This window comes from Alterinioella sp. B-7 (assembly GCF_056857775.1).
Genome location: NZ_JBSXNT010000026.1, coordinates 1 through 56,115, shown reverse-complemented (window position 1 = coordinate 56,115; position 56,115 = coordinate 1). Strand labels below are relative to the sequence as shown.

57 protein-coding genes (1 of these 57 only partly in view) are annotated in these 56,115 nt (G+C 65.3%); 40 read left to right on the top strand and 17 right to left on the bottom strand.

From position 1 onward, the window contains the following. A protein-coding gene (locus AC13C7_RS06895) for a Na(+)-translocating NADH-quinone reductase subunit A (RefSeq protein ID WP_482867016.1) crosses the window boundary here: on the bottom strand, positions 1-613 show its 5' portion. The gene continues 641 nt to the left of window position 1, outside the view; the window shows 613 of its 1,254 coding nt (coding positions 1-613); the start codon lies at positions 611-613; its stop codon lies off the left edge, out of view. A gap of 199 nt (positions 614-812) precedes the next feature. On the opposite strand from AC13C7_RS06895, the gene AC13C7_RS06890 reads away from it, so the two are divergent. The 4 genes from AC13C7_RS06890 to AC13C7_RS06875 all read left to right on the top strand — a co-directional run bounded on the left by AC13C7_RS06890 (position 813) and on the right by AC13C7_RS06875 (position 4,686). After that, positions 813-2,003, top strand: a complete 1,191-nt coding sequence (locus AC13C7_RS06890; RefSeq protein WP_482867015.1) for a cytochrome c3 family protein — start codon at positions 813-815, stop codon at positions 2,001-2,003. A gap of 23 nt (positions 2,004-2,026) precedes the next feature. Then, entirely contained in the window at positions 2,027-3,184 is a 1,158-nt protein-coding gene (locus AC13C7_RS06885) for a cation:proton antiporter (protein ID WP_482867014.1), read from the top strand. Between the two features lie 297 nt (positions 3,185-3,481). Then, a complete protein-coding gene (gene aroQ, locus AC13C7_RS06880) occupies positions 3,482-3,925 on the top strand; it encodes a type II 3-dehydroquinate dehydratase (protein ID WP_446117321.1) in 444 nt (147 codons plus the stop codon). Beyond that, entirely contained in the window at positions 3,922-4,686 is a 765-nt protein-coding gene (locus AC13C7_RS06875) for a LuxR family transcriptional regulator (RefSeq protein ID WP_482867013.1), read from the top strand. The genes aroQ and AC13C7_RS06875 overlap by 4 nt, the downstream gene beginning before the upstream one ends. Positions 4,687-5,155: 469 nt before the next feature. Here AC13C7_RS06875 and tsf read toward each other — a convergent pair whose 3' ends face one another. After that, positions 5,156-6,031 (bottom strand): translation elongation factor Ts, encoded by an 876-nt coding sequence (tsf, locus tag AC13C7_RS06870; protein WP_446117319.1) that lies wholly within the window; start codon positions 6,029-6,031, stop codon positions 5,156-5,158. A 77-nt stretch (positions 6,032-6,108) separates the two neighbouring features. Further along, complete coding sequence (gene rpsB, locus AC13C7_RS06865) at positions 6,109-6,909, bottom strand: 30S ribosomal protein S2 (protein WP_482867012.1); 801 nt, start codon at positions 6,907-6,909, stop codon at positions 6,109-6,111. Positions 6,910-7,209: 300 nt separating this feature from the next. On the opposite strand from rpsB, the gene AC13C7_RS06860 reads away from it, so the two are divergent. The 3 genes from AC13C7_RS06860 to AC13C7_RS06850 are packed head-to-tail and all read left to right on the top strand — an operon-like array spanning position 7,210 to position 9,872. Beyond that, complete coding sequence (locus AC13C7_RS06860; protein ID WP_172319133.1) at positions 7,210-8,100, top strand: PfkB family carbohydrate kinase; 891 nt, start codon at positions 7,210-7,212, stop codon at positions 8,098-8,100. Then, entirely contained in the window at positions 8,097-9,032 is a 936-nt protein-coding gene (locus AC13C7_RS06855) for a pseudouridine-5'-phosphate glycosidase (protein WP_482867011.1), read from the top strand. Before AC13C7_RS06860 ends, AC13C7_RS06855 begins: the two co-directional genes overlap by 4 nt. A gap of 60 nt (positions 9,033-9,092) precedes the next feature. Beyond that, entirely contained in the window at positions 9,093-9,872 is a 780-nt protein-coding gene (locus AC13C7_RS06850) for a DUF502 domain-containing protein (protein ID WP_172319129.1), read from the top strand. Positions 9,873-9,940: 68 nt separating this feature from the next. Here AC13C7_RS06850 and AC13C7_RS06845 read toward each other — a convergent pair whose 3' ends face one another. Continuing rightward, on the bottom strand, positions 9,941-11,749 hold the full coding sequence (locus AC13C7_RS06845) for an extracellular solute-binding protein (RefSeq protein WP_172319127.1): 1,809 nt from the start codon (positions 11,747-11,749) through the stop codon (positions 9,941-9,943). Positions 11,750-11,973: 224 nt separating this feature from the next. On the opposite strand from AC13C7_RS06845, the gene AC13C7_RS06840 reads away from it, so the two are divergent. The 7 genes from AC13C7_RS06840 to AC13C7_RS06810 all read left to right on the top strand — a co-directional run bounded on the left by AC13C7_RS06840 (position 11,974) and on the right by AC13C7_RS06810 (position 18,443). Further along, positions 11,974-12,342 carry a nuclear transport factor 2 family protein gene (locus AC13C7_RS06840; protein WP_482867010.1) on the top strand — a complete coding sequence of 123 codons (369 nt, stop codon included), beginning with the start codon at positions 11,974-11,976 and terminating at the stop codon, positions 12,340-12,342. 68 nt (positions 12,343-12,410) lie between these two features. Further along, positions 12,411-13,196, top strand: coding sequence for a 3-hydroxybutyrate dehydrogenase (locus AC13C7_RS06835; protein ID WP_482867009.1), 786 nt, complete (start codon positions 12,411-12,413; stop codon positions 13,194-13,196). Positions 13,197-13,372: 176 nt separating this feature from the next. After that, positions 13,373-14,404 (top strand): patatin-like phospholipase family protein, encoded by a 1,032-nt coding sequence (locus AC13C7_RS06830; protein WP_482867008.1) that lies wholly within the window; start codon positions 13,373-13,375, stop codon positions 14,402-14,404. A 132-nt stretch (positions 14,405-14,536) separates the two neighbouring features. Further along, on the top strand, positions 14,537-16,012 hold the full coding sequence (locus AC13C7_RS06825; protein WP_482867007.1) for a class I adenylate-forming enzyme family protein: 1,476 nt from the start codon (positions 14,537-14,539) through the stop codon (positions 16,010-16,012). Further along, on the top strand, positions 16,009-16,653 hold the full coding sequence (locus tag AC13C7_RS06820) for a DsbA family oxidoreductase (RefSeq protein ID WP_482867006.1): 645 nt from the start codon (positions 16,009-16,011) through the stop codon (positions 16,651-16,653). Before AC13C7_RS06825 ends, AC13C7_RS06820 begins: the two co-directional genes overlap by 4 nt. Before the next feature lie 6 nt (positions 16,654-16,659). Then, the gene (locus tag AC13C7_RS06815; RefSeq protein WP_482867005.1) at positions 16,660-17,208 is read left to right on the top strand and encodes a methyltransferase family protein; all 549 of its coding nucleotides are present in this window, start codon (positions 16,660-16,662) and stop codon (positions 17,206-17,208) included. Then, the gene (locus AC13C7_RS06810) at positions 17,205-18,443 is read left to right on the top strand and encodes a multidrug effflux MFS transporter (protein WP_482867004.1); all 1,239 of its coding nucleotides are present in this window, start codon (positions 17,205-17,207) and stop codon (positions 18,441-18,443) included. Before AC13C7_RS06815 ends, AC13C7_RS06810 begins: the two co-directional genes overlap by 4 nt. Here AC13C7_RS06810 and mfd read toward each other — a convergent pair. Beyond that, on the bottom strand, positions 18,440-21,883 hold the full coding sequence (gene mfd / locus AC13C7_RS06805) for a transcription-repair coupling factor (RefSeq protein WP_482867003.1): 3,444 nt from the start codon (positions 21,881-21,883) through the stop codon (positions 18,440-18,442). The genes AC13C7_RS06810 and mfd overlap by 4 nt on opposite strands. A 20-nt stretch (positions 21,884-21,903) precedes the next feature. Further along, positions 21,904-22,425 (bottom strand): component of SufBCD complex, encoded by a 522-nt coding sequence (locus AC13C7_RS06800; protein ID WP_172319109.1) that lies wholly within the window; start codon positions 22,423-22,425, stop codon positions 21,904-21,906. Between the two features lie 131 nt (positions 22,426-22,556). Here AC13C7_RS06800 and hemB point away from each other — a divergent pair, with 131 nt between their 5' ends. Then, positions 22,557-23,555 carry a porphobilinogen synthase gene (gene hemB / locus AC13C7_RS06795; protein ID WP_482867002.1) on the top strand — a complete coding sequence of 333 codons (999 nt, stop codon included), beginning with the start codon at positions 22,557-22,559 and terminating at the stop codon, positions 23,553-23,555. 3 nt (positions 23,556-23,558) lie between these two features. Here hemB and AC13C7_RS06790 read toward each other — a convergent pair whose 3' ends face one another. Further along, a complete protein-coding gene (locus tag AC13C7_RS06790) occupies positions 23,559-23,720 on the bottom strand; it encodes a hypothetical protein (RefSeq protein ID WP_172319105.1) in 162 nt (53 codons plus the stop codon). Positions 23,721-23,957: 237 nt separating this feature from the next. On the opposite strand from AC13C7_RS06790, the gene AC13C7_RS06785 reads away from it, so the two are divergent. From AC13C7_RS06785 to AC13C7_RS06755, 7 genes are all read left to right on the top strand, one after another. Next, positions 23,958-24,818: an MBL fold metallo-hydrolase gene (locus AC13C7_RS06785; RefSeq protein ID WP_482867001.1), complete on the top strand. Its 861-nt coding sequence runs from the start codon at positions 23,958-23,960 to the stop codon at positions 24,816-24,818. A gap of 72 nt (positions 24,819-24,890) precedes the next feature. Continuing rightward, positions 24,891-25,319, top strand: coding sequence for a protein tyrosine phosphatase family protein (locus AC13C7_RS06780; RefSeq protein WP_446121818.1), 429 nt, complete (start codon positions 24,891-24,893; stop codon positions 25,317-25,319). Positions 25,320-25,394: 75 nt separating this feature from the next. Beyond that, a complete protein-coding gene (locus AC13C7_RS06775; RefSeq protein ID WP_482867000.1) occupies positions 25,395-26,315 on the top strand; it encodes a lysophospholipid acyltransferase family protein in 921 nt (306 codons plus the stop codon). Between the two features lie 299 nt (positions 26,316-26,614). Beyond that, a complete protein-coding gene (locus AC13C7_RS06770) occupies positions 26,615-27,172 on the top strand; it encodes a lipid-binding SYLF domain-containing protein (protein ID WP_482866999.1) in 558 nt (185 codons plus the stop codon). Between the two features lie 132 nt (positions 27,173-27,304). After that, positions 27,305-29,770, top strand: a complete 2,466-nt coding sequence (locus AC13C7_RS06765; protein ID WP_482866998.1) for a penicillin acylase family protein — start codon at positions 27,305-27,307, stop codon at positions 29,768-29,770. Then, positions 29,767-30,201 carry a GNAT family N-acetyltransferase gene (locus AC13C7_RS06760; RefSeq protein ID WP_482866997.1) on the top strand — a complete coding sequence of 145 codons (435 nt, stop codon included), beginning with the start codon at positions 29,767-29,769 and terminating at the stop codon, positions 30,199-30,201. Before AC13C7_RS06765 ends, AC13C7_RS06760 begins: the two co-directional genes overlap by 4 nt. A 163-nt stretch (positions 30,202-30,364) precedes the next feature. Further along, entirely contained in the window at positions 30,365-31,291 is a 927-nt protein-coding gene (locus AC13C7_RS06755) for a hypothetical protein (protein ID WP_482866996.1), read from the top strand. Between the two features lie 66 nt (positions 31,292-31,357). On the opposite strand, the gene AC13C7_RS06750 is transcribed toward AC13C7_RS06755, so the two are convergent. Then, positions 31,358-32,560 (bottom strand): DVUA0089 family protein, encoded by a 1,203-nt coding sequence (locus AC13C7_RS06750; protein ID WP_482866995.1) that lies wholly within the window; start codon positions 32,558-32,560, stop codon positions 31,358-31,360. 132 nt (positions 32,561-32,692) lie between these two features. Here AC13C7_RS06750 and AC13C7_RS06745 point away from each other — a divergent pair, with 132 nt between their 5' ends. After that, the gene (locus AC13C7_RS06745) at positions 32,693-33,862 is read left to right on the top strand and encodes a cytochrome P450 (protein WP_482866994.1); all 1,170 of its coding nucleotides are present in this window, start codon (positions 32,693-32,695) and stop codon (positions 33,860-33,862) included. A 231-nt stretch (positions 33,863-34,093) separates the two neighbouring features. On the opposite strand, the gene AC13C7_RS06740 is transcribed toward AC13C7_RS06745, so the two are convergent. Then, positions 34,094-34,540, bottom strand: a complete 447-nt coding sequence (locus AC13C7_RS06740) for a YaiI/YqxD family protein (RefSeq protein WP_482866993.1) — start codon at positions 34,538-34,540, stop codon at positions 34,094-34,096. Then, a complete protein-coding gene (locus AC13C7_RS06735; protein ID WP_482866992.1) occupies positions 34,537-35,295 on the bottom strand; it encodes an HpcH/HpaI aldolase family protein in 759 nt (252 codons plus the stop codon). The genes AC13C7_RS06740 and AC13C7_RS06735 overlap by 4 nt, the downstream gene beginning before the upstream one ends. Before the next feature lie 163 nt (positions 35,296-35,458). Between AC13C7_RS06735 and AC13C7_RS06730 the strand changes: the two genes are divergently transcribed. The 9 genes from AC13C7_RS06730 (at position 35,459) to AC13C7_RS06690 (ending at position 42,394) form a co-directional block, all read left to right on the top strand. Next, on the top strand, positions 35,459-36,655 hold the full coding sequence (locus tag AC13C7_RS06730) for an ABC transporter substrate-binding protein (protein WP_474888224.1): 1,197 nt from the start codon (positions 35,459-35,461) through the stop codon (positions 36,653-36,655). A gap of 72 nt (positions 36,656-36,727) precedes the next feature. After that, positions 36,728-37,504, top strand: coding sequence for an ABC transporter ATP-binding protein (locus AC13C7_RS06725; protein ID WP_172319078.1), 777 nt, complete (start codon positions 36,728-36,730; stop codon positions 37,502-37,504). Between the two features lie 94 nt (positions 37,505-37,598). Then, positions 37,599-38,426 carry an ABC transporter ATP-binding protein gene (locus tag AC13C7_RS06720; protein ID WP_482866991.1) on the top strand — a complete coding sequence of 276 codons (828 nt, stop codon included), beginning with the start codon at positions 37,599-37,601 and terminating at the stop codon, positions 38,424-38,426. A 5-nt stretch (positions 38,427-38,431) separates the two neighbouring features. Then, positions 38,432-38,842: a hypothetical protein gene (locus tag AC13C7_RS06715; protein ID WP_482866990.1), complete on the top strand. Its 411-nt coding sequence runs from the start codon at positions 38,432-38,434 to the stop codon at positions 38,840-38,842. Between the two features lie 2 nt (positions 38,843-38,844). Further along, entirely contained in the window at positions 38,845-39,228 is a 384-nt protein-coding gene (locus AC13C7_RS06710; protein WP_482866989.1) for a hypothetical protein, read from the top strand. Next, on the top strand, positions 39,225-39,593 hold the full coding sequence (locus AC13C7_RS06705) for a hypothetical protein (RefSeq protein WP_482866988.1): 369 nt from the start codon (positions 39,225-39,227) through the stop codon (positions 39,591-39,593). Before AC13C7_RS06710 ends, AC13C7_RS06705 begins: the two co-directional genes overlap by 4 nt. Next, the gene (locus AC13C7_RS06700) at positions 39,593-39,994 is read left to right on the top strand and encodes a hypothetical protein (RefSeq protein WP_474888229.1); all 402 of its coding nucleotides are present in this window, start codon (positions 39,593-39,595) and stop codon (positions 39,992-39,994) included. The genes AC13C7_RS06705 and AC13C7_RS06700 overlap by 1 nt, the downstream gene beginning before the upstream one ends. An 85-nt stretch (positions 39,995-40,079) precedes the next feature. Next, entirely contained in the window at positions 40,080-41,090 is a 1,011-nt protein-coding gene (locus AC13C7_RS06695) for a branched-chain amino acid ABC transporter permease (RefSeq protein WP_446117561.1), read from the top strand. Continuing rightward, on the top strand, positions 41,087-42,394 hold the full coding sequence (locus AC13C7_RS06690) for a branched-chain amino acid ABC transporter permease (protein ID WP_482866987.1): 1,308 nt from the start codon (positions 41,087-41,089) through the stop codon (positions 42,392-42,394). The genes AC13C7_RS06695 and AC13C7_RS06690 overlap by 4 nt, the downstream gene beginning before the upstream one ends. 55 nt (positions 42,395-42,449) lie before the next feature. On the opposite strand, the gene AC13C7_RS06685 is transcribed toward AC13C7_RS06690, so the two are convergent. From AC13C7_RS06685 to dusA, 4 genes are all read right to left on the bottom strand, one after another. Next, on the bottom strand, positions 42,450-42,674 hold the full coding sequence (locus tag AC13C7_RS06685; RefSeq protein ID WP_172319062.1) for an SDR family oxidoreductase: 225 nt from the start codon (positions 42,672-42,674) through the stop codon (positions 42,450-42,452). Then, the gene (locus AC13C7_RS06680; RefSeq protein WP_172319060.1) at positions 42,671-42,787 is read right to left on the bottom strand and encodes an SDR family oxidoreductase; all 117 of its coding nucleotides are present in this window, start codon (positions 42,785-42,787) and stop codon (positions 42,671-42,673) included. The genes AC13C7_RS06685 and AC13C7_RS06680 overlap by 4 nt, the downstream gene beginning before the upstream one ends. 117 nt (positions 42,788-42,904) lie before the next feature. After that, positions 42,905-43,729, bottom strand: coding sequence for a sulfite exporter TauE/SafE family protein (locus tag AC13C7_RS06675; RefSeq protein WP_482866986.1), 825 nt, complete (start codon positions 43,727-43,729; stop codon positions 42,905-42,907). A gap of 72 nt (positions 43,730-43,801) precedes the next feature. Beyond that, positions 43,802-44,791, bottom strand: a complete 990-nt coding sequence (gene dusA, locus AC13C7_RS06670) for a tRNA dihydrouridine(20/20a) synthase DusA (RefSeq protein ID WP_482866985.1) — start codon at positions 44,789-44,791, stop codon at positions 43,802-43,804. 113 nt (positions 44,792-44,904) lie between these two features. Between dusA and AC13C7_RS06665 the strand changes: the two genes are divergently transcribed. Beyond that, positions 44,905-45,993: a site-specific integrase gene (locus AC13C7_RS06665; protein WP_482866984.1), complete on the top strand. Its 1,089-nt coding sequence runs from the start codon at positions 44,905-44,907 to the stop codon at positions 45,991-45,993. An 89-nt stretch (positions 45,994-46,082) separates the two neighbouring features. Next, complete coding sequence (locus AC13C7_RS06660; RefSeq protein WP_482866983.1) at positions 46,083-47,273, top strand: DUF932 domain-containing protein; 1,191 nt, start codon at positions 46,083-46,085, stop codon at positions 47,271-47,273. Between the two features lie 74 nt (positions 47,274-47,347). Here AC13C7_RS06660 and AC13C7_RS06655 read toward each other — a convergent pair whose 3' ends face one another. Continuing rightward, complete coding sequence (locus AC13C7_RS06655) at positions 47,348-48,049, bottom strand: RES family NAD+ phosphorylase (protein ID WP_482866982.1); 702 nt, start codon at positions 48,047-48,049, stop codon at positions 47,348-47,350. Then, complete coding sequence (locus tag AC13C7_RS06650) at positions 48,046-48,435, bottom strand: antitoxin Xre-like helix-turn-helix domain-containing protein (RefSeq protein WP_482866981.1); 390 nt, start codon at positions 48,433-48,435, stop codon at positions 48,046-48,048. The genes AC13C7_RS06655 and AC13C7_RS06650 overlap by 4 nt, the downstream gene beginning before the upstream one ends. Before the next feature lie 170 nt (positions 48,436-48,605). On the opposite strand from AC13C7_RS06650, the gene AC13C7_RS06645 reads away from it, so the two are divergent. From AC13C7_RS06645 to AC13C7_RS06625, 5 genes are all read left to right on the top strand, one after another. Beyond that, the gene (locus AC13C7_RS06645; RefSeq protein ID WP_482866980.1) at positions 48,606-50,738 is read left to right on the top strand and encodes a ParB/RepB/Spo0J family partition protein; all 2,133 of its coding nucleotides are present in this window, start codon (positions 48,606-48,608) and stop codon (positions 50,736-50,738) included. A 99-nt stretch (positions 50,739-50,837) separates the two neighbouring features. Continuing rightward, positions 50,838-51,881, top strand: coding sequence for a DUF7146 domain-containing protein (locus AC13C7_RS06640; protein WP_482866979.1), 1,044 nt, complete (start codon positions 50,838-50,840; stop codon positions 51,879-51,881). A gap of 251 nt (positions 51,882-52,132) precedes the next feature. Beyond that, positions 52,133-53,059 (top strand): DUF2493 domain-containing protein, encoded by a 927-nt coding sequence (locus AC13C7_RS06635; RefSeq protein ID WP_482866978.1) that lies wholly within the window; start codon positions 52,133-52,135, stop codon positions 53,057-53,059. 118 nt (positions 53,060-53,177) lie between these two features. After that, positions 53,178-53,630, top strand: a complete 453-nt coding sequence (locus AC13C7_RS06630; RefSeq protein WP_482866977.1) for a hypothetical protein — start codon at positions 53,178-53,180, stop codon at positions 53,628-53,630. Between the two features lie 658 nt (positions 53,631-54,288). Further along, positions 54,289-54,627, top strand: a complete 339-nt coding sequence (locus tag AC13C7_RS06625) for a DUF736 domain-containing protein (RefSeq protein ID WP_482866976.1) — start codon at positions 54,289-54,291, stop codon at positions 54,625-54,627. A gap of 257 nt (positions 54,628-54,884) precedes the next feature. Here AC13C7_RS06625 and AC13C7_RS06620 read toward each other — a convergent pair whose 3' ends face one another. Next, positions 54,885-55,328 (bottom strand): hypothetical protein, encoded by a 444-nt coding sequence (locus tag AC13C7_RS06620; protein WP_162631124.1) that lies wholly within the window; start codon positions 55,326-55,328, stop codon positions 54,885-54,887. Positions 55,329-55,521: 193 nt separating this feature from the next. On the opposite strand from AC13C7_RS06620, the gene AC13C7_RS06615 reads away from it, so the two are divergent. After that, positions 55,522-55,977, top strand: a complete 456-nt coding sequence (locus AC13C7_RS06615) for a Cap15 family cyclic dinucleotide receptor domain-containing protein (protein ID WP_482866975.1) — start codon at positions 55,522-55,524, stop codon at positions 55,975-55,977. Positions 55,978-56,115 lie beyond the last annotated feature (138 nt).

Here is a 56,115-nt window from a genome sequence, read left to right as displayed (position 1 = left end):
CGATGCGGATGCGGTCATGATCGAGGTCGGGCGCGACCGGCCCGCAGACGATCACCACCCCCTCGGTCAGCCGGGTCAGGGCGTGCAGGCCACGGGCGAAATCCTCGTCGCGCCCCTCAACCGCCGATTGCGGGGCAGGGGCGAGGGGCCGCGTGTCGCTGGCCATGACGACGATTGCGGCGGGCGTCTCATCTTGCGCGGGCATGCCCCCGAAGGGCCGCCGCCTGAGCCATGGCCAGACGCCCGCGCCCTGCAGCAGCGCGCGCAACCCGCCAGCCATGTCGGCCCGGTCGGTCGCGTGGCGCTCAACGCCGCCATTCGCCTCGCGGAAGATCACCACCTCGGACAGTTTCTTTCCCGGCAGGAGCGACATCCGCGCGATGCGTCCCGCGATGGGCGCCGTGAAACAGATATCGGGCGCATGGCGCAGGCAGGCCACCGCCGCGCCTTGCGCAACAAGATCGCCCTCGGACACCAGCGGCGTGACATGCAGGTTGGCCCCGACAGGCGGGCGCACTGCCGCCTCCTCGGTCTGGACCTCCGCGATGTCGGGGGAGGCGGGCGGCGAGGAGAAAACCGGGCTCAGCCCGGCACGGGATATTGCAACTGCCATCCTGTCCCCACTCGATTACCTGACCAGAGGCTACGCCCTCGCGGCACGTCCCGACACATCCTGCGCGCACGGTAGCAAAGACAGGATGCAAGGGAATTGATTCACGTCAAGGCGGGGCAGGGTGGATTGATTAGCATCGCCCATGCGGCTTAGGCTCTCAGGGCGCGTGAATGTTTTGTGAACAAATCGAGGATCTGTCATGTCGATTTCATCCCATCTCTTCCCGTCCGGTCTGCGCGCGCGCGGATTTGTCATCGCGGTCTGGCTTGCCGCCATGATCGCCGGCGGGGCGGTCTTCGGCCAGACAACCGATACGGAGACGGGCGAGGAGGCGGTCATCCCCTTCGCGCTGCCGCAATCAGGGCCCTTCACGCCTGCCGAGATCGAGATCGGCAATGACCAGGCGATTGCCGACTGGTTCCGTTCGGCCCACGCCAACGCGGCCTCGCAAGCCTTCAGCCATTGGGACGACGAGGGCGAGATCAACGCCTCCTGCGCCACCTGCCATTCGGGCGAGGGGTTCCGCGATTTCCACGGGTTGGATGGCACGCCCGCGGGCGTCGTCGACGGCCCCATCAATGTCGGCGGTGTCGTGGATTGCGGCACCTGCCACAATGCCGGACTGGCGCAGATCGAGGAGATCACCTTTCCAAGTGGCGTCGTGCATCCCGTCCAGGGCGTCGAGGCTTCGTGCCTGACCTGTCACCAGGGGCGCTCCGCCGGGATCGACGTGGTCGAGGCCATCGCGGGGCTTCCGGATGATGAGCCGAATGCCGAACTGCGCTTCATCAATCCGCATTACGCCACCGCAGCCGCCACCTGGCTCGGCGGGTATGGCGCAGCGGGCTACCAGTACGAAGGGCAGGAATATTCCGGCCGCTTCTTCCACGCGCGGCCCGTGGCAAGCTGCAATTCCTGCCATCAGCCGCACACACTGGAGGTTGAATTCGAGCCCTGCCTGACCTGCCACCTGGCCGACAGCCCCCAGGAGATCCGCATCGCGCGGCAAAGCTATGACGGCAGTGGCGACACCTCGGTCGGCATCCGCTCGGACATCATGGCCAATGCCGATACGCTTCTGGGCCTGATCGAGGCCTATACCGTCGAGATCGCCGAGGCCCCGGTCATCTATGACGGCAACCGCTACCCGTATTTCTTCTCGGACGCCAATAATGACGGCGAGATCGACATGTCCGAAGGCCGCCCCGTCGCTTATTCCGCCTGGACGCCGCGATCCTTGCGCGCCGCCTTCAACTGGAAGCTGGTGACAGCCGATCCCGGCAACTACGCCCATAACCCGCAATATTCGCTGGAACTGCTCTATGACGCGATCGCCGATCTGAGCGGGCCCCTGGGCATCGACATGGACGCGTTGAACCTGCTGCGCTGACCGGACCCGGGAGGCCCCGCGCCATGGACCAGCCAGTCCTGCTGATCACGCTCGGCGTGCTGTTCCTGGGCGGGCTGGCCGCCGATCACATCGGGCGGATGACCCGGCTGCCGCGCGTGACGCTCTTGCTGCTGATCGGGCTCATGGCGGGGCAATCCGGGTTCAACCTGTTGCCAGCGCAGGCGCATGACTGGTTCGAGCCGATCTCGGTCGTGGCGCTGACCATGGTGGCCTTCCTGCTTGGGGCGGACCTGACGCGCGAGAACCTGTCGCTGCATGGCCGCGCGATCTTTGCCATCTCAATCATGATCGTGATCGGGACGGCGCTGATCGTCTGGGGCGGGCTCAGCCTCCTGGGGCTCGATCCGGGCCTGGCGCTGCTTCTGGGCGCGATTGCCACCGCGACGGCGCCCGCCGCCATGGCCGATGTGATCCGCCAATCGGGCCTGCGCAACAGCTTTACCGAGACGCTTGGCGGCATCGTCGCAATCGACGACGTCTGGGGCCTGATCCTCTTTGGCATCAGCCTGGCGCTGGTGCATGGCTCGGGCGGCTGGTCCGGGCCATTGGTGACGGCAGGCTACGAGATCGGCGGCGCGATCCTTCTGGGCCTGATCGTCGGCGGGCCTGCCGCGGCCTTGACGGGGCGCCTGAAACCCGGTGAGCCGCTGAGGACCGAGGCTTACGGGATCGTCTTCCTGACCGCCGGACTGGCACTGTGGTTCGAGGTGTCCTTCCTGATCGCAGGCATGACGGCGGGGGCGATGATCGCCAATTTCGCGCGCCACCACGACTATGCCTTCAACGAAATCGAGCAGATCGAACTGCCCTTCATGCTGCTCTTCTTCCTGCTGGCGGGTGCCTCGCTGGAGCTTGACGCGCTCTGGGCGCTCGGCTGGATCACGGCGGCCTATGTGGGCCTGCGCATCGTCGCGCGGCTGATCAGCGCCGAGATCGGGGCGCGGGTAGGGCGGGTGCCGGCCTCCGAGGTCCATCTCTATGGGCCGGCCCTGATGCCCCAGGCGGGTGTCGCGGTCGGCATGGCGTTGGTGGCCGCGGAAACCATGCCGGATTGGGCGGTGACGATCATGTCGCTGACGATTGCCTCGACCGTGGTGTTTGAAGTGATCGGCCCGCCGGTGACGCTGGCCGCGCTGCGCCGTCAGGCGCGGACCGCGTGAGGGATGCCGGTTGCGGTGTCAGGGATCGACAGGCGTGGCGCAAATATCCGAAATCGCAATCTGATAATCATGATTATGTAAATAATATGCACCCATACGGACGGGACTCTAGATCAAATACATGACGTTATATCAGACTATTAAGAAGCGTTGTTAAAGCGCTTTTGCCCAACCGCACCCCGCTTCAGTCACCACAGCCCGCCCCAAGACGGCAGCCCCCAAAAGCGCCGCACCATATTCCTGTCTCGACAGCGGCTTTCGCCACCCGCTATACCTGTCACCAGTTGGGGAACTGAAATGCGAATACTTGTCCTGAACGGGCCGAACCTGAACCTTCTGGGTCAGCGAGAGCCCGCCATCTACGGCACCACGACATTGGCCGACCTCGAGGCGCTTTGCCGGTCCGAGGCCGAGCGTTCGGGCGTGACCCTGGGCTTTGCGCAATCGAACCAGGAAGGCGCGTTGGTCGATGCGCTGCACGGCGCGATGGAGGATCAGGACGGCGTGATCCTCAATGCCGGGGCCTATACGCACACATCGGTCGCGCTGCGCGATGCGATCAGCGCCATTTCGATCCCCGTGATCGAACTGCATCTCAGCAACACCCATGCGCGCGAGGCGTTCCGCCATGTCTCGATGATCGCGCCGGTCTGCCTGGGCGTCATCGCCGGGTTCGGCGCGCCGGGCTATCCGCTGGCGGTACGCGCCATGGCCGATCACCTCAAGGCCCCTGCCCCGTGAAGCAGCTGCGCGCATATCTCGATGCCCGCACGGTCGATGACCTGTGGGAATACCACACCGGCCTGATGGCCGATTACGGGTTCGACCGGCTGTTCTACGCCTATACCTGCTTTCAGACCGCCAACACGTTCAGCGATCCCGAGGATGCGCTGATCCTGACCAATCATCCCGCCGATTACGTCGATTCCTACGTCTCGCAAGGGCTGTTCCGGGATGCGCCGATGCTGAACTGGGCGACGCGCAATGTCGGCTCGACCAGTTGGCGGGTGATCCGCGAGTCCTTCATGGCGGGTGGCGACCTGTCGCCGGGACAGCGCAGCGTGATCGAGCTGAACCGCAAATACGGGCTGACCGCGGGCTATACGATCGCCTTTCCGATGGCCGTCAAACGCGCCGCCGCCGGGATCGGCCTGACTGCGAAGCGCGGCGTCACCCAGGATGAGGTCGACGCGCTGTGGCAGATCAAGGGCGAAGAGATCGAGATCATCAACCACGTCGCGCATCTGTGCATCACGCAATTGCCCGCGACAGGCCAGAGCCGCGTCTTGACCCCGCGCCAGAGCGAGGTTCTGGAACTGGTGGCAGATGGCAAATCGGTGCAGGACATCGCGCTGCTTCTGGGGCGCAAACCGGCCACGGTGGACAAGCACCTGCGCGGCGCGCGCGATACCCTGGGCGTCGAGACCACGGCGCAGGCGGTGCGCAAGGCCTCGATCCTGAACCAAATCTTCGTGCTTGAGGATCAGCCTGCGATTCGCTGACCGAGCGCGGAAAACCACCGCCCTCAAAGCGCTTTGGCCACCGATTGGCTGGCAGGTTTCCGCCCAAAGGTAGGGGAAACCTGACTTTTGCTTTGGCTTACTTTACGTCAATCTGACGGGGTTCCGTGAGTGATGACTGAAATTTTCTCGGTCAGGAGCATTGGGGCCATCGGGGGCATTTTTCACCCCGGTGGTCCGCAAACCGGGTTCGTCCCGGACCTGACCCAGTCCGCCGGTCGGATTTCAGATCGGCGGCGGGTCACCAAGACCCGACGAACGGCCATCCCCAACCGGCCACCACATCGGGATATCAGGTTAAGAAGCGGCGCTTTTCCGTCTCGTCCCTCAGGATTTGCGCCGCTTCTTATCCGTCCTTCCCCCGAAACATGAAAAGGCAGAGACCCCTCCCAAGATCTCTGCCCTTCTGGCGGTCGCCCGCGACGGGGCCCGCCGGGATAAGCGGTGCGGCTTACCCCTGAACGGCCTTCGCAACCTCGGCTGCGAAATCCTCTTCCTTCTTCTCGATGCCTTCGCCCACTTCCAGCCGGACAAAGCCGGTGACGGTGGCGCCAGCCTCTTTCGCGGCCTCGGCGACGGTGACATCGGGGTTGACCACGAATTGCTGGTTCAGAAGCGTGGATTCTGCAACGAATTTCTTCATCCGGCCCACGATCATCTTCTCGATCACCTGCTCCGGCTTGCCGGATTCGCGGGCAATATCCATCTGAACCTGCTTTTCCTTCTCGACCACGGCGGGGTCCAGGTCATCCTCGGACAGGGCTGCGGGGTTGGCGGCGGCGATATGCATCGCGATCTGTTTGCCAATGGCCTCGTCACCGCCCGAAAGCGCGACCAGGACGCCGATCTTGCCCATGTCGGGCGCGGCGGCGTTATGGACATAGGAGATGACGGTCTCGCCCTCGACGCGCGCCATGCGGCGCAGGGTCATGTTCTCGCCGATGGTGGCGATCTTGGCGGTCAGCGTGTCGGCGACGGATTTGCCGCCCATGTCGGCCGCGGCCAGCGCGTCCACATCCGAGACACTCAGCGCGACCTTGGCGATGCGCGACACCATGTCCTGGAACTCGGCGTTCTTGCCGACGAAATCGGTCTCGGAGTTCACCTCGACCGCGACGCCGACACCGCCTTCGACGGCGACGGCCACCAAACCTTCTGCGGCGACACGGCCCGATTTCTTGGCGGCCTTGGCCAGCCCCTTGGTGCGCAGCCAGTCAACCGCGGCGTCCATGTCGCCATCGGTTTCGGTCAGCGCTTTCTTCGCGTCCATCATGCCGGCACCGGTGGTGTCGCGCAGCTCCTTGACCATTGCAGCAGTGATTGCCATGGGTCATATCCTCTTGATATTCTTGCAGAACATTGCGGGACCAGCGGCAAAGCCGGTCCCGGGCTCAGGTGCGGTCTTCAGCTTTCGGCGGGCGTGTCCTCGGCGGGGGCAGCCTCTGCCGTCTCGCCGGTCAGCACTTCCTCGACGCTGCTTTCCTCCAGCGCGCCCAGGTCGACGCCTGCGCCTTCCATCTGCGCGGTCATGCCGTCCAGCGCAGCACGCGCCACGAGGTCGCAATAGAGCGAGATCGCGCGGGCCGCGTCGTCATTGCCGGGGATGATGTAATCGACGCCATCGGGCGAGCAGTTGGTATCGACCACGGCGACGACCGGAATACCGAGCTTCTTGGCTTCCGCGATGGCCAGGTCTTCCTTCTTGACGTCGATGACGAAAAGCAGGTCGGGAACGCCGCCCATTTCGCGGATCCCGCCGAGCGAGGCCTGCAGCTTGGCCTGGTCACGCTCCATGCCGAGACGCTCTTTCTTGGTCAGGCCCTCGGTGCCCGATTCCATCGCCTCGTCGATCGACTTGAGGCGGGAGATCGAGGCCGAGACGGTCTTCCAGTTGGTCAGCGTGCCGCCGAGCCAGCGGTGGTTCATGTAATATTGCGCGCAGCGTTCTGCGGCGTCGGCGACGGGCTTCTGCGCCTGCCGCTTGGTGCCGACGAAGAGGATGCGGCCGCCTTTGGCGGCGGTTTCGCGTACGACATTCAGCGCCGCGTCCAGCATCGGAACGGTCTGCGTCAGGTCGAGAATGTGGATGCCATTGCGCGCGCCATAGATGAACTCGCCCATGCGGGGGTTCCAACGCTGCGTCTGGTGGCCGAAGTGAACGCCAGCTTCGAGAAGCTGACGCATGGAGAATTCAGGAAGCGCCATGCTTGTTTTCCTTGTTTCCGGTTTATGCCTTGGTGAAGGATGAGGGCGGAAGCCCAACCGGTGGACCGCAAGGGATGTCTCCCCTCTTGGCCCGCCTTCACCTGTGAAGTGGGTGCGCTTTATGTCAGGCTGCGGGGAATGGCAAGCCCCCAGCCCTTTTTTCACGCGGTGTCGAATTGCTGCGCAATCCGACCGATGCGAGGGGGCCGGCTGCCCCCTCGCGCTCCCCCGCAGGTATTTTCGGCAAAATGAAAGCAAAAGGCGTGGACCTTGGTCACCGGGCTGGCTAGGGAAGGCCGCATGAGCACCACCCCCGATATCCTGTGCATCGGCTCGGTCCTGTGGGACATTATCGGGCGCTCGGATCACGCCATGCTGGCGGGCAATGACAAGCCGGGCCGCATCAGGCGCATTCCGGGGGGCGTGGCGCTGAATATCGCCATGCAGCTGCGTCATGAGGCGATGCACCCTGAGCTGTTGAGCGTGGTGGGCGACGATGCCGAGGGGCGCGCGCTGCTGGCGGCCTGTGTGGGCATGGGCCTTGGGGTGCGTCATATGCTGATTGACCGAGACCTGCCGACCGATCATTACATGGCGGTCGAGGCGCAGGGGCAGCTGATCGCCGCAATCGCCGATGCCCATTCGCTTGAGACGGCGGGCGCGCGCATCCTGGAACCGCTGGAAGATGGCAGGCTGGCCAGCCCTGGCGCCCCCTGGACCGGCCTCATCGCGCTGGATGGCAACCTGACCACCGCGCTGTTGGGTGAGATCGCGGAAAACCCCGTCTTCGCGCAGGCCGATCTGCGCATCGCCCCCGCCTCGCCCGGCAAGGCGGAACGGCTTTGCGTGTTCCTGGGCCACTCCCGTGCCACGCTCTATGTCAATTGCGAGGAGGCGGGGCTGATCTCGGGCCGGACCGTAACCAGCGCCGAGGCTGGGGCGGCGGCGATGCTGGAGGCGGGCGCCATGCGGGTTCTGGTCACCGACGGGGCGCGCGCGGCGGTCGATGCCAGCCCCGATCGCATCATCGGCAAGGCCCCGCCGCTGATCCAGCCCCGCCGCGTCACCGGCGCGGGCGATACCTTCATGGCGGCGCATATCGCGGCGGAAGCGCGCGGGCAGACGCCCGAGGCCGCGCTGGAGACCGCCTTGCAGACCGCCGCGACTTACGTTGCAGGAGACACAGAATGACGCCCGATTTCATCACGCTCTCGCCCGAGGTGGCGCAGGCGCAGTCCGAAAACGCCCCCGTGGTGGCGCTGGAAAGCACCATCATCACGCATGGCATGCCCTATCCGCAGAACCTGGAAACCGCGCAGACGGTGGAACGCGTGGTGCGGGACGCGGGCGCGGTCCCTGCCACGATTGCCGTGCTCAAGGGGCAGATCCATATCGGCCTGACCGCCTCGGAGCTTGAGGCGCTGGCGCAGGCCGGGGATGTCATGAAGCTCAGCCGCGCCGATTTCGCGGTCGCCATGGCGGCGGGCAAGACCGGGGCCACGACCGTCGCGGCGACCATGATCGCGGCGCATCTGGCGGGCATCCGGGTCTTTGCCACCGGCGGCATCGGCGGCGTCCACAAGGGGGCCGAGGACAGTTTCGACATCTCCGCCGACCTGATGGAACTGGCGCAAACCCCGGTGACGGTGGTCGCCGCCGGGGCCAAGGCGATCCTCGACATCCCCAAGACGCTGGAAGTGCTGGAAACCCAGGGCGTGCCCGTCATCGCCTACCGCCAGGACGGGTTTCCGGCCTTCTGGTCACGCGAAAGCGGGATCACCGCGCCCCTGCGCATGGACAGCGCCGAGGCCATTGCGCGGGCCCACCTTATGCGCGAGCGTATCGGCCTGCCCGGTGGCCAGCTTGTCGCCAACCCGATCCCAGTCGCCGCCGAGATCCCGGCCCGAGACCTCGCCCCGCTGATTGCCGATGCGCAGAACGAGGCGACAGCGCGCGGCATCGCCGGCAAGGCGGTCACGCCCTTCCTGCTGCAACGCCTTTTCGAGTTGACCGAAGGCCGCAGCCTCAGCGCCAATATCGCCCTTGTTCTGAACAATGCCCGGCTGGCCGCGGAGATCGCCCGCGCGATTTTGAACAGCCGGGGTGACGCTGCGTCCTTGTAAGGCGGGGGCCGCGCCCTTACTAAGTATAACGGACCTCCCCCTTGGACGCTTGAGCCCCGCATGGAACTGCCCAAACCCCCAGAGCCGCCCCGGCGCGGCTGGATCTCGTCTCTGCAGGCGAGTTTCCTGACCGGCCTCGTCGTGATCGTGCCGATTGCGCTGACCGCCTGGCTGATCTGGTCGCTCATCGGCTGGATCGATTCCTGGGTGCTGCCCTTCCTGCCCGAGGCCTATAACCCCGCGACCCTGATCAACCGCTATCTCGGCACCAATATCGACATCCGCGGTATCGGCCTGGTGATGATCCTGCTCTTCACCATCCTGGTGGGCTGGATCGCCAAGGGGCTGATCGGCCGGTCGCTCATTCGCACCTCCGAGTCGGTCGTCCTCTCGATCCCCGGTGTGCGCTCGCTCTATTCAGGGCTCAAGCAGATCACCGAAACGGTGCTGGCCCAAGGCAAGGGCTCGTTCGAGAAGGCCTGCCTGGTGGAATATCCGCGCAAGGGGATCTGGGCCATCGCCTTCATCTCGACCGACGCCAAGGGCGAGATCGCATCAAGCCATGACAAGGCGATGATCTCGGTCTTCCTGCCGACGACGCCGAACCCGACCTCGGGCTTTCTGCTGTTCCTGCCGCGCGAGGATGTACAGGTGCTGGAGATGAGCGTCGAGGATGCCGCCAAGCTGGTGATCTCGGCGGGGCTGGTCTATCCCAGCACCAAGCCGCCCAAGGAGGTGTCCGAGGAGGCGGTGCTGCTGGAGATCGACCCGCAATACCAGCCTGACCCGGATGAAGACATCGACGACAGGGCCGAGCGCCGCACGCGCGAAGATGCCTGACATCTGACAAGAAAACGCGCCGAAGGCCCCTTGCCCCGGCGCGCTTGATGGATCGACGTCAGATCGCCTTATTCCTCATACCACCAGACATCGGGCTGGAACCCCAGGAAATCGCCATAGATCGGCAAGGTCTCGGGGTAGCGCAGGGCCCGGTCATGCGCGATACGGCTGATCGGCGAATACCAGATCGGGATCACGTAGCGCCCCGAGGTCAGCACCCGGTCCAGCGCCCGCACGGCGGCGCGGTAATCCTCCTGGTCGGCCGAGGTCAGCATCTCGCCGATCATCGCGTCAATGGCCGGGTTGCAGGCCCGCATCAGGTTGCGGCTGCCTTCCGTATCGGCCATGTCACAGCCCCAGTAGAGGTATTGCTCATTACCGGGCGACAGCGATACGCCACGCTCGAAATAGGTCATGTCATAGTCGAACCGGTCGGTGCGTTCGCGGTATTGCGCGCTGTCCACGGTGGTGACATTGGGCGATATGCCAAGCCGGTCCAGCGCCTCAAGGTAGATGTTGATGATGGCCTGGATCTCGGCGCTGCCCTGTTGCAGCACGATATCGAAGCTGAAGGGCTGCCCGTCGCCATCGACCATGACGCCATCCTCGACGCTGTAGCCCGCCGCCTCCATCAGGCGCAGCGCCTCGCGGATGCCCGCCCGGTTTGCGGGGCGACCATCGGTGACCGGAAATGTATAGCCTTCCAGCGCGCCGGGCAGAAGATCGTCGGCGAAGGGCTCCAGCAATTCCGCCACACGGCCCTCGGCCGCGCCCTCATTCATCCCCAGGATGGAGTTGGAGAAATAGGAGGTGATGCGCGGCTCGGTTCCGCCGTTCTGGGTCTGGTTGATATATTCGAAATTGAAGGCCTGGATCATCGCCTCGCGCACGCGCCAGTCCTGAAACTGGGGGCTGCGCGTGTTCATGGCAAAGCCGAACATGCCGGTGGGGCGTTCATGGGGGATCTCCGAGAACACGACCTCGCCCGATTGGGCGCGGGGGAAATCATAGTTGTTTTCCCAATTCGCGGCATTGGTCTCGCGGATGGTGTTGATCTCGCCCGCGATGAAGGCCTCGAACATGGCGGTGCCGTCGCCGAAGAACTCCAGCCGGACCTCGTCGATCACGTTGGTGCCGCGCCGGAACCCCAGATCGGCGCCCCAGTAATCGGGGTTGCGCGTCAGCGAGACATAGCGCCCCGCTTCGAAATCGGTCACGACATACGGGGCCGAGCCGATCGGCACCACGTCCAGCCCGCTTTCGGTGAACGCGTTCTCCTCCCATTGGGCACGTTGCAGGATCGGGCGCATGCCCATGATCAGCGCCAATTCGCGGTCGGGTTCGTTGAAGGTCAGGCGGATACCGCGTTCGCCCACCGGCTCGATGCTGGCCACCTTGGACCAGGCATTGAGGTAGCGCGGGTGGCCAACGGTCCCAAGCGTCTCGTAGCTCCAGATCACATCCTCGACCGTGACCGGGCTGCCATCGGAAAACCGCGCCTCGGGGCGCAGGTGAAACTCGACCCAGAGGCCATCGGGATCGGCCTCGACCGATTCGGCGAGCAGCCCATAAAGCGTGAACGGTTCGTCATAGGACCGGCCCATGAGCGATTCGTAGGCAAGGAATCGCAGCTGCCACGGCACCCGGCCCTGCCGGATATGCGGGTTCAGACTGTCGAAACTGCCGACCTCGCCGGTGACGATCCGCCCGCCCGTGGGGGCGTCGGGATTGGCATAGGGCAGATGCGTGAAACCCGGCGGCAGCGCAGGCTCGCCATACATCGCGATCCCGTGCATGGGCTCGCTCTGCGCGGCCCCGGCCAGGCACACCCAGACCCCCAGAATCTTCGCTGCCCGCGTGAAACAATCTTTCAGCATTTGTGGACAATCTCCCCTGCCCTTTGTTTGATTACCCCCGACGCTACCCGCCCCCGTCCCGGCTTTCAAACTTTTCGGTTGGACTCTGGGCAAGCTATTGCTTATAAAGGGATCACTGCTCGATAGGTTTCTTGCCTGTATGAAACCTGCCTCAATAACTTAACGCCAGCCTTGTGCTGGCGTTTTTTTTGGCAAGTGGTCCCGAGCATGGAGGGAGAGCGGCCATGACCCCCGACGCGCTGATCGCAACATATGGGGCCGCGTGGCTGGAAGAGGACGAGCAGGCGCGCCTTGGCCTTCTGGAACGCTGTTGGGCCAAGGATGGGGTCTATGAGGATCCCTCGGTCCGCGCCAAGGGGCGCGCGGCGCTCAGCCGCCATATCGCGTCTGTCCACGCCACCTATCCGGGCGCGCGAATCGAGGTGACCAGCGGCGTGCAGGGCTACGGCCAGAACCTGCGATTCGATTGGCACATGCGCGCCGCCGACGGATCGGTCGCAATCCACGGTGTCGATTTCGGCCAGATCGGCCCGGATGGCCGCCTGACACGGATCACCGGCTTTTTCGGGGACGTGCCCAAGCCCACCGGTTAGAACCGCCTCTCGCATCTCGCAAACTCCGCAGATAGGATGCGCCAAAATCAGCATTTCGGAGCAGCCCCATGGCCATCACCACCTCGCTTTCCGGCAAGACCGCCGTCATTACCGGCTCCAACTCAGGCATCGGCCTCGGCATCGCGCGCGAACTGGCGCGGGCGGGCGCGGATGTGGTCCTGAACTCCTTCACCGACCGCGAGGAGGATCACGCTCTGGCCCGCGACGTCGCCAAGGAATTCGACGTTACCGCGCGCTATATCAAGGCCGACATGTCGAACGCAGACGAGTGCCGCGACCTGATCGCGCAAGCCGGAGCCTGCGATATCCTGATCAACAACGCGGGCATCCAGCATGTCGCCGCGATCCCCGAATTTCCGACCGAGAAATGGGACGCGATCATCGCCATCAATCTCAGCTCGGCCTTCCATACCACTGCCGCAGCACTGCCACTGATGCGCAAGGCCGGTTGGGGCCGGGTGATCAACATCGCCTCAGCCCATGGCCTGACCGCCAGCCCCTACAAATCCGCCTATATCGCTGCCAAGCACGGCATCGTGGGCCTTTCCAAGACCACCGCGCTGGAAACCGCGGAGGAGCCCATCACCTGCAACGCAATCTGCCCCGGCTATGTGCTGACGCCGCTGGTCGAGGCGCAGATCCCCGACACGATGAAGGAATACGACATGGGCAGGGATGAAGTGATCAGAAACGTGATGCTGAAACGCCAACCTTCAAAGGAGTTCGCGACGGTCGAGCAGATGGGCGGCACCGCCGTCTTCCTGTGCTCGGACGCGGCCGCCCAGATCACCGGCACGACGATCAGCGTCGATGGCGGCTGGACCGCGCTCTGACCCGCTTGCGTTAACCTTACCCCATCCCGGTTAAGGTTAACGCGCGCGCCCTTCACCTTGACGACCCCCGCCCCCTTCTTTGTTCCGCAAATATCCCCGCCCATTGCCCGACAGGCGGCGTCATGCCGCTGAAAGGGGAGGCATCCCGCCCTCACCCCCCTCACACAAGGCCCGCCATGACCCGCAAACAGATCAACCTGGCCCTGCAAGGCGGCGGCGCGCATGGCGCCTTCACCTGGGGCGTGCTGGACCGGCTGCTGCGCGAGCCCTCGATCGAGATCGCGGGTATTTCCGGCACCTCCGCGGGCGCGCTCAACGGGGCCGCGCTCAAGGCGGGCCTTGCCGAGGGCAGCCGAGACCTCGCGCGCGAGAACCTGGAATGGCTCTGGCAACAGATGGGCGCGATCACCGACCTGCGCTTCGCGGGCTGGCTCGATGCCGCCTCGCCCTCGGCGATCAGCCAGATCATCGAGGCCTCGCTCCCCTTCGCGATGTCGGACGCGCTCAGCCGCGTGGTCAGCCCCTACGCCTACGGGCCCTTCTACCAGAACCCGCTGGAACCCGTCGTGCGCCGGTTTCACTATGACGAGGTCTGCGGTGAGGCCGGCCCCGTCTTCCACATCTGCGCCACCAATGTGCGCACCGGCAAGATCCGGGTCTTTTCGGGCCACGAGATCACCAGCGACGCGATCCTGGCCTCGGCCTGCCTGCCGACGCTCTTCCAGGCGGTCGAGATCACCGATCCGGTGACGGGGATGGAGGAGGCCTATTGGGATGGCGGCTATACCGGCAACCCGGCGCTCTTCCCGCTTTTCGCCCCCGACCTGCCCGCCGATATCGTGATCGTCAATATCAACCCGCTCTACCGCGAGGATGTGCCGAAGACCGCCCGCGCGATCCAGAACCGGATCAACGAGATCGGCTTCAACACCTCGCTCCTGCGGGAATTGCGCGCGATCTCCTTCGTCCAGCGCCTGCTGGCCGATGGCGCGCTTTCGCCCGGCACGATGAAGAATATCCATGTCCACATGATCGCCGATGACGACCTGATGGCGCAGCTCTCCGTTGCCACCAAGACCGTGCCGGTGCCCCAGGTTCTCTACAAGCTGCGCGATGCGGGCGAACGCGCCTGCGACCGGTTTCTTGAGCGCCACGGCGAGAATATCGGGACGCGAGGCAGCGCCGATCTGGCGGCGATGTTCGGTTAGGGTCCTGCCCGTCAGGTGCCGGTTTTCGCGGTCTGGGCCGAAAGGGACGAGCCAGGGAAAACCGACCCCACGCTACCCGGAAACGATCCCGCACCCTTGCCATGGGTCAGCGTCTTGCTTACGCCCGCTGCCATGACCTGCCCCGCCCCCTTCAACCTTGCCGCCCATGTGCTGGCGTCGGCGGCGACCCATCCCGACAAGGTGGCGCTGGCGGTACTGTCGCCTGCCCGCGCCGACCGTTGGAGCTATGCGCGGCTCGAAGACACCGTGCGCCGGATGGCGGCGGGGCTGCTGGCCGAGGGGCTTGTCCCCGGTGACCGCGTGCTTCTGCGCCTCGGCAACCGGCCTGCTTTTCCCGTCGCCTACCTTGCCTGCATCGCCGTGGGTCTGGTCCCCGTCCCGACCTCCGCCGCGCTGACCGTGCCCGAGATCACGGCGCTGGCACGCCTCGCCCCTCCGCGCCTGATCCTGGCCGAGGACGGCATCGCCCTGCCGGGTCCCCTGCCCTGCCCGGTCGTGACCGATCTGGACCGCCTCACCGCGCATGAGCCCGCCGATTATGCCTTGGGCGATCCCGACCGGCTGGCCTATATCCTCTTCACCTCCGGCACCTCCGGCGGGCAGCGGGCCGTCGCCCATGCCCATCGCGCGATCTGGGCGCGGCGGGCGATGTATGACGGCTGGTATGGCTTGCGTGAGAGCGACCGCGTGCTGCATGCGGGCGCCTTCAACTGGTCCTTCACGCTCGGCACAGGCTTGCTCGACCCCTGGTCCGTGGGCGCGACCGCGCTGATCCCCGCGCCCGATACCGCGCCCGAGGCGCTGCCGCTTCTCCTCAAACGCCATGACGCGACGATCTTTGCCGCCGTACCCGGCATCTACCGCAAGCTGTTGCGCACCCCCCTGCCCGCCATGCCGAAACTCCGCCACGGCCTTTCGGCGGGCGAGAAACTGCCCGAACCCATCCGTGCGCAGTGGCACAAGGCCACAGGAACCGAGATTCACGAGGCGCTTGGCATGACCGAATGTTCCACCTTCATCTCGGGCAGCCCCGACCGGCCCGCGCCGCCCGACACGCTCGGCTTTGCGCAGCCGGGGCGCAGGATTGCCATTCTGGACGAGGCGAACACCCCGGTCGAGGACGGCAGCATCGGCACGCTGGCCATCCACCGCGATGAACCCGGCCTGATGCTCGGCTACCTCGACGGCGACACGGTCGACCTGCCCCTGTCTGGCGCGCATTTCCTCACCGGGGACCGGGTCGCGCGCGTGGGTGACGGTGCCATCGCCTATCATGGCCGCATCGACGACGTGATCACCGCGGGCGGCTACCGCATCGCACCGCAGGAGATCGAGGTCGCCTTCCAGGACGCGCGCGGCGTCACAGAGGTCGCGGCGCTGTCCTATCCGCTTGGCGACACGCAGGTCATCGCGCTGGCCTATACCGGGGAGCCGCAGCCCGACCGCGCGTTGGCCGACCTCGCGGCGCGCGCCCTGGCTGGCTACAAGCGCCCGCGCCTCTATATCTATCTCGACGCCATGCCGCGCGGCGCCAATGGCAAGCTGGACCGACGGGCATTGGCCCGCAAACTGAAAGACCGCTCATGATCAAGCTCGACATCATCTCGGATCCGATCTGCCCCTGGTGCTTCATCGGCAAGGCCAATCTCGACCGGGCGCTGGAGGCGGCGGGCGATCACCCCTTCACCGTCGAATGGCATCCGTTCCAGCTCAACCCCGACATGCCGCGCGAGGGGATGGACCGGCGCGCCTATCTGGAGGCGAAGTTCGGCGGCAAGGAGGGCGCGGTCAGGGCCTATGCACCGGTGGTCGAAGCGGCAGAGAAAGCGGGGCTCAAGATCAATTTCGAGAGCATCGCGCGCACGCCCAACACGCTGGACGCGCATCGCCTGATCCATTGGGCGGGACTGGAAGGGCGGCAGACGCCGATGGTGGCCGCCCTCTTCAAGGCATATTTTCAGGAGGGGCGCGATATCGGTGACGCCACCGTGCTGGCCGACATCGCCGAAGCGCTGGAGATGGACCGCGCCATGACCCTGCGCCTGCTGGCGGGCGATGCTGATACCGACGACATCCGCGCCCGCGACGCCCATGCCCGCGACCGCGGCGTCACCGGCGTGCCCTGTTTCATCGTGGCGGGTCAGCACGCCCTGCCCGGCGCGCAACCGCCCGAGCTTTGGGCGCAGGTGATCCGTGAGATCCGCGAGCAGCTTGCGGACAAGGGATAGGGCGCGGTGGCGCTCCTCCTGGGGCTCGGCGCAAGCGCGCTCTGGCTGGTGATCCTCCGGCTGTCGGACCGTGCGCCGGGACGGGGGCCGTGGCCGCCGCGACGGGGCAACCTCTTCACCGCGATATGGGCCTGGACGCTCACGACCTGCCTCTACCTGGGGCTGGTGCAGACCTGGGGGCAACCCTCTGTCCTGCCGGGGCTTTTGCGCAACGGCATCGGCCTGCCGCTGGCCATCGCGGGCTCTGTGCTGCACACATGGGCCACGGCCACCCTCGGGCTGAAAGGCACCAGCGGGTGGGATGTGGGGGTGACGACAGGCGGCCCCTACGCGCTCTGTCGGCATCCGCAATACCTTGGCCAGATCGCCTCGCTGGCCGGGATCGCGCTCTGGATCGGATCGACCCAGTCGCTGGTCCTCGGCCTTGCCGCTTCGGGCGTGCTGCTATACGGCTCGGCCGTGGAGGATCGCGCCCTTGCGGACCGACATCGCGCGGCCTTCGCCGCCTACCGCGCCAGAACCCCGTTCCTAGTGCCCGCCGTGAGCCGCCCATGACCGACACCGCCCTGCCCCTGCCGCCGCGCCGTCTGCACCGGGTGGAGTTCGTGGCGCTGATGGCCATGCTCATCGCCTCCATCGCGTTCTCCATCGACGCGATGCTGCCCGCCCTGCCCGAGATCGCCGAGGAGCTCAGCCCCGACGACATCAACCGCGCGCAGCTGATCCTGACGATCTTCGTGCTCGGCATGGGCGTCGGCACCTTCGTCACCGGGCCCATTTCGGACGCGATCGGGCGCAAGCCGGTGATCGTGATCGGGGCCGCGCTCTATTGCACCGCCTCGGTCGCGGCATGGTTGGCGGGGTCGCTGGAATTGCTGCTGCTCGCGCGCTTCGTGCAAGGTCTGGGGGCCGCAGGGCCGCGCATCGTCGCCCTGGCGATCATCCGCGACCTCTATGCGGGGCGCGACATGGCGCGGCTGATGTCCTTCATCATGCTGGTCTTCACCATCGTGCCGGCCATCGCCCCCACGATCGGCGCGGGCATCATCGCGCTTGTGGGCTGGCGCGGCATGTTCGGGGCCTTCATCGCCTTTTCGCTGGTCTCGACCGCGTGGCTGACGATCCGCCAGCCCGAAACCCTGCCCCCCCAGGCGCGCAAGCCGATGCGCGCGGGCGTGCTGTGGCGCGCGGTGAAGGAGGTGCTGTCCCTGCCCATGGTGCGCCTGTCGATCCTGGTGCAGACGCTGGCGCAGGGGATGCTCTTTGCCGTGCTCAGTTCGACCCAACAGGTCTATGACCTGACCTATGACCAGGGCGCGCAGTTCCATTTCTGGTTCATGGGCACGGCCTTCTTGGCGGCGACCGCCAGCATCCTGAACGCGGTGCTGGTGATGCGGTTGGGGATGCGCCTTTTGATCACCTTCGCGCTTGGCGGGCAGATCGTGCTCAGCAGCCTCATGATCCTCTTCGAGATCACCGGCCCCTGGGGCTATGGCGCGGGGCTGACGGCGTGGTTCCTGTGGTCCACATCCGTGTTCTTCATGGTCGGGCTGACGCTTGGCAACCTCAACGCGCTGGCGATGGAGCCGCTTGGCCATATCGCGGGGCTTGCCGCCTCCATCGTCGCGTCGCTGGCCACCGTGGGGGCGGTGATCATCGCCATTCCCATCGGGCTGGCCTTTGACGGCACGCCCTTGCCGCTCTCGCTCGGGGTGCTGGCCTGCTCGGTTATGGGCTTTGCCCTGACCCGGTCGATGGCCCGGCTCGAGCGTGTCAGGGCTACCCCCTAGCCCTTCTTGCCCACCACCTTCTCGGCGAGGTCACGGGCGATGGCGAAGGCGCCCTTGATCTTGTCGGCCTCGTTCTTCCAGTCGCGCCGCACCACGATCTTGTTGTCGCGCACCTTGGCCAGGCCCTTCTGATCCTGGACGAATTCCACCAGACCGGCGGGGTTGGCGAATTTATCGTTGTGAAACTGGATCGTCGCGCCCCGCGGGCCACCGTCGAGCTTGGCAATCCCCGCCCGCTTGCACATCGCCTTGATGCGCACGACCAGAAGCAGCGTGTTGACCTCGCGCGGCAGCTTGCCGAAACGGTCGATCAGTTCGGCGGCAAAGCCCTCAAGCTCCACCTTGGTGGTCAACTGGCTGAGGCGGCGGTAGAGGCCGAGGCGCACGTCCAGATCGGGCACGTAATCCTCGGGGATCAGCACCGGCACGCCCAGGTTGATCTGCGGCGCCCAGGTGCCGTCATCATCCGTGAGCCCCTCCATATCGCCCGAGCGGATCTTGGCAATCGCCTCCTCCAGCATTGACTGGTAGAGCTCGAAGCCGACCTCGCGGACATGGCCCGATTGTTCCTCGCCCACGATATTGCCCGCGCCGCGAATATCGAGATCCTGGGACGCGATGGTAAAGCCCGCGCCAAGGCTGTCGAGGCTGCCCAACACGCGCAGGCGCTTCTCGGCCGCAGGGGTCAGCTTGCGGCGCGGCTTCGTGGTCAGATAGGCATAAGCCCTTGTTTTGGAACGCCCAACCCGGCCCCTGATCTGGTAGAGCTGCGCCAGCCCATACATGTCGGCGCGGTGGATCACCATCGTGTTGGCGGTCGGAATGTCGATGCCGCTCTCGATGATCGTGGTGGCCAGCAGCACGTCATACTTGCCGTCATAAAAGGCGTTCATGCGGTCATCCAGCTCGCCCGCGGCCATTTGCCCATGCGCCACGACAAAGGTGACTTCCGGCACCTGGTCGCGCAGGAAGGCTTCGATTTCGGGCAGATCCTCGATCCGGGGGACGACATAGAACGACTGCCCGCCGCGATAATGCTCGCGCAGCAGCGCCTCGCGGATGGTGACAGCGTCGAATTCGCTGACATAGGAGCGGATGGCGAGGCGGTCGACCGGCGGCGTGCCAATGAGGCTCAGGTCGCGCACACCCGACAGCGACATCTGCAACGTGCGCGGAATGGGCGTGGCGGAGAGAGTCAGCACATGCACATCGCTGCGCATCTCCTTCAGGCGTTCCTTATGCGTGACGCCAAAGCGCTGTTCCTCGTCGATGATCAGCAGCCCGAGATTGGCAAAGCGGATGTTCTTGGCCAGAAGCGCATGGGTGCCGATGCAGATATCGACGCTGCCGTCAGTCAGCCCCTTGCGCGTGTCGCTGGCCTGTTTTGCCGGAACAAAGCGCGACAACTGCCTGACATTGATCGGAAATCCCCGGAACCGTTCGCGGAATGTCTGCGCGTGCTGGCGTGCCAGAAGCGTCGTCGGCGCGATGATCGCGACCTGCTGACCGGCGGCGGCGGCGACAAATGCCGCGCGCATCGCGACCTCGGTTTTTCCAAAGCCCACATCGCCCACGATCAGCCGGTCCATGGGGCGGCCGCGCGCGAGATCGTCCATCACATCGGCGATGGCGGTAAGCTGATCCTCGGTCTCCTCATAGGGAAAACGCGCGGCGAAGGCGTCCCACATGTCGCCGGGCGGCTCGATCACCGGCGCGTGGCGCAATTCGCGTTCGGCGGCGATGCGGATGAGCTTGTCGGCGATCTGGCGGATACGTTCCTTGAGCTTCGCCTTCTTGGCCTGCCAGGCACCGCCGCCGAGCCGGTCCAGCAGTGCCTCCTCATGGCCATAGCGGCTGAGAAGTTCAATGTTTTCAACAGGAAGGAACAGGCGGTCGCCACCGGCATATTCCAGCGCGATACATTCATGCGGCGCGCCCATGGCGGTCACGGTTTCCAGCCCCCTATAGCGCCCGACACCGTGATCGACATGCACGATGAGGTCGCCGGGGCTGAGGCTCTGCGCCTCCGTCAGGTAATTCTCGGCCCGCTTGGTGCGGCGTTTCGGGCGGATCAGGCGGTCGCCCAACACGTCCTGTTCCGAGATCACGCAAAGGCCCCCACCGGTGAAGCCCTGCTCCAGCGGCCAGACCACCAGATGCACGCCACCGGGGGCAAAAGTGACAGAGATGTCAGGAATTTTTGACAGGCTTGTCAGGTTCTGGTCTTCCAGCAGCCCCTCAAGCCGCTCCCGCGCGCCTTCGGACCAGGACGCGATGATCACGGCCCGCGATTGCGCCTGATCACGGATGTGATATGCCAATGCGTCAAAGAGGCTGACGTTCTCCTGCTGCCGCTCGGGCGCGAAGCTGCGCCCGATGCGCCCGCCCGCATCGACCACGCCGGGGCCGCTGGCCTGCGGCAGGGGCGAGAACTGCACCACGCGGTGGCCCGCCACGGCCCCCTCCCACGCGGCATCGTCAAGGTAAAGCAGGCCCGGCGGGCACGGCTTGTAGACGCTGTCGAGCCGCCCCTTTTGCGTGAGCGCGGTCTTGCGCGTGTCGTATTGATCCTCGATCGCCTCCCACCGCGCCAGCCGCTGCGGCGTGGTCTGGTCGTCCTGCGTGATGGTAGCGTCGGGCAGGTAGTCGAAGAGTGTTTCCAGCCGCGCGTGAAAGAAGGGCAGCCAGTGTTCAATCCCGGCATGTTTGCGGCCCGCGCTGACCGCCTCGTAAAGCGGATCGTCGGTGCCGCCCGCGCCGAACTCCACCCGGTAATTCTGCCGGAAGCGGGCGATGGCGGCGTCATCGAGGATGACCTCGGAGACCGGGGCAAGCTCGATCCGGGTCAGCTTTTCGGTGGTGCGCTGCGTGGCGGGATCGAAGCGGCGCGCGCCGTCCAGCAGGTCGCCGAAGAGGTCGAGGCGCACCGGGCTCTCCTCGCCCGGCGGCCAGACGTCGATGATGCCGCCGCGAATGGCGTAATCACCGGGCTCCATCACCGTGGGCGACTGGCTGTAGCCCATGCGCACGAGAAATCCGCGCAGGGCGTCCTCGTCGATGCGTTTCCCGACCTCGGCCAGGAAGGACGAGCCGCGCAGCAGGTCCTGGGGCGGGATATATTGCGTCGCGGCGTTGAGCGTGGTCAGCAGGATGAAGGGGCCGGAGAGACCGGCGACCAGTGCGGCCAGCGTCGCCATCCGGGCGGCGGAAATATCGGCATTGGGCGAAACCCGGTCATAGGGCAGGCAATCCCATCCGGGGAATTGCAGCACCGGCACGGACGGATCGAACAGGCGCAGGGCGGTCGCCATCGCGGCCAGCCGCTTGTCATCGCGCGCGATGTGGATGACGGGGGTGCCGCGCGCCAGTTCCGCCAGCACGCGGGTGGCGTCAAAGCCTTCGGGCACGCCGCCCATCAGGATATGAGTATCCTTTTCCATCAATACCCTATCGCGCGACGTTAAAGTCCCAACGCCCCATAATTCAGGTTCGTCCACATGCCCCAGAAGGCGGTGATGAAGATCGACACGACACCGATTCCCTGCACCATCATGCGGTGATTGCGCAGGCGGCGGGGCAGATCCTCGAACCCTGTGTCCCGCAAGGAGCGCGCGGTGTGGATGGTCAGGATCGCCACCAGCGTCATCGGCAGCGCCAGCAGGAAGACGGCCTGCGCGAACTCCACCCGGTAGCCCCATCCAAGCACACCAAGCGCGGTCAGCACGAAGGCGGCGAAGCCCGCGACCCAAGGGCCGGAAACCTCGATGATGGTCAGGATGCGGGCCACGTTGACCTCGGCCAGCACCCGCATGTCATGCAACGAGCGTTCATGCCCGCGCCGCGCGCGTGTCACCATGTCGAAGGGCACGCCGACGACCCAATGGCTGGCGGTGGACCAGAGTGCGGCCAGCGCGATCCAGTACCACAGGTTGGAAAACGACCTGAGGTCGATCACTTCGGTTGCGAGTTCGAGAAAGTCCAAGGCGGCGGTGCCCCTGATGCCTGCAAATTCCGGCGCACATTAGTCGCGCCTTTCAGGGGTTTCCAGCCCTTGAGAAAGTGGGCGCGGTATGCAACCAGAATTGCAACAGTTTGCCCCGCGAAAGGCTGCCCATGCCCGTCAATCAGGCCCCCTTCCCCGCCACGCGTCTCCGGCGCCTGCGCAAATCCCCCGCGATGCGCGACCTGGTGCGGGAAACCCACCTGTCGGTGTCGGACCTGATCTGGCCGGTCTTCGTGCGGCAGGGCAAGGGCGAGGTGGAGCCCGTCGCCTCGATGCCCGGCGTCAACCGCTACTCGGTCGACAAGCTGGTCGAGGCGGCCCGCGAGGCGCAATCGCTCGGTATTCCCGCGATCTGCATCTTTCCCTACACGGGCGCGGAGGACCGGACCGAGAGCTGCGAGCTGGCCTGGGATCCGGGCAATATCGCCAACCGCGCGATTGCCGCAGTCAAGGAGGCGGTGCCCGAGCTTGCGGTGATGACGGATATCGCGCTCGACCCCTATAACGCCAACGGCCATGACGGGATCGTGCGCGACGGGATCATCGTCAATGACGAAACGGTCGAGGCGCTGGTCAGGATGGCGCTGGCGCAGGCGGCGGCGGGGGCGGATATTCTGGGACCATCGGACATGATGGACGGGCGGATCGGGGCGATGCGGGCCGCGCTGGAGGCGGAAGGGCATCACGATGTCGCGATCCTGAGCTATGCCGCGAAATTCGCCAGCGCCTTTTACGGGCCGTTCCGCGATGCGGTCGGGGCCTCGGCGGCGCTGAAGGGCGACAAGAAGACCTACCAGATCGACCCCGGCAACCGAAACGAGGCGCTACGCTGTGTCGAGCGTGACCTGTCGGAAGGCGCGGATATGGTCATGGTCAAGCCCGGGCTGCCCTACCTGGACATTGCCCGCGCCGTGAAGGACCGCTTCGGCGCGCCGACTTTTGCCTACCAGGTCTCGGGCGAATACGCGATGATCGAGGCCGCCGCCCAGAACGGCTGGATCGACGGCGACCAGGCGATGCTGGAAAGCCTGACGGCGTTCCGCCGGGCGGGCTGCGACGGGGTGCTGACCTATTTCGCCCCCCGCGTGGCGCAGCTCCTGAACGGGTGAGGATCAGACGGGCACGTCGTTGAACAGCTCCTCCTCGGCATCCTCCTCGGGCGCGGTGTAGCGCGGGCGGTGGCGGTGCGGCCCTTGCTGCTTGCTGTCCGGCCTGACCTTGTTGTCTCTCATCTTCTCGTCCGGGGTCTTGGTCTCGTCGCGTTTCTCGGCCATCTCGGGGTCTCCCTTTTTCTTCGGACCGCATCGGGTGTCTGACGCAGGCTCCAGTCTGGCGGAGAACACATGGCCGCGCCAAGTGTTCCGCGCCCCGCATCGACGCGGCAGGCGTGTTCCCGCCGCATGTTCGAGCATAACGCCCCGGCCCTGCCCGTTCCTTGACCAAAATCAAACCGCTTCCCATCTGTTTCATGCTAAGGGTCTTTCACCAGAACCTGCCGGAGGACTTTTGCCATGCACCCTGATGTCACCGCCTTCTTCGACGATGCGACCAACACCGTCTCCTACGTCGTGCGCGAGCCAGAGGGCAGCGCCTGCGCGGTGATCGATTCGGTGCTGGATTTCGACCATGCCTCGGGGCGCACCGACACGGGATCAGCCGACCGGATCATCGCCCATGTCAGGGATCAGGGGCTGGACTGCCAATGGGTGCTGGAAACCCATGTCCATGCCGATCACCTGTCCGCCGCGCCTTACGTCCAGACCCAACTGGGCGGCAAGATCGGCATCGGGGCGAATATCACCGTGGTGCAGGATGTGTTCGGAAAGGTCTTCAACGAAGGCACCGAGTTCCAGCGCGATGGCAGCCAGTTCGACCAGCTCTTCCGCGAGGGCGACAGTTTTCATATCGGCCAGCTGCGCGGCGACGTGCTGCACACGCCCGGCCACACGCCCGCCTGCATGACCTATGTGATCGGCGATGCGGCCTTCGTGGGCGACACCGTCTTCATGCCCGATTTCGGCACCGCGCGCTGCGATTTTCCCGGCGGCTCGGCCGAGGAGCTCTACGGTTCCATCCAGAAGATCCTGGCCCTGCCGGACGAGACCCGGATTTTCGTGGGGCATGATTACAAGGCGCCGGGGCGCGATGTCTATGCCTGGGAATCCACCGTCGCCGAACACAAGGCGCGCAATGTGCATATCGCCGAGCGCTCGCGCGAGGAATTTGTGAAGATGCGCGAGGAACGCGACGCGACGCTCGGCATGCCCAAGCTGATCGTGCCGTCGATCCAGATCAACATGCGCGCAGGCAAAATGCCCCCCGCCGAGGATAACGGCACCACCTATCTCAAACTGCCCGTCAACACGCTTTGACGCTACGGAAGCGGTTTTCATCGCGCGGCGCACGCGGCAAAGATCATCCTCTGACTTTCGATGAGGACCGCCATGGATCTGCGCCCGCTTTCCGAAGATCACTCCGTCGCTCCCCAGCTTGAGCCGGGCGACATGGCACGGCTGGCCCGCGCGGGCGTGCGCCTTGTGATCTGCAACCGCCCCGACGCCGAGGTTCCGCCCGCCCTGCAAGCCGCGAGGATCGAGGAGGCCGCGACCGCCGCCGGGCTCGATTTCGTCTACAACCCCGTCAATGGCGCCGCGATGACGCTGGACAATGTCGAGGAGCAGGCCGAGGCGATGGCGGCCGCCGAAGGCAAGACGGTGGCCTATTGCGCCAGCGGCATGCGCTCGGCCGTCATCTGGGCCTTTGCGCAGGCGGGTCGGCAGGAGACAGACGCGATCATCGCGGCGGGCAACGCGGCGGGCTATCCGATGGACGGGCTGCGCGCCCAGATCGAGGCGCTGGCGGCGCGCGGCTGAGGCCGGGTTGTGCCGGTCCCCGGCGCGCAGTAATCTGGCCGCCGATGTAAACCCGCAAGATGGGGCCTCGCCGCAATGGCTGACAACGGGAGAGAGGGCCGCGGCCTTGGCAACTGGCTGGTGGACCGGCTGCTGCGCGCTGTGATCTGGCTGCTGCTGGCGCTGCCGCACCGGGTGCGCGTGCCCCTGATGGGATGGCTGGCGCGCCATGTCATCGGGCCGCTGACGGGATACGGGCGGCGTGCGCGCGCCAACCTGGCCTATATCTGGCCCGAGATGCCCGAGGCCGAGCGCCGCCGCATCGCGGGCGAGGTGCTGGACAATGCGGGCCGCACCCTGATCGAGAACTACGCCACGGCGGACCAACAGGCCCGCGCCCGCGACTGGAAGGTTCACGGGGCGGGCCTGGCCGAGGCCGAGGCGGCGCTGGCCGAAACCCGCCCGATCCTCTTCGTCTCCGGCCATTTCGGCAATTACCAGGCCGCGCGGGTGGCGATGAATCTGCGCGGCTTCTCGCTCGGCGGGCTCTACCGTCCGATGAACAACGCCTGGTTCAACGATCATTACGTGCGCACCATCGAGGAGGCAGGCGGGCCCGCCTTCTCGCGCGGGCGGCGGGGGCTTGCGGGCTTCATGCGCCATGTGCGCGAGGGCGGCCATGGCGCGCTGTTGATCGACCAGTATTACGGCGATGGCGCGATCGTCGATTTCCTCGGAAAACCCGCCCCCACGGCGCTTTCGGTCGGCGAGATCGCCCTGAAATTCAACGCGCTGGTGATCCCGATCTACGCGCGGCGGCTGGAAAACGGCCTCGATTTCGACGTCGTGCTGGAGGCGCCAATCCCCCACAGCACCCCGCGCGGGATGACGCAGGCGCTGATGGATTCCCTGTCCGACGAGGTCCGCGCCCGCCCCGGCCAGTGGTTCTGGGTGCATCGCCGCTGGAAGCCCGACCGCCAGCAGGACCGCCGACGCCACGGCCTGACCAACCCCTAACCCTCTCTTACTTTCATTTTGCTGAAATCACCTCGGAGGTCGCTATTGTCGCGCCATTGGTCCGAGAGACAATGGCGACGGCTGGCCTCAAGCGGCGCATCAACCCCGTCCCCTCTTCGGGGCGGGCGAGATGCGCCGCCCCCCACCTCTCCAACCCAAAATACAGAGGAAATCGGCGAAAACCCGCAACATTCAGTGGTTGGCGGATGACAGCGCCGCAAAACCTGCGTATCATCCCGCGCAAGGGCGAAAACGTCCAACCTTCGAGCAACCAAGAACCTACAGGCGGTCCCCAACTCATGAGCATCCTGACCCGGCGCAATTTCATCCTTTCCACGGCAGCGACCCTTCCGCTTGCGGCCTGCGGCAACGGGATCGGCAGCGATGCCGGTCAGCGCATCGACAGCCGTGTCGACAGCGCCATCAACTTCATGCACACCAACATCCCCTATACCCGCGAGCTGAGCGAGAACGCCCAGGGCGTGCTGGTCATGCCGCTGATCACCGAGGCGGGTTTCGGCTTTGGCGGCGGCTACGGGCGCGGCGCGCTGCGCATCAATGGCGCGACGGTGGATTACTATTCCTCGGCGCAGGCCACGGTCGGCTTCCAGATCGGGGCGCAGCAATATGCCCATGCGCTGTTCTTCATGACCGAGGACGCGCTGCGCGATTTCCGCTATTCCTCGGGATGGGCGGCAGGGGCCGATATCCAATATGCGGTGAACCGCGAAGGCGGCAATCTGGGCACATCGACCACCAACCTGCTCAGCCCGGTGATCGGGGTCGTGTTCGGCCAGGCCGGCCTGATCGCGGGCGCCACGGTGGAGGGGCAGCGCTACACGCGCATCCTGCCCTGAGACGCAAGACAGCTCTCTTGACGGATGGGGGCGGTCCCCGGCGGGCCGCCACTTCCCTTTGCAAGCTCCGCTGGCCCGCGTTAGGCTGACCTTTGCTCGACCCCGACCCCCGTTTCCTTTCCCAGGCGGCACATGGCCTTTTTCCTGCGCTGGATGATCCGATTAGTCTCTGTCGCCCTGGCGCTGTCCGTGGCCGCAGCACTGCTGGCCTATTGGGTGTTTTCGCGCTCGATCCCGGATTACGATGCCGAATGGGAGGTGCCGGGGCTGGAGGCACGGCTGGACATCGTGCGCTCCAACGACAATGTCCCGCATATCTACGGCGAAAGCGATCAGGACGTGTTTTTCGGGCTCGGCTTTGCCCATGCGCAGGACCGGCTATGGCAGATGCTGATGACGCGGCGCACGGCGCAGGGCCGCCTGTCCGAGCTCTTCGGCACCCGCACACTTCAGATCGACGAATTGATGCGGCGGCTGGATCTCTACGGCTATGCCCGCCGCTCGGTGGCGGCGCAGGACGATGAGACGCTGGCCATGCTGGAGTCCTATTCGGCGGGCGTGAACGCCTGGCTGGGACTTGTCGCCGACGAGGCGCTTGGCCGGGGTGCGCCCGAGCTTTTGCTCTTCACGCCCGAGATCGCGCCCTGGCGGCCCGCGGATTCGCTGGCCGTCCTCAACATGATGGCGATGCAACTGGCCAGCCAACAGGAAACCGAGGTGCTGCGCGCGCGCACCGATCTGATGCTGAACGACCCCGCGCGGCTGGCCGATATCCTGCCCGACCCGCTGGATGGGGCGGTCGCGGAATTGCCCGAATTCTCGGCCCTCTTCCCCGACCTGCCGCGCTATGCCGCCGATACCGAACCGCCCCGCGACCCGCTGCACCCGTCACCGGGGCGCATGCTGGCGGGCGCGTCGAACGCCTGGGCCGCCGCCGGCAGCCGCTCGGCCACCGGGCGCAGCTTGCTGGCCAACGACCCGCATCTGAACCTGACCGCGCCGACGATCTGGTATCTGGCGCGGCTGGAGCTGTCGACCGGCGGGGTCATCGGCGGCACCATTCCCGGCATGCCCATCGTGCTGGTCGGGCGCTCGGACGCGCTTGGCTGGGGGCTGACCTCCTCCTACATGGACGATATCGACCTCTATATCGAACGGCTGAACCCGGAAAACCGCGAGGAATACCAGACCCCGGACGGGTGGGCCCGGTTCGAGACCCGCCGCTCGATCATCGAAGTGGCCGACGCCCCACCCGTCACCGTCACCCTGCGCTGGACCGAGAACGGCCCCGTCATTCCCGGCAGCCACTGGAACATCGGCACCGTCACGCCGCCCGGCCATGTCATGTCGATGGCCTGGACCGCGCTGACCGATGAAAACACGTCGATGCGCACCGGGCTGGAACTGATGCGCGCCACTACGATCGAGGAGGCGCAGGCGGCCGGTCAGTATTTCGTGGCGCCGTCACAGGTTCTGACGCTGGCCACGATGGACCGGGTGGCGATGCAGGTGATCGGGCATATGCCCTGGCGCCTCCTGGAGCATGAAAGCCAGGGCCGCATCCCCTCACGCGGGTGGATTGCCGGCAACCGCTGGCAGGGTGTCACGCAATATTTCGCCAACCCGCATTTCGAGGATCCCGAGGGCGGCATCCTCGGCAACACCAACAACCGCATCGTGGAGCGGGATTTTCCGCTGCATATGAGCTTTTCCTGGGGTGACACGCAGCGCATCGAGCGGTGGGAAAACCTGATGCAATCGCGCCAGGTCCATACCCGCGACAGTTTCATCGAGGCGCAGTTGGACACCGTTTCGCCCACGGCGCGCACATTGCTGCCGCTGGTGGGGCGCGAATTGTGGTTCACGTCAGAGGCCGCCGAGCCCGGCAGCGTCGAGGCGCGGCGCGAGGAGGCGCTTGGGCTGCTGGCGGCGTGGAATGGCGAGATGAACGAGCATCTGCCCGAACCCCTGATCTACGCCGCCTGGATGCGGGCGCTGCAACAGCGGCTCATCCAGGACGATCTCGGTCCGCTAGCCAGTGAATACCAGGCGCTGGAACCGATCTTTGTCGAACGGGTCTACCGCGATGTCGACGGCGCCTCGGCCTGGTGCGATATCAGGCCGTCCTCCATCGAGGAAAGCTGTACCGATATTGCCCGTCTCGCGCTGGACGATGCGCTGCAAATGCTGGTGGATCGCTATGGCTCCAACATCTCGTCCTGGCGGTGGGGCGACGCACATGAGGCGGTGCATGAACACCAGGTGCTTGGCGATTCACGGCTGTTCGGATGGGCCGTCAATATCGTGCAATCGACCTCGGGCGGCGACAACACGCTGAACCGGGGCCGCACGGCGGCCACCGGCCCCGACCCGTTCCGCAACGTCCACGCGGCGGGCTATCGCGGGGTTTACGATTTCGCCGACCCCGACAGTTCCGTCTTCATCACCGCGACCGGGCAATCGGGCCATCCGCTGAGCCGCTATTACGACAACCTGGGCGAGCTGTGGCGGCGCGGCGAATACATCCCGATGTCGCTGGACGATGAACTGGCGGCGGCCGGCAATATCGGGGTGACGATCCTGAGGCCACGGGAGTGACGGATGCGCCCACCTGCCATGTCCTGACGCCCGAGACGGCGCATCTGCTGGCGGGGGCGCAGGTCTTCGACCATCCCCTCCGGCCCGCGCAGCTTGCGGCGTTCATCGCCGATCCCGGTCACGACCTGGTCTTTGCCACGCAGGGCGCCCGGGTTGTCGGCTTCGCGTCGGGCACCGTCTTGCTGCATCCCGACAAGCCGCCCGCCTTCTTCATCAACGAGGTCGGCACGGCCGAGGATCTCCGCCGCCAGGGCATCGCGCTGCATCTTTGCCGGTTGCTGATGCAGAGGGCGCGGGCGCGCGGCTGCAAGGGGATCTGGCTGGCGACCGAGACCGACAACATCGCGGCCCGCGCGCTCTATCGCCGCCTGGATGCGGATGAGACGACGGGCATTGTCGTCTATGACTGGGACGGCGCGATGCAGGGGTGAGAACCGTGACCGGGCGGTATCCATCACGAGTGAACAGTCTGTTTCAAGCAAACCGAAAGCTTACAGGGCATTTTTGAGGCATACTTCCGCCGGAACCAAGGAAATACCGGGGCGGCCCCATGGCGCGCCGAGATCATAGCTCAGCAAATGAAAGGTTGTGAGAATGCCCGATTACACGAAGATCTTTACATATGAGGTTGAGGGGCTGTCCTATACGGTCGGCCTCTATCAAGATCCCGACACCGGCGATTTCCTGGCCGATATCTCGGTGCTGGAGGGCGGCATGGATGTGAATGCCATCTATTTCGGGGATGATGATTTCTCGGGCAGCAGCGAATCCCTGGGCGGGCCGCTGAACATGAACGGCGCGCGGTTGGACGGCGACCAAGTCCAGTGGGACGGGGCGACAGCCCTCAGCCGTCCTGGCCTCGGGCGCGACGGGACCGACAAGGAGACCTATGTTGCCGAAGGTGATACGCTGACCGTTGAACTGGATATCGACAGTCTGGACGAGGTCGATGTGTTCGGCATCCGCGCCACGTCGACGACAACGCCCGAGGGTTCGATCAAGGCCGTCTCGGATGACCCCGAAGAACCAGAAGAGCCTGAAGAACCGGAGGATCCGACATTCGACAAGATCGGATTCGGGGTCGAGATCGGCGATAATGGCGGGATCGAGAACGGCATCTTCCTTATGGCGGATGACTTGCCGGACGGCGAGGAGGCGAGTTTCGAGAGCTATGTCGATTTCTACGACAGCACCTTCGGCGACGATCCGGATTACAACGTGACGCAAGTGGAATCGGTGATCTTCTACGAGCTTCTACCGGGAACCGACGAGAACGGAGACCCGATCGAGATTCCGCAGGAACTGTTTCGCATCGACGCCCCCGAAGGTGGGTTTCAGGATGCAGACGCGATGCTGGCCGCCTATGACGATGCAATCGCCGACGGAGCGCTGGACGGCGCGCAGTCAGGGGCCGAGGCTGGCCTGGAATTGATGGCGGCGCTCAGCCTCGATGACGATTTTGCCCCAGACATCTCCGCCCAGGACGACAGCATGGTCGAGGACGATATGGAAATAGCCTGATCCGCAGGCGAGGCCAACCGGAGAAGAAACCTGCATCCGCAGAGGGGTGCCTGCCGGTCGGACCGCTCACCTCTCGCGCCTGATCTCCAGCCGGATGGTGCCGGGTTGGCCGTGATACTGCATCAGCGCCACCGTGTAGCTGCCCGCCCCGATCCAGGCCGAGACCTGTGAATCGAGCGTGCCGTTCGCGTCGTCATTCTGTGCGATCAAGGTGCCGCCACCGAAGAGATACACGATCGGGTCGGAGGATCCGAAGCCGGTCGCGTCGATGGTCACGCGGCCCGCCGCATCCATGGTGAAGGCATGCCAGATCGCATCGCCCGCAACGGACGCATCGCGGCTGAGCCTTGTCTCGAGGGGCCCGAGCTGCGTCACCGGATAGGCGGAGCCATCGGCGGGCGGGCTGGCCTCGGCCGTGGAAAAGAGCGTCTGCTGCGCGACCTGCGAGGACATTGCCGCAACCGAGACCTGCACCGGCTGGCTCGCATCGCTGAGCGCGCGCATCCCGATGCAATAGCTGCCCGCGGGCAGGCCCTCGGGGAAATCGAGCCGGGAGTTCAGGCTGTTATGGTCGTCATTCTCGTCGATCAACTGCCCCTGCGCATCGTAGAGATAGATGTAGGGGTCGGCGCGCGGATTGGTGGCGCGGATCACCAGCGGCGTGCGCGATTGCAGGGTGAAGCGGTAATAGGGCACCTGCGCCACGCTGTGAAAAGCCACGGCGGAGCCATCGGGAAGCTGGTCGATGGCGGCGGCCCCCAGGGCGGTCGCGGCGGTCTCGGATGTGCAGGCCAGGATATTCGAGCCGCCCGAGCCGGGGGTCAGCGCGGGATGGGCGGCCAGGCCGATACGCAGATCGGCCTGGCCCGCCCTATCGTCATAGCTGCGGGTGGCAAGGCAGTATCGGCCGGTCTCCAGCGCGATCTCGCCGCGCGCATCGAAGCGCCCGCCGCTGTCATCGTCGAACAGGACCAGCGCGCCGGTGGCGTCGTAAAGCTCGATCAGCGGATCGGTCCCGTCCCGGCCCGCCGCCTCCAGCCGGACATCCGCCGGGGCAGAGAGGGTGAAGAGCGTCACGTCATAGCCATTCGCGGGGATGCTTGCGGGGCGGTCCGTGGGCGCGGGCGCGGTGGCGAGGTCCGAGGCGGCCTCGGACCCGCCGATCCAGGTGCCGCGCGGCAGCTCCGCGCCACAGGGTTGGCTTTGCGCGAAGGCCGGAACGGGCGAGAGCAGGACCAGCGCGAGGGCGGCGAGACGGCGAATGGGCATGGGCGATCCTTATCCTTGACAGGGTGAGGATAGCCTTGGCGCGGGCGATCCCGCCAGCCCCGATTTCGGGCCATTGCTGGCGCCGCGCGCGCGGGTCAGGATAGGGGCAGACCAGGAACGGAAAAGACCGCCATGCAGCATCTCAGCCAATCGCCCACGGACCCCGGTTTCGTGCAGGATCCCTACCCGTTCTACGCCCGTGCCCGCGCCGCCGGACCGCTTGTCCACTGGGACGATTACAATATGGTCTGCGCCACCACGCATGAGGCGGTGAACACGATCCTGCGCGACCGGCGCTTTGGCCGCGAGGCGCCCGAGGAGATGCGCCCCGAGATCCCCGCGCATCTGGCCCCCTTCTACGCGGTCGAGGCGCATTCCATGCTGGAGCTGGAGCCGCCGCGCCACACGCGCCTGCGCGGCCTCGTCATGCGTGCCTTCACCTCGCGCCGGATCGCCGGTTTGAAGGACGGCATCGGGGAGCTGTGCCACGAGCTGATCGACGCCTTCCCCGACAGCCCGTTCGACCTGCTGGACGCCTATGCCCGCCCCCTGCCCGTGCGCGTGATCGCGCGGCTGTTGGGCGTGCCCGAGGAGATGGGGCCGCAGCTGTTGCAATGGTCCAACGCCATGGTGGGAATGTATATGGCGGGCCGGACGGCAGAGGATGAGGCGGCGGCGGTGGCGGCGACGGAAGATTTCGTGGCGTTCATGCGCGGCTATGTCGAGGCGCGGCGCAGCGACCCGCATGACGACCTGATCACCAGCCTCATTGCGGCGGAGGAGGATGGCGAAAGGCTCAGCACCGATGAGTTGATCACCACCTCAATCCTGCTTCTGAACGCGGGCCACGAGGCGACGGTGCATTCGCTCGGCAACGCGGTGAAGAGCATCCTCGAACATGGGATGGCCCCCGCGGGGGAGGCGGGCGCATTGGTCGAGGAATGCCTGCGCTATGACGCGCCGCTGCATCTGTTCACGCGCCATGTCTATGAAACGGTGGAGCTGTTCGGGCATGAGTTCCGGCGCGGCGACGAGGTCGGGCTGATGTTGGGCTCGGTCGGGCGCGACGCAGGCGTGACTGCCGACCCCGACCGGTTCGATGCCACGCGGCAGGCCCCGGTGCATCTGGCCTTCGGTGCGGGGCTGCATTTCTGCGTCGGTGCGCCGCTGGCGCGGATGGAGATGGCGATTGCGCTGGAGACCCTCTTTGCGCGCTGTCCCGGTCTGGCGCTGGAAGAGGTGCCGCGCTACGCGGATATCTATCATTTTCACGGGCTGGAGCGGTTGAGGCTGCGGCGCTGATCCCGATGGTCTGTCGAATTGCTGCGCAATCCGACCGATGCGAGGGGGCTGTCTGCCCCCTCGCGCTCCCCCGAAGGTATTTTCGGCAAAATGAAAGAGGGGGGGAGGCGCGGAACGGCATTTTGCGTTTCATCTGATCCAGACAGTATCGAAAGGCGCGTTCGACCGCGGGGCGAGGCAGCGTCTTTCGATTCGGATCAAACGCAAACTGCCTGTGACCTCGATGCGGGATTAACGGGGCAGCTTGCGCAGGGCGTTTTCCAGCGCGTTCAGGAACTGGCTGCGGTCCTTTTGCGAAAACGGTCGCTGCCCGCCGATCCCCTGGCCGTCCAGACCGGCGCGGAGATCGGCCATGATCGCGCGGGTGGCGATCTGCGCCCCGATGGAGGCGGCGGAGAAGCTCTGGCCCTTGGGGTCCATCACCGCGGCCCCCGCTTTCAGGCAGCGATCGGCCAGCAGGATGTCGGAGGTGATGACCAGCGTGTCGGGACCGGCGGCCTCGGCGATGGCATCGTCGGCGGCGTCGAAGCCCGCATCGACCACCTGCATCGAGATCAGCGGATGATCGGGCAAGCGCAGCCCCTCGTTGGCGATGAACCGCACCGGGCATTTGTGGCGCAGGGCAACGCGGGTGACCTCCTCCTTCACCGGGCAGGCATCGGCATCGACGAGGATCATGGGATCTCCGTTCCGGCAAGGCGGGCCAGCGCCGCTTGCAGCAGCATCGCGTCCGATCCCATCCCCAGGAAGGTGACGCCAAGCCCGGTGTAATGGGCGAAATCGGCATCAGGGCAGATGATCCCGGCGGCTTTTCCGGCGGCGCGGATGCGGGGGATGGCCCCGGCGATGGCGCGGCGCAGGTCCGGCGCGTCGATGGAGAGCCCCATATCGGCGGCGAGGTCGGCGGGACCGATGAAAACCGCATCGACACCTTCGACGGCCGCAATCGCGTCGAGGTCGTCCAGCGCGGCGCGGCTTTCGGCCTGCACCAGGCAGCAGATCTGATCATTTGCCGTCTCGGCATAATCCGCAATGGCGCCGAACCCGGAGGCGCGGGCCACCATCGCGCCCTGCCCCCGTACGCCATCGGGCGGGTAGCGCAGGCCGCGCACCACCGTGCGGGCCTGGTCGGCTGAATGTACCATCGGCACCAGCACCGATTGCACACCCAGATCCAGCACCTGTTTCAGGATCCAGTCGGCATCCGTCGGCACCCGCACCACCGGCGCGGTCCCCGTCCCCTCCAGCGCGATCAGTTGCGCGCGGATCGCAGACGGATCCCAGGGCCCGTGTTCGCCGTCAATCAGGCACCAGTCGAACCCGGCCTGTCCGGCCATCTCGGCCACCAGGCCCGAGGACAGGTTGAGCCAGAGGCCGCGTTGCAGCCGCCCCTGTGATAGGGCCGATTTCAGGGGGTTTCGCGGCGCGGGCATGGGGCAGTCCTTTCCGGGGTCGGTTGCGCGGACTGTGCCAAGTTGCAGGCCCGGGCGAAAGCCCCCTCGTTGTCCGGCATGAAAGGACCAAATCGGCCCTTTTCAATCGCCCCGCCGCGGCCTAACTTGGCCCCAGACAACACTGTCCAACTGGGAGAGAGACATGAAAAAGATCCTGCTGGCCACCGCGGCCACCGCAGCCCTTTCGGGTGCGGCCTTTGCCGATGCGCATGGCAATGAAGTGCGCCTCGGCGTCCTGCTCAGCTTCACCGGGCCGATTGAATCGCTGGTGCCCGCCATCGCGGGCGGCGCCGAACTGGCCATGGCGGAAGCCACCGCAAGCGGCAACTTCATGGACGGCATGACCGTGACGCCGGTGCGCGCCGATGCAACCTGTGTCGATGCCTCAGCCGCCACCGCCGCCGCCGAACGCCTGGTGACCTCGGACGAGGTGGCGGGCATCGTCGGCGCCGATTGTTCGGGCGTGACCACCGCCGCCGTGTCCAACGTGGGCGTGCCGAACGGGATCGTGATGATCTCGCCCGCCGCGACCTCGCCCGCGCTGTCGGAGATCGAGGATAACGGCCTCTTCTTCCGCACCGCACCGTCGGATGCGCGCCAGGGCGAAGTGCTGGCCAACGTGATCATGGATCGCGGCTTCGAGAGCATCGCGATCACCTATACCAACAACGACTATGGCCTCGGGTTCGCCGATGCGCTCTCCGCCGCCTACGAGGAGCTTGGCGGCACCGTAACGCTGGTCGCGGCCCATGAAGACGGGCGCGCGGATTATTCGGCCGAGGTCGGCGCGCTGGCGGCTGCGGGCGGTGATGTCCTGGTCGTGCTCGGCTATGTCGACCAGGGCGGTGCGGGCGTGGTTCAGGCAGCCCTTGATACCGGCGCATTCGACACCTTTGCCTTCGGTGACGGCATGATCGGTGACGCGCTTGGCGACACGTTCGGCAGCGATATCGACGGCAGCTTCGGCACCAACCCCGGCAGCCAGGGCGATGGAATCGAGGCTTATCAATCCCTTGCAAGCGAAGCCGGGATTGACGGCTCGGGCGTCTATTCGGCGGAAGGCTATGACGCGGCGGCGCTGATCATCCTGGCGATGCAGGCGGCGGGATCGACGGATGCGGGCGAGTATGCCGGCATGATCGAGGCCGTGGCCAACGCACCGGGTGAGGAAATCATGCCCGGCGAATTGGGCCGCGCGCTGGAGATCCTGGCCGAGGGTGGCGAGATCGACTATGTCGGCGCAAGCTCGGTCGAGCTGGTCGGCCCCGGCGAGGCCGCGGGCACCTATCGCGAGACCGAGATGCAGGGCGGCGAGCTGACCACGATCCAGTTCCATTGAGCCGCGCAAGCACTTGAAAACATTGACAGCCCGGCTCCAGGCCGGGCTGTTTTTCTTGGGAATGACCGCCGCATGATCACCGTTCACGACCTGCACAAACATTTCGGCGGCTTTCACGCCGTGGATGGCGCGAGCCTCAGCATCCAGCCCGGATCAATCACCGGGCTGATCGGACCCAACGGGGCCGGAAAAACCACTCTTTTCAATGTGATCGCGGGCGTTCTTGAACCGACCTCGGGCCGCGTCGAGATGGATGGCGAGGATATTACCGGGCTGCCGCCGCATGTCCTCTTTGGCAAGGGGCTGCTGCGCACGTTCCAGATCGCGCATGAATTCTCGTCGATGACGGTGCGCGAGAACCTGATGATGGTGCCCGGCGATCAGTTGGGCGAGACGCTGTGGAACACCTGGATGCACCGCAAACGCATCGCCGAGGAGGAACGCGCGCTGGCGAAGAAGGCCGATGAAGTGCTTGATTTCCTGACGATTTCCCACCTTGCAGACGAACGCGCGGGGAACCTTTCGGGGGGCCAGAAGAAGCTGCTGGAACTGGGCCGCACGATGATGGTGGATGCCAAGATCGTGTTCCTGGACGAGGTCGGCGCGGGCGTGAACCGGACGCTGCTCAACACCATTGGCGACGCCATCCTGCGCCTCAACAAGGAGCGCAACTATACCTTTGTCGTCATCGAGCATGATATGGATTTCATTGGAAAAATCTGCGATCCGGTTATCTGCATGGCGGAAGGGAAAGTGCTGGCCGAGGGCAGCCTGGAGGAGATCAAGGCCAATGAGCATGTGATCGAAGCCTATCTTGGCACCGGGCTGAAGAACAAGGAAACCGCGTGATGGAAAAATCCGCGAAAATGGGGGGGTGCCCCCCGTACACCCCCCGATGCACCCCCTGTACACCCCCCGGCGCGGATGCGAGGGGAATTGCCCGATGAGCGACAAACCCTATTCCGGACGCGGCAACAAGGATCTCTCGATCGGCAACCCCGACGGGATCGGCACGCTGACGCCCGCCAGGGGCCAGCATGACCGCGCCACACCCGCCCCCGGCGGGCCGTTCCTGATCGGCGAGGCCATGACCGGCGGCTATGGTAAGGGGGCGGACATCCTGCATGACTGCACCATCGCCGTGGAGAAGGGCGAGATCGCGGTTATCGTCGGGCCGAACGGCGCGGGCAAATCCACCGCGATGAAGGCCGTCTTCGGGATGCTGGACCTGCGCGAAGGCGCCGTCCGGCTGGATGGCGAGGATATTACCCACCTGACGCCACAGGCCCGCGTGGCGCATGGCATGGGCTTCGTGCCGCAGACCTCGAACATCTTCACCTCGATGACAGTTGAGGAAAACCTGGAGATGGGCGCCTTCATCCGCACCGACGATTTCTCGGGCACCCTGTCGCAGGTCTATGACCTCTTCCCGATCCTCAAGGACAAGCGGCGCCAGCCCGCGGGCGAGCTGTCGGGCGGTCAGCGCCAGCAGGTGGCCGTCGGTCGGGCCTTGATGACTCGGCCAAAACTGCTCATGCTGGATGAACCCACGGCAGGCGTCAGCCCGATCGTGATGGACGAATTGTTCGACCGCATCATCGAGGTCGCCCGCACCGGCATCTCGATCCTGATGGTCGAGCAGAACGCCCGTCAGGCGCTTGATATTGCCGACAAGGGCTATGTTCTGGTGCAGGGGAGGAATGCCTACACCGATACCGGCAAGGCATTGCTGAACGACCCCGAGGTGCGCCGCAGTTTTCTTGGAGGATAAGACTTATGAAATATGTGATTGCAGCGGGCCTTGTGGCCCTGGCCAGCCCCGCGATGGCCGAGATACGCAGCTATTCTTGCCAGATGTACGAGGCGTGCCGAACCTCCTCGGGCGGCTGTTCGCCGATTGACCGGGTGCATGAATACTACCTGGATGCCGAGACCGGCGAGGGCCGCATGGTGCAGGAGGGCTCGCCCTTCGAGGGTGACGTTTCGACCAGCGGCGAGGCGACGCATTTCGTCTTTGTCAACAGCACGGGCATCGAAATGGCCACCGTCGCCTCGGGCCAGGTCGTGTTCCTGGGCAACATGCTGATCGGCGACACCATCGCGCATTACCGGCTGATGGGAAATTGCACCGAGATCGGCGCCAGCGATACTGCAGGCGGTGGCACCCCCGGCGGCGGCAGCAAGTGATCTTGCGCGCGGTCCTTGGTCTGGCCCTGGCTCTGGGCCTGCCCGCGCAGGCGCTGGCCGAGGGCGCGCGCATTTCCGTGACCTGCCAGGTCACTTCCTCTTGCGATGCGGGCGGGCAATGCACGGCGACGCGCCAGCCATTCGATTTCACACTTGACCCCGTCGATGTCGGCCCGGATGGCGCGGGAGATTTCCGCATCACCATCGCCGGGGCCGGGTTCGACGCAGAGGTTACGGCGGATCGCACCGTGACATGGGCCGGCGCGGCGGAGACCTGGAACCAGCTTGTCTTTGCCGCCGAGCCGCATGTGATCTGGACCGCGCGCGGGGCCGGCCCCGCGCCCGAGGCGCAGATCCGGTTCCTGAGTTGCGAGACGCAATTGTGATTGCCCGCCTGCTGCCCCTGCTCTTGATCGCCCTGCCCGTCCCCGCCCACGCGGTGACGCCGCTGGTCTGCCTGTTCCGGCCGGTCTGCGCCGGTGACGCCTGCGACCGCGCCAGTTTCACCGTCGAGATCGCACTCATCGACCATGAGCCGGGGCTATGGGTGGTTTCGGACGCGGAACAGGTGCCGGTGGCCGATGTGACGCCCGAAGGCTCCGACACGCTGAGTTTCGTCAGCCGCGATCCGGCCAGCCGCATCCTGATCACGGTTTTCCCCTCCGGCGAGGCCATCCATTCCCGGCATATCCTGCGATCGGGCCAAGGCCCCGTCGCCCTGACCGCCATCGGCCAATGCGAGGTTCTTTGATGCTGACACGCGCCGCTATCGCCGCCCTTTGCCTGTCGCCCCTGCCCGGCTACGCCCAGGAGGTCAGCCTGACCTGCACCCTTTCGATCATCTGCATCGAGATCTCGGCCTGTTCCGACCTCGACCAGGAGATCGCGATTGCGCAGGAGGGCGGTGTCTGGTCGGTGGACTGGAACGCCGAACTGCCCTCGGATTACGAGGAGATCGCCAATATCCCCGCGCCGGAGGGGGCGCTGGAGCCCACCGGCCTGCGCACGCTGATGCACACCAACGAGGAGACGCAGGCGGTGCAGATCATCAGTTTCGCCGACAATGGCAACCTGGTGCTAACCCTGCATCAACCCCATATCCGGCCGCAGGCGGTGACGGGGTTCGGCACCTGCGAGGCCGCGGCGCAATGAGGGCCGTGCCGGTGTCGAAAGCCTTGCCCTTATGGCGAAAACCCGCCATTCAGCGCGGGGACGAAACCAGGGGGAGAGGCCCGTCATGGACCTGCTGAACGCCATCGTTGTCTTGGCGAATTTCGTGATCGTGCCGGCCACCGCCTATGGCGCGCAACTGGCGCTTGGCGCGCTTGGCGTGACGCTGATCTACGGTATCTTGCGGTTTTCGAACTTCGCGCATGGCGACACCATGGCCTTCGGGGCGATGGTGACGATCCTGGTGACCTGGGGCTTGCAGGGCGCGGGCGTGTCGCTGGGGCCGCTGCCGACCGCTTTGCTGGCGCTGCCGGTGGGGATCGCGGTGACGGCGCTGTTGCTCATCGGGACCGACCGGGTGGTCTATCGTTTCTACCGGGCGCAGAAGGCGAAACCGGTGATCTACGTGATCGCCTCGCTCGGCGTCATGTTCATCATGAACGGGCTGGTGCGCTTCATCATCGGCGTGGGGGATCAGCGGTTCGCGGATGGCGAGCGCTTCATCGTCTCGGCGCGCAATTTTCAAAGCCTCACCGGTCTTGACGAGGGGCTGGCGATCCGCACCAGCCAGGGGATCACGCTGGTCACGGCGATCCTTGTGGTCATTGCCCTCTTCTGGTTCCTCAACCGCACCCGCACCGGCAAGTCGATGCGCGCCTTTTCCGACAATGAGGATCTGGCGCTGCTGTCGGGCATCAACCCGGAACGCGTCGTGCTGATCACCTGGATCATCGTGGCGGCGCTGGCGACCACGGCGGGCGTGCTTTACGGGCTCGACAAGAGCTTCAAGCCCTTCACCTATTTCCAGCTTCTGCTGCCGATCTTCGCCTCGGCCATTGTCGGCGGGCTCGGCAACCCGGTGGGGGCCATCGCGGGCGGTTTCGTGATCGCGTTCTCCGAGATCTCGGTGACCTATGCGTTCCGCCGCGTGGCGGGCCATGTGCTGCCCGAGGACTGGATGCCCGAGGGGCTGATGCAGCTTCTGTCGACCGATTACAAATTCGCGGTGAGCTTTGCGATCCTGTTGATCGTGCTGCTGTTCCGGCCCACCGGATTGTTCAGGGGGAAAGCGGTATGACACGGGTGGAACCACGCAATATCCTGCTTTTCGGACTGGTCGCCATCCTCTTCATCGGGACCGGCATGATGCAGTCCTGGAACTCGGCGCTTGGCATTTTCAACATGGGGCTGGTCTCGGCGATCATGGCCCTGGGCGTGAACATGCAATGGGGCTATGCGGGGCTGTTCAATGTCGGGATCGTGGGATTCACGGCGCTTGGCGGGCTGGCCGCGGTGCTGGTCTCGATGCCGCCGGTGCCGGAGGCCTGGGCCGCGGGCGGTCCGCGCATCCTGCTGGCGTTGCTGGCGGGGGCCGCGACCATCGCGGGCGCGGTTGTGGTCTGGACGCGGCTGCCGAGGGGCTGGGTCCGGGTTGCGGCGATGCTGGCGGTCCTGATCGCGGGCTATGTCATCTACCGCGCGATCTTCGACCCCGCGCGCGACGCGATCGAGAGCGTCGATCCCGCGCTCACCGGCTATCTGGGCGGGCTTGGCCTGCCGGTGGTGCTGGCCTGGCCGGTGGGCGGGTTATTCGCGGCGGGCGCGGCCTGGATCGTGGGCAAGGTGGCGCTTGGGCTGCGCTCGGACTACCTGGCGATTGCGACGCTCGGGATTGCCGAGATCATCATCGCGGTGCTGAAGAACGAGGATTGGTTGGGCCGGGGCGTCAAGAACGTGACCGGCCTGCCCCGCCCCGTGCCTTACGAGATCGACCTGCAACGGGCCGAGTGGTTCATCGCGCTGTCGGACCGGATCGGGGCCAATGTGGTCAGCTTCTCGTCGATCTTCGTCAAGCTCAGCTATGCAGGTCTGTTCATCGTCGTGATCCTGGCGCTGATCTGGCTGAGCCAGATGGCCCTGAACAGCCCCTGGGGCCGGATGATGCGGGCGATCCGCGACAACGAGGTCTCGGCCTCGGCGATGGGCAAGAACGTCACGCGCCGGCATTTGCAGATCTTCATCCTGGGCTCGGCGGTTTGCGGGCTGGCCGGTGCGATGATGACGACGCTGGACGGCCAGCTTGTGCCCAGTAGCTATAACCCGCTGCGCTTCACCTTCCTGGTCTGGGTGATGGTGATCGTCGGCGGATCGGGCAACAACTGGGGCGCGGTCCTGGGCGGGTTCCTGATCTGGTGGCTGTGGATCATGGTCGAGCCGATGGGCCTGGCATTGCTGGAGTTCGTCACCAGCGGCATGGCCGCCGACAACCCGCTGCGCGAGCACCTGATCGACTCGGCGGCGCATATGCGATTGCTGACGATGGGGATATTCCTGCTGGTGATGCTGCGCTTTGCCCCGCGCGGGTTGATCCCCGAGAAATAAGCGGGGCCGAAATTTCGGATGAGGGCTTTCGAAAGCCCTCGCGCCCCGCCCCGGGTCAGTCGTCGGGGAAATCCACCACCTGCCCCGCCGTGGTGCCGCCGTCGATGACGAACTCCGACCCGGTCGAGAATGTCGCCTCGGTCAGCAGGAACCGGACCAGGCGCGCGACCTCCTCGGGTTGGCCGAGGCGCGCGATGGGTTGCTGCGTGATCGAATCCTCGTCGATGCTCTTTGTCTTGGGCGCCCCCTGCGCGCGAGACGGCGGCGGACCAATCATCATGGCAGGACTCGTCGAGCGCCGCCTTGCGCCAGAAGTCTGGACGTCGCCTTGCCGATGCCGCTGGCTCCGCCGGTCACGATGATCTTGAGGTCGGAAAGCGGGTCGATGGGCATGGGGTGGGCTCCTCTTTACTGGGTGACGAGGATCAACGCCGGGGGGGGGATGGCCGGGTTCCGGGCGACCGAAATTTCGAAATTTCGGATCAGGGCTTTCGAAAGCCCTTGGCCCCGTCAGCCCCAGAACGCCTTGCGCAGCATGTTGAGCGCCATGATCATGATGAAGACCGCGAAGACGCGTTTCAGCGGCTTGGGGTCCATCGCATGGGCCAGCCGCACGCCCCAGGGCGTCGTGATCAGCGTCATCGCCACGACAACGGCGAAGGCCACCAGGTTGACCTGGCCCACCATGAAGGGGGGCCGGTCGGGGTGGTCGCCGCTGACCATCAGGAACCCCAGGACCGAGGGCACCGCGATGATCACGCCGAAGCCCGCCGCCGTCGCCACCGCGTTGTGGATCGGACGGCCATAGAGCGTCATCAGCGGCACCCCGAAACTGCCGCCGCCGATCCCCATCAGCACCGACAGGAAGCCCACCAGCGGCGACAGGATCGCCCGTGCCCATCCGCCCGGCATCTCATCCCCGAGCCGCCAATGCGCGCGCCCGAAGGCGAGGTAAAGCCCGACCGCCAGCGCCAGCACCCCGAAGAGGACCATCAGCGCCTCGTTGCGCAAGCCGCTGGCCGCCACCACGCCAAGCACCGCCCCGATGGCGATCCCCGGCCCCCATGCGCGCAATATCCCCCAATCGACCGCGCCCTTCCTGTGATGCGCCATGACCGAGCGCAGCGACGTCACGATGATTGTGGCCAGCGAGGTGGCAAGGCAGATCTGCATCAGCTCCGGCGTCTCGTAGCCAAGGGCTGCGAAGGCGAAGAAGAAGGCCGGGACCAGGATGATGCCGCCGCCCACCCCAAGAAGGCCCGCGACCACACCGGCAAAGGCGCCGATCGCCATGATCAGGGCCAGGAGCGGCAGGACCTGGGACAACTCGGGCATGGGCGGGGGCCTTTCGGGGGGTAACGGCTGCGTCAGGTATTGCAGGCGCGGACGGGAAAGGAAAGCGGGCGGTCAGGCGGCGAATTGGCGGATGGCGGAGAGGCCGGCCTCGATCACCTCCGTCCCCGCGCCGGGCAGATGCGCGCGTTCCGACAGTGTGCGTTTCCAGTGCCGCGCGCCGGGGCGGCCCGCGAAGAGGCCCAACATGTGCCGGGTGATCTGGTTCAGCCGACCGCCTGCCGACAGGTGGCGCTCGATATAGGGCAGCATGGCACGGGCGATGTCCTCGGCGGTCTTCGAAGACTTGCCTGCGCCGAAGATCGTGGCATCGGCGTCGAGCAGCGTGTTTGCGGGCTCGTGATAGGCCGCGCGCCCGATCATCACCCCGTCCATGCCCGCATCGAGGTGGCTCTGCGCCTCGGCCAGGCTGGTGACGCCGCCATTGACCGAGAGGTGAAGATGCGGAAATTCGGCCTTCATGGCATGAACCAGCGGATAGTTCAGTGGCGGGATGTCGCGGTTTTCCTTGGGGCTGAGCCCTTGCAGCCAGGCCTTGCGCGCATGGATGGCAAAGCGCGTGACGCCCGCCGCGCTGACCGTGCGCAGGAAGGCGGGCAGCACCTCCTCCGGGATCTGGTCATCGACACCGATGCGGCATTTGACGGTGACCGGGGCGGGGCTTGCGGCGATCATCGCGGCGGCACAATCGGCGACCAGGCCGGGGCGCTCCATCAGCACAGCACCGAAGGCCCCAGATTGCACCCGGTCCGAGGGGCAGCCGACATTGAGGTTGATCTCGTCATAGCCGAACTCCGCCCCGATCCGCGCCGCCTGGGCCAGGTCATGCGGGTCCGAACCGCCCAGTTGCAGCGCCACGGGATGTTCCGCCGGGTCGAACCCCAGCAGCCGGTCGCGGTCGCCATGAATGAGCGCGGGCGCGGTGACCATCTCGGTATAGAGCAGCGCATGCCGCGTCATCAGCCGGTGGAAATAGCGGCAATGACGGTCGGTCCAGTCCATCATCGGCGCAATAGACAATCTAGCGTGTTGATTTATCTGCATTTTTTGTGTATCTTCAAACTGTTGGCGGCGGATGCTGCTACGCTGGAATACGCCCCAATATCCCCGAATTTGCCCCTCTACGACGACTCATTGCACACACAGCGCACATGAAAATGGCTTCCATCACCAAGCTCCCCTCCGGTGCATACCGGGTCCAGATCAGACGAAAGGGCCGCTACGCGAGCGAGACGTTCCTCCGCCGCGACGACGCCCATCGTTGGGCCCGCCAAGCGGAGACCCGGGTCGATCAGGGGCTGGCGCCGAACAAGTCGTCCGTTTCCCGCCTCCAGACCTTTGGCGACCTCATCGATCTCCACATAATCGATATGTGCGAGGTAGGCAAACCGCCGCGTCGCAGCAAGGCCGCCACGCTCAAGACGCTCAAGCGCGATCTCGGGAAGGAGAAAGTCGGGCACCTCGACCGGCAAAAGCTGATCGACTACGGCAAGATGCGCGCCGAGCAAGGTGCCGGTCCGGTGACCCTCAGCATCGATATCGGCGTGATCAAGATGATCATCACCCATGCGGCAGCCGTGCACGGGCTCGACATCTCTCCCGAACCCGTTGATCTGGCGCGTGTCGCGCTCAAGCGGCTCGGCCTCATCGGCAAAGGCACCGAGCGGGACCGCCGCCCCACCACGGACGAGCTGAACCGCCTCTTCCGTTGCTTCGATGACAATGAACGCCTGACCCTGCCGATGACGCGGATCGTCAAGTTCGCGGTGGCCACGGCCATGCGGCTCGACGAAATCTGCCGCGTCGAATGGACCGATCTCGACGTCGACCGACGGATGCTCCTCATCCGCGATAGGAAGGACCCGCGCAACAAGACCGGAAACGACCAGCGGATACCACTCTTCGCCGCCACGGGGTTCGATGCCTGGGCATTGGTCACCGAACAGGCCAAGGAACTCGGGCACGCAAGGGGCCGGATCTTTCCCTACAACTCGAAATCGGTCGGAACGGCCTTCCGGCGCGCCTGCGTCGAGGTCAGCGTGAAGGACCTGCATTTCCACGATCTACGCCATGAGGGCACAAGCCGCCTGTTCGAGGCCGGCTTCGCGATCGAACAGGTCTCGCTGGTCACCGGCCACAAGGATTGGAAAATGCTGCGCCGGTACACGCATATCCGCCCGGAAACGCTGCACCGGCTTGCCGCGTCGCGCGCCCCTTCCCCGCTCGAGACCCGCGCGGCCGAGTGATCCGAGAGTCAGAGGGGTGCCGTCCCGGCCCGTGACGGGTTTGGAGGTCGAGAGAGAGGCTTTCGGCCGCCCGTCGCGGGAGAAAACCCATGAATACCGAGATTATCGATGCCGGGCGTGACATCAGCGGCGGCTACAAGGTGGATGTGTCGCGCGGCACGAATGTGGACCGCGTGTCGTCGGAATGGTTCTCGCGGCCCGATGACGAGCGCTATCTGTCGCTCGACGACCTCTTCGCCTCGGTCAAGGGCCGAGCGGAGCGGAGCCGGACGCGCACGGTGGAAAGTGCTGCGATCCGGGTCGAGGCGCATCGCGACAACCCGGAGAAGCTGGGGCTGGTCCTGCCCGGTGCGGATGAACCCATCGCGCCGACGCATTGGTCCTTTGGCCAGCTCTCGAGCCTCGTCGGCGCGCCCGCCGCCTATCTGCGCCAACTGCCGGCGCCGCTGGCGGGCATCAACCTGCAATACGGGCTGACCAACCACCGTGCCGAGCAGATCAAGACCATGGAGGTCGCGGATGGCCGCACGGAGCTGCGCGCCGTGACTGGCCCCGACTACGGCCGCATCTACGACCACGAACTCGTTTCCGCCGTCCAGCGCATCGCGGGCAACGGTACGGGCGACACGCGCTGGAAGGTGCCGGGCGTGCTCGACTGGTCGACGGGCATCTACAACCCGCGCGTCGACGTGACGAAGGAGACGACGACGCTCTACGCCTCGGACCGCGACGTGTTCCTGTTCCTCGTCGATGACCTCAACCCGATCGAGGCGGGGCTGCTGCCCGACGGCTCGCCCGACCTCTATTTCCGGGGATTCTATTGCTGGAACTCGGAGGTCGGCGCCAAGACGCTCGGCATCGCCAGCTTCTACCTGCGCGCGGTCTGCCAGAACCGCAACCTCTGGGGCGTCGAGGATTTCCAGGAGATCACGATCCGGCACTCGAAATACGCCGCCTCCCGCTTCGCGCATGAGGCCGCCCCGGCGCTCAGCCGCTTCGCCGAGTCCTCGCCCGCGCCGTTCATCGACGGCATCCGCGCGGCGCGGGAGAAGATCGTCGCGCGGTCGGACGAGGACCGTCAGGATTTCCTGCGAAAGCGCGGGTTCTCGAAGGCCGAGACCGGGCGGATTGTCGAGACGGTCTTGGCCGAGGAAGGCCGCCCGCCCGAGAGCGTCTTCGACTTCGTGCAGGGGATCACGGCGGTGGCCCGGTCGAAGCCGCAGCAGGATGCGCGGTTGGTGATGGAGGGCAAGGCGAAGGTCTTGTTGGAGAAGGTATGATTGCGTTGAATACGTACGCTGTTCAAACCTTTATCGAGATAATCTCAACCACTGAATGAAGATTTCGAGGGGCGCTATAGCCCCTCGACCGTGAACTCGGGCGCACCTTGCCAGACCAGCTTCCAGCTCGCGCCCGGGCGGACATTCTGGATGATACCGGGATCGAAGGCGACGAAGCACCGCCCGCCCGGGTGCCGCACGGATGGGTAGATCAGCCCACGATGCCCCTCTGCCCTCAAGTCGGCGGCGAGACGCTGGCCGGCCGGGTAACCCCGCTCGGGGGCCGGATCGAGCGCCGCATGCGCCTCGCCGTGCAGGTCTGGGTGCAGATCCGGGAAATCCCCGATGAAATCCGCCAGCAACTCGACGTAGCGTGCCTCGTCCTCGTAGCGGCCGATGAAACCTAACTCGCGGGTCCGGTGAAACCCAACTTCCTGCGCGCTCGTCAGCATGTCCCAAGCGCAGTACCACGCACCGCGGTCGCCAGTGTTGAACCGGTTGCCCTTGGGCCTCGTGTAGGTGAATGCCGCGTTGATATGGCTCTGACCGTAAAGGGTCAGGTCAAGCGACCGCCGCGCGAAGGCCAGTTCTCGGCGGTCGAGCGCGGGACTGCCCTGCGCTTCGGCGATCAGGCGGGCACTGGTCTCGCCTTCGATCTCGGCGAGAATCGCGGCCTCCTCGTCGCTGTCGACCAGCCCCCGCAGCACCGGCGGCTTGTGATGGGTCTCGGAAATCAGCCTGACAAAGGCACGGTCATTGACCGACGTGATCCTCAAACCCCGCCCCGCAGCGCATCGACATAGCCCCGCACGCGCAGGATCTTGGGCAATCCTCCCTCGATCATCGCGTCCACGGGCCGCGCGCCGTCAAACTCCGGACCTCGGTTCGGCAGCTTCGCCCAGTCCCGCGAGATCGGCTCGTTGAAGTAAAGCTCAAGCGACTTGTAGAGGCCGATCAGCGCGCTCAGGCGCAGCATCTGGTCCCGCGTCAAATCCCCCGCAAAATCGGGCTTCTTCGCTCTCTTCCAGGTCGAGTCCGACATATCCGCCAGTGCTGCCGCCTCACGCAAGGTGAGCGACCAGGCGTCCGCGATCCGGGCGAAGGCCTTAAGAGCGACCCCCTGCCGATCCGGCGCAGGACGTTTCAGAACAACGTTTTCCATATGTTGGCGCTCCTTCCTAGTTTGACTGATGATATAAGCTCATATGGATTGTTTTGCAAGTCCATATGAGCCATGTGGTGTCTCAAGAGTAAGAGGGTTGCCGGGTTTTCCGTGACGGGTTTGGAGGTCGGGAGAGTGGCTCCCGGCTGGCCCGTCGCGGAGTAATCCCGATGACCAAGCAACAGAAAATCACCCTCAGCGCCTCGCGCGACATTCCCTTCAACAAGTTGATGCTCAGCCAGTCGAACGTGCGCCACGTCAAGGCGGGCGTGTCGATCGAGGAGCTGGCGGAGGACATCGCGCGGCGGACGCTGCTCAGTTCCATCACCGTGCGGCCCGTGTTGGACGACAGCGGCGCCGAGACCGGCACGTACACGATCCCCGCCGGCGGGCGGCGATTCCGGGCGCTCGAGCTGCTCGTCAAACAGAAGCGCATGAACAAGACAGCACTGGTCCCCTGCATTGTGCGCACCGATGGGCTCGCCGAGGAAGACAGCCTCGCCGAGAACGTGCAGCGCGCGCCGCTGCACCCGCTCGACCAGTTCCGCGCGTTTCAGGCGATGCGCGAGAAAGGCCGGACCGAGGAGGAGATCGCCGCGGCCTTCTTCGTCTCGGCCAGCGTGGTCAAGCAGCGGCTGAAGCTCGCCGCCGTCGCGCCCTCGCTGCACGATGCCTATGCCGAGGAGGATATGACGCTCGACCAGCTCATGGCCTTCACTGTCAATCCCGATCACGCACGGCAAAGCCAAGTCTGGGAGGCGCTGCAGCGGCACTATTCCCGGCAGCCTTACGAGATCCGCCGCATGCTGACCGAAGGCGCGGTGCGGGCTTCGGACAAGCGGGCGCAGTTCGTCGGGACGGGCGACTACGTTGAGGCCGGGGGCGAAATCCTGCGCGACCTGTTCCAGCAGGACGACGGCGGCTGGCTGCAGGATGCAGCCTTGCTCGACGTCATGGCGCGCGAAAAGCTGGCCGAGGATGCCGAGGCGGTCCGTGCCGAGGGCTGGAAATGGGTCGAGGTCGATACCGAATTCCCCTATGGCCACACCTTCGGGATGCGGCGCATTCACGGCGAGGCGGTGCCGATGACATGTGAGGAAGCCGCCAGCTACCAGGCGCTGAAGGCTGAATACGACGCGCTCGAGGCCGAGCATGCAGAGGCCGACGAGTTGCCCGACGACGTCGATACCAGGCTGGGCGAGATCGAGGAGGCGATGGAGGCACTCGAGGCGCGTCCGATCCAGTACGAGGCAGAAGATCTCGCGCTGGCGGGAGCCTTCGTCAGCATCGACAGCTCCGGGCGACTGCGGGTCGAACGCGGCTATGTGCGGCCCGAGGATGAGCCTGTGGAAGAGGTGGAGGACCTCGGCGATGTCGCGTCCGAAGCGCCGACCATCGACGACGCGGATGATCCCATCGCACCCGCCCTCGACGACGAGGAGGAAGAGGACGACGGCCTGAAACCGCTCTCCGACCGCCTCGTCATGGAACTGACGGCCCATCGCACCCTGGCACTGCGCAATGCGCTGGCCCAGGATCCACAGGTCGCCTTCCTCGCGGCCCTGCACGCGATGGTCCTGCGGCTCTTCTACCGCTACGCCGTCGACAGCTGCGTCGAGATCGAACCGCGCAACGCGGGATTCGGATCGCAGGTGCCGGGCCTCGGCGACACGGCCTACGCGCAGGCCATCGACCAGCGCCACGAGACCTGGGCGCGCAACCTGCCGAAGGCCTCCGAAAACCTCTGGGACGCGCTGACCGAGTTCGACAGCTGCAGCCGCGAAGCGCTCTTCGCCCATTGCGTGGCGATGAGCGTGAATGCGGTCCACGACCCCTACCAACGCCGGCCGCGCGCCATCGCGCATGCGGATGTGCTGGCCGGGACCGTAGGGCTAAACATGGCCGAGGCGGGCTGGACGGCTAGGGGTGACAGCTACCTCGGCCGCGTGACCAAGGCCCGCATCCTCGAGGCCGTGCGCGAGGCGAAGGGCGAAGACGCCGCCGACCGGATCGCCGGGCTGAAGAAGGCCGAGATGGTGACCGCTGTGGAGGACTTGCTCACCGACACCGGCTGGCTACCCGAACCGTTGCGCACGCCGCCGCTGCCGGAAGAGGACGCACCGGAGATCGAACTGATCGACCACGCTGACACCGCCGATGGAGGACCTTCGGACGACGATCCCGACACCGGCGAAGCGCAATCGGCGGAAGACGGCGGCGAACCGGCTATCGGAGATTCCGAACCTTTGGGCGAAGATGATCCCGTCGCCGGTGACGCCTTCGCCCGGACAGCCGCCGAGTGACCTTCGAGCAGGTCGGAGCTCCTTCCCCCGAGTTCCGGCAGCCGGGGTCCGCCAGAAATGGCGGGCCCCTTTTTCTATCCACGACAGGAGGCACAGAACATGCACAGCCCCGCCGCCGACATCGCGCGCCGCCTTGCCGAGGATGCCGAGGCGGTGTGCCGGCATTGTCTCACGAACGGGCGCAAACAGGGCCGCTACTGGATCGTGGGCGATGTGCAGAACACACCGGGCCGCAGCCTCTATGTCAGACTGACCGGTCCGATCTCTGGTCCTGGCGCCGCCGGAAAATGGACCGATTCCGCAACCGGGCAGCATGGGGACCTTCTGGACCTGATCGCCCTGAACATGGGGATCACCACGCTGAGGGACACGCTGGACGAAGCGCGCGGGTTTCTCAGCCTGCCGCAGACGGACAGGCACCGCGCCGCCAATCCGCCAGCCTCTCGCGGCTCACCCGAGGCAGCGCGGCGGCTCTGGGCCATGGGCCAGCCCATGTCTGGCACCTTGGCAGAACGCTATCTCGCAGGGCGCGGCCTCACAGGGCTGGGCCATCTCGACAGTCTTCGGTTTCACCCGAACTGCTTCTACTGGCGCGAGGATCAAGCGCTGACAGACCCGCCCGAGGCCTGGCCCGCCCTGCTCGCCAAGGTGACGGACCTCGATGAACGGCTTACCGGCCTGCACCGCACCTGGCTTGACCCCGCCACTGCGGACAAGGCCCCGGTCATTCCACCGCGCAAGGCGATGGGCAATCTCCTCGGCCATGGTGTTCGCATCGGCAAACCGGTCAGCGTGCTGGCCGCAGGCGAAGGGCTGGAGACCATGCTCTCCCTGCATCTTGCGCTGCCGGAGTTGCCTGCGGTGGCGGCTCTGTCCGCCAATCATCTCGCAGCCCTGCAGCTGCCCGCCGATCTTCGCCGCCTCTACATTGCCGTCGATGCCGATCCGGCAGGCCTGTCCGCCGCAGACCAACTTGCGCATCGGGCCATGGGGGCCGGGATCGACGCGATCCACCTCTCCCCCCGTCTCGGCGATTTCAATGACGATCTGCGGGCAATTGGCCGCGACGCGTTGCGCGCGCATCTGCGTCCGCAACTGGTGCCCGAGGATGCCGTGACCTTCCTCGACCACGCCATCGATTGATCGGGATCGGCGCAGCCGGCCAGCGCCTCCGCGATCTGAGCCACGCCTTCCAGCCTTCCGAGAGCGGGCAAAACGGAGCAGAGCCCGGACGGGCCCACAACGGCCATGGCCGTCCTCCGCTGCGCTCCGGTTCCACCCCATCGCGCGGGCGCGACGGGGACCCCTGAGAATGCAGACCCGCCCGGCCCCCGCTTTTCCGTTGCCCGGGAAGGCCGCGAGAGGCGCGGTCTTCGACAAACGGAGACGACATCATGACCGACACACATCTTCAAACCCGATCCTCCACCGCCGTCGTGCTCGAGGAACTGCAGCTCTACGGCTGGCGCCCCTTCACCGACGAGCCCGATCCCCGCCCCTTGCCGGAGCCCGACGCCATTCGCACCGCCGTCGTCGACATTTTCGACGCGCTCGCCTCGACGCTGTCCGACACGCGGCTGGAACCAGACCTCGAAGATCTGCTCTGGTCCACCACGAACCTGTTTCACCGCATGGCGACGCGGACAGGCCGGGATCTCGACAGCAACGAACAGGCGCAGAAACGGGCACAGCGCGAACAGGACGGATCCGAAGTTCGCTCGGTCGAGCTCGAGACCCTGATCGCGGAGGGCATCACGCTCATCGAGCGGCGCAATGCCTTTGAGGCCATGCGCGATCTCGCGGCCGAGGGCTTCGAGGCGCATCTCGGCCAGACCTGGCACCCGCGCACGGGCAGCCACGTGAACCGGCGCACCCTGACCGCCTCGTTGATCGACAGCCGCGATCACATCGCCGCCAAGCGCCGGGCCGATCTGGAACCGCTCCTGCCCCAAGGCACGAAGATCGCCTTCACCGGCGGGCTGGACTGCAACGATCACGCGGCCATCTGGGCGGCCCTCGACCGCGTCCACGCGAAACACGCTGACATGGTCCTGTTGCACGGTGGCGCACCGCGCGGGGCCGAACGGATTGCCGCCGCCTGGGCCGACAACCGCGAGGTGACGCAGATCGTCTTCAAACCCGACTGGACGCGGCACGGCAAGTCGGCTCCGTTCAAGCGTAATGACCAGTTGCTCGACACCCTGCCCATCGGCCTCATCGTCTTCCCGGGCTCGGGCATCACCGAAAATCTCGCTGACAAGGCCCGCGCGATGGGCATTCCCCTCTTCGACTTTCGTCCGAAAGCCGCCCCACCGGCATGACCGGATTTCCGCCGACGCCCGCCCCGGTCTCTCCCGGGGTGGGCCGTTTTCTGCTATGATCTGCCCGTGCCAATGGAGGAGGTGGCGGCGCGATCCTTGTTCTCGAAAGGAGTGCCTCATGTTTTTCTCCACCCTCTTCACGCTGTTCGGCCTTGGTGCCCTCTGCTGGATCCTGTTCAACCTGGCCGTCTACGCCCTGCCCTTCGCGATCGGGCTGACTTCGGGCATGTATCTGTATGAAACGGGCCAAGGCGTTTTCCTGTCGATCATTGCGGGCCTCTTCATCGGCGGCTTCGTCGCCGCTCTCGGAGAATTCGCCTTTGACCGCATCCGTTGGGCCCCACTCAAACTCGCCATCGGTCTGATCTACGCGGTCCCCGCCGGGATCGCCGGGTTTCATGCAGCAAAGGGTCTTGCCGAATTCGGCAGCGCGGGGACCTTCACCATCACCTTCTTGTCCTGGCTGGGCGCGCTGGTTGTGGGCGGGACCGCTTGGGCGCGGGTAACGGGTTGGTCCGAGGTCAGCGCCATGTCCGACCCGCATCCGCACAGGTCTTACGACGAACACTGAACGCCCGGTGAAGCTTCCGCAGCAGCATGCTGTCAGCGACGTCGTCAGTGTGCGCCGCAACCGATTGCTTCAAAAGGTCTCGATCCTCGCCGACACCGCAGCGTTGCGGTTGGGCGGGACCGGCCAAGCAAAGCCAGATCACTGAGACCCACATTGAAGCGCATGACCCCGGTCGCGCATGCACCTGGATCGCCGGCAGACCGAACATCACGGCAGACAAGCACAGACACGGCGAGAGGGGGCAATCCCGGAGTAGCGAGGCACGTCCAGGACATGCACCGTTTCTGGCTGCACGCTATAGCCTGTTTTTGCACGACGCATGCTGCCGGGATCTTGCGCGATCCAAAGGTAGCCTGTCATTCCCTCATCCATGGCATAGCGCCACGCGTCCCTTGCGGGCCTCTCAGCGGCTGATCTGACCGGGATCGGCTGACGCCTCGACCGCCTTGGCCGCAACGGCCGGTCCGGACTTTCTTCCCCTGGCGCCCCCGAACAATATCGGGTCCGCCATTCCTCGCGGAACAAGAAAGACCGGCCTTGCCGTCCTCCGCTGGCGCTGCGGGCCACAGGGGCTGCGTCGGCGGATCGTCCCGGTCCTGACGATCGCCATCGAGGCCGCTAAAGGCGCGGGCTCGGACAAGCCAAAAGGAGATATGACATGGCCACCATCGGAACCTTCAAGAAGACCGGCAGCGAATACGTCGGCGAAATCGTCACCCTGAGCGTTCAGGCGAAAGCCGTCCGCATCGTCCCCGAGGACAGCACCCCGAACGACAACGCCCCCTCCCACCGCGTCTTCGTCGGCCGTGCCGAGATCGGCGCCGCCTGGTCCAAACGCTCGACCGAGGGCCGCGACTACCTGAGCCTCAAGCTCGACGACCCGAGCTTCACCCAGCCGATCTACGCCAACCTCTTCGACGACACGGTGATCGAGGGCGGCGAAGAAACCTACAGCCTCATCTGGTCGCGCCCCAACACCCGCCGCAACGGCGACTGACAGCAGACCGCCCCGCCCGGGATCGCCGGGCGGGGTGCGCTTTGCTCTCGGTGGTTTGGCAACGAGCGGCTTGGAGTCACATTTGAAGCTGACAAGTCCGGCCCACAGCCGACATTCGCAACCTTTATGGCGCTGCTATGCAGCACTCTTTGAAGTGTTTACTTACCGAGCGTACAGGACGTCTCAATGCTGATCGATCGTAAAGCGGGGTAAGATGGACATCTGCTGACTGATCACTTTCTGGCAGTCGAGTCGCGTCACTCGTCATACCAATAAGCCTGTCCACTCTCGAAAAAAATTAATCTGCCGGGAGCAATCGTGCAGCACATATCGACGTTTTGGGCCATGGATAGTGAGAGTACACTATTGTAAGCGGAGCCAAGATTTGGCTCTGGAGCATGAGGCTCATGCCTACTGACAATTCTCATTGACCATGCTGACAAACGATATGGTTCGCCTTTGCTAGCACGTCGAAAGATCACCGCACCGTCATGCACACTTGGGTTAAGCTGAACAGCTGCAGTCAAAACCTGAGCGACAGTCGCATCGAACGGTGCTCCGACCTCGGGCATGGGCGACCGTCTCATAGGTAAGCAATCTTCACGGGATACTTCACCTGTTGCAAAAACCAGTATGATCGGGTGAAAAGGAAGTTCAACGTGCCGCAGTTCGGCAAGTGCTTGCTTCAGATCATGACACACGGAGGCCTCCTTGCTCAATCGGTTTTCTGTCTCAGTTCTGCTTATCATTGCCACCGTGGTTTGGGGAGGGTTCCTTTGGATACTGGGAATCGAGCTATCGTGGGACCACGCTAAGCCGTACTCGCTTACCTTGGCAGTACTCACATCATCGCTCTGGCTCTTTGACAAGCATCTATGGAAGACTCGACCGATAATGGCCTTTTGTAAAAGGCCTAATCTGAACGGCACGTGGCAGGTCAACCTGCAGTCTTCCTATGTCCACCCAGAAACTGGTGAGCGAGTTCAAGAAATTGAGGGTTACGCGTCTATACGTCAAACATTCTCATCTATTTCTGTTCGCCTAATGACGGAGCAAGCTGACTCTTTTTTAATTTCAGGAAGCTTTGATATCCAAGACGATGGTGCGGCCTATTTATATGGTATATACCAAAGTGATCCATCCATCCTCCTTAGATCCAAAGTCAGTGAAATACACTATGGCAGCTTCAAGTACAAAGTGATTGGTAGTCCGCCATTTGAATTAATTGGGCATTATTGGACGGATCGAGCGACAAGCGGTTCTGTAAAAATTTTCGGTAGGAGAAATGAAATTGCCGATAGTTTCTCTCACGCGTCGAGTCTCAACCATTCAGATGGTAAAGCAGATTAAGGACTCTCTGAAGAACCTCCCCATTTCGGCGTGATCTGGTAGGATTCTGGCGGATGACAGAGGAGCCCGCCGATGCCTAAGCAGCCAGCCATTCCCGGCCTTCGTGACGCAATGAAGAAGAAGGTGACGCGGCGGGAG

Coding starts and splice junctions, on each gene's coding strand:
- AC13C7_RS06735 (WP_482866992.1), bottom strand. CDS start 35,295: ATGCCCGCGCCGCGAAACCCCCTGAAATCGGCCCTATCACAGGGGCGG.
- AC13C7_RS06680 (WP_172319060.1), bottom strand. CDS start 42,787: ATGCCCATCGACCCGCTTTCCGACCTCAAGATCATCGTGACCGGCGGA.
- mfd (WP_482867003.1), bottom strand. CDS start 21,883: ATGGAAAAGGATACTCATATCCTGATGGGCGGCGTGCCCGAAGGCTTT.
- AC13C7_RS06750 (WP_482866995.1), bottom strand. CDS start 32,560: ATGCCCATTCGCCGTCTCGCCGCCCTCGCGCTGGTCCTGCTCTCGCCC.
- AC13C7_RS06715 (WP_482866990.1), top strand. CDS start 38,432: ATGAAATATGTGATTGCAGCGGGCCTTGTGGCCCTGGCCAGCCCCGCG.
- AC13C7_RS06890 (WP_482867015.1), top strand. CDS start 813: ATGTCGATTTCATCCCATCTCTTCCCGTCCGGTCTGCGCGCGCGCGGA.
- AC13C7_RS06685 (WP_172319062.1), bottom strand. CDS start 42,674: ATGATGATTGGTCCGCCGCCGTCTCGCGCGCAGGGGGCGCCCAAGACA.
- AC13C7_RS06695 (WP_446117561.1), top strand. CDS start 40,080: ATGGACCTGCTGAACGCCATCGTTGTCTTGGCGAATTTCGTGATCGTG.
- AC13C7_RS06700 (WP_474888229.1), top strand. CDS start 39,593: ATGCTGACACGCGCCGCTATCGCCGCCCTTTGCCTGTCGCCCCTGCCC.
- rpsB (WP_482867012.1), bottom strand. CDS start 6,909: ATGGCGCTTCCTGAATTCTCCATGCGTCAGCTTCTCGAAGCTGGCGTT.
- AC13C7_RS06770 (WP_482866999.1), top strand. CDS start 26,615: ATGAGCATCCTGACCCGGCGCAATTTCATCCTTTCCACGGCAGCGACC.
- AC13C7_RS06645 (WP_482866980.1), top strand. CDS start 48,606: ATGACCAAGCAACAGAAAATCACCCTCAGCGCCTCGCGCGACATTCCC.
- AC13C7_RS06650 (WP_482866981.1), bottom strand. CDS start 48,435: ATGGAAAACGTTGTTCTGAAACGTCCTGCGCCGGATCGGCAGGGGGTC.
- AC13C7_RS06660 (WP_482866983.1), top strand. CDS start 46,083: ATGAATACCGAGATTATCGATGCCGGGCGTGACATCAGCGGCGGCTAC.
- AC13C7_RS06765 (WP_482866998.1), top strand. CDS start 27,305: ATGGCCTTTTTCCTGCGCTGGATGATCCGATTAGTCTCTGTCGCCCTG.
- AC13C7_RS06690 (WP_482866987.1), top strand. CDS start 41,087: ATGACACGGGTGGAACCACGCAATATCCTGCTTTTCGGACTGGTCGCC.
- AC13C7_RS06730 (WP_474888224.1), top strand. CDS start 35,459: ATGAAAAAGATCCTGCTGGCCACCGCGGCCACCGCAGCCCTTTCGGGT.
- AC13C7_RS06810 (WP_482867004.1), top strand. CDS start 17,205: ATGACCGACACCGCCCTGCCCCTGCCGCCGCGCCGTCTGCACCGGGTG.
- AC13C7_RS06665 (WP_482866984.1), top strand. CDS start 44,905: ATGGCTTCCATCACCAAGCTCCCCTCCGGTGCATACCGGGTCCAGATC.
- AC13C7_RS06725 (WP_172319078.1), top strand. CDS start 36,728: ATGATCACCGTTCACGACCTGCACAAACATTTCGGCGGCTTTCACGCC.
- AC13C7_RS06790 (WP_172319105.1), bottom strand. CDS start 23,720: ATGGCCGAGAAACGCGACGAGACCAAGACCCCGGACGAGAAGATGAGA.
- AC13C7_RS06830 (WP_482867008.1), top strand. CDS start 13,373: ATGACCCGCAAACAGATCAACCTGGCCCTGCAAGGCGGCGGCGCGCAT.
- AC13C7_RS06740 (WP_482866993.1), bottom strand. CDS start 34,540: ATGATCCTCGTCGATGCCGATGCCTGCCCGGTGAAGGAGGAGGTCACC.
- AC13C7_RS06840 (WP_482867010.1), top strand. CDS start 11,974: ATGACCCCCGACGCGCTGATCGCAACATATGGGGCCGCGTGGCTGGAA.
- AC13C7_RS06630 (WP_482866977.1), top strand. CDS start 53,178: ATGTTTTTCTCCACCCTCTTCACGCTGTTCGGCCTTGGTGCCCTCTGC.
- AC13C7_RS06775 (WP_482867000.1), top strand. CDS start 25,395: ATGGCTGACAACGGGAGAGAGGGCCGCGGCCTTGGCAACTGGCTGGTG.
- AC13C7_RS06835 (WP_482867009.1), top strand. CDS start 12,411: ATGGCCATCACCACCTCGCTTTCCGGCAAGACCGCCGTCATTACCGGC.
- AC13C7_RS06745 (WP_482866994.1), top strand. CDS start 32,693: ATGCAGCATCTCAGCCAATCGCCCACGGACCCCGGTTTCGTGCAGGAT.
- AC13C7_RS06640 (WP_482866979.1), top strand. CDS start 50,838: ATGCACAGCCCCGCCGCCGACATCGCGCGCCGCCTTGCCGAGGATGCC.
- AC13C7_RS06855 (WP_482867011.1), top strand. CDS start 8,097: ATGACGCCCGATTTCATCACGCTCTCGCCCGAGGTGGCGCAGGCGCAG.
- AC13C7_RS06860 (WP_172319133.1), top strand. CDS start 7,210: ATGAGCACCACCCCCGATATCCTGTGCATCGGCTCGGTCCTGTGGGAC.
- AC13C7_RS06755 (WP_482866996.1), top strand. CDS start 30,365: ATGCCCGATTACACGAAGATCTTTACATATGAGGTTGAGGGGCTGTCC.
- dusA (WP_482866985.1), bottom strand. CDS start 44,791: ATGCAGATAAATCAACACGCTAGATTGTCTATTGCGCCGATGATGGAC.
- hemB (WP_482867002.1), top strand. CDS start 22,557: ATGCCCGTCAATCAGGCCCCCTTCCCCGCCACGCGTCTCCGGCGCCTG.
- AC13C7_RS06885 (WP_482867014.1), top strand. CDS start 2,027: ATGGACCAGCCAGTCCTGCTGATCACGCTCGGCGTGCTGTTCCTGGGC.
- tsf (WP_446117319.1), bottom strand. CDS start 6,031: ATGGCAATCACTGCTGCAATGGTCAAGGAGCTGCGCGACACCACCGGT.
- AC13C7_RS06850 (WP_172319129.1), top strand. CDS start 9,093: ATGGAACTGCCCAAACCCCCAGAGCCGCCCCGGCGCGGCTGGATCTCG.
- AC13C7_RS06785 (WP_482867001.1), top strand. CDS start 23,958: ATGCACCCTGATGTCACCGCCTTCTTCGACGATGCGACCAACACCGTC.
- AC13C7_RS06825 (WP_482867007.1), top strand. CDS start 14,537: ATGACCTGCCCCGCCCCCTTCAACCTTGCCGCCCATGTGCTGGCGTCG.
- aroQ (WP_446117321.1), top strand. CDS start 3,482: ATGCGAATACTTGTCCTGAACGGGCCGAACCTGAACCTTCTGGGTCAG.
- AC13C7_RS06720 (WP_482866991.1), top strand. CDS start 37,599: ATGAGCGACAAACCCTATTCCGGACGCGGCAACAAGGATCTCTCGATC.
- AC13C7_RS06625 (WP_482866976.1), top strand. CDS start 54,289: ATGGCCACCATCGGAACCTTCAAGAAGACCGGCAGCGAATACGTCGGC.
- AC13C7_RS06675 (WP_482866986.1), bottom strand. CDS start 43,729: ATGCCCGAGTTGTCCCAGGTCCTGCCGCTCCTGGCCCTGATCATGGCG.
- AC13C7_RS06845 (WP_172319127.1), bottom strand. CDS start 11,749: ATGCTGAAAGATTGTTTCACGCGGGCAGCGAAGATTCTGGGGGTCTGG.
- AC13C7_RS06780 (WP_446121818.1), top strand. CDS start 24,891: ATGGATCTGCGCCCGCTTTCCGAAGATCACTCCGTCGCTCCCCAGCTT.
- AC13C7_RS06615 (WP_482866975.1), top strand. CDS start 55,522: ATGGCCTTTTGTAAAAGGCCTAATCTGAACGGCACGTGGCAGGTCAAC.
- AC13C7_RS06635 (WP_482866978.1), top strand. CDS start 52,133: ATGACCGACACACATCTTCAAACCCGATCCTCCACCGCCGTCGTGCTC.
- AC13C7_RS06820 (WP_482867006.1), top strand. CDS start 16,009: ATGATCAAGCTCGACATCATCTCGGATCCGATCTGCCCCTGGTGCTTC.